This is a genomic window from Megasphaera jansseni, from assembly GCF_047974155.1.
Lineage (GTDB): Bacteria > Bacillota > Negativicutes > Veillonellales > Megasphaeraceae > Megasphaera.
In genome coordinates, this window is sequence record NZ_JBHYRR010000007.1 from 57672 (window position 1) to 110276 (window position 52605).

Sequence of the window (52605 nt, forward strand, 5' to 3'; positions counted from 1 at the left end):
GTCTTCCGGCAGGCCTGCGATCTTCAGGGCTTCAAAGACGTCTTCAGCCTGAGCGCCGTCGAAGACCGGTGTTGCAATGTGGATACCGGCAACGTCCGGTTTCGGCATGCCGTATTTATCGAAATCGTAACCGGCAGCCCGCAGTTTTTCTTCCAGGCCCGGATCCATTTCCTTGATCTGTTTGCCCAGTTCGTGGACAGCCCAGCCAAGGTGGGTTTCCAGAATCTGCCCGATATTCATACGAGACGGTACGCCCAAGGGGTTCAGGACGATCTGTACCGGCGTGCCATCAGGCAGGAACGGCATATCTTCCTGACGCATGACGCGGGAAACGACACCCTTGTTGCCGTGACGGCCGGACATCTTGTCGCCTTCGTGGATCTTACGTTTCTGGGCGATATAGACGCGGACCAGGCGGTTGACGCCAGGCGGCAGTTCGTCGTTGTTTTCACGGGAGAAGATGCGGACATTGACGACTTTCCCCGATTCGCCATGAGGTACGCGGAGCGACGTATCGCGGACTTCGCGTTCCTTGTCGCCGAAGATAGCGCGCAGGAGGCGTTCTTCCGGAGTCAGTTCCGTTTCGCCCTTCGGCGTGACTTTGCCGACCAGGACGTCGCCCGGGAAGACGTCGGCACCGATCATGATGATGCCATTTTCATCGAGGTTCTTCGTGCTTTCTTCGCTGACGTTGGGGATTTCACGGGTAATTTCTTCCGAGCCCAGTTTCGTATCGCGGGCATCACATTCGTATTCTTCGATATGGATGGATGTATAGAGGTCGTTCTTCGGAAGTTCTTCACTGAGGAGAACAGCGTCTTCGTAGTTGTAGCCTTCCCAAGGCATGTATGCTACGAGGATGTTGTAACCAAGCGCTAATTCGCCGCCATCCGTAGCCATGCCGTCAGCCAGTACCTGGCCTTCCGTGACTTTTTCATTCTTATAGACCAAGGGGCGCTGGTTGATGCAGGTACTCTGGTTGGAACGGACGAATTTGATGAGTTTATAGGTATCGACAGAACCGGAATCCGTACGGACCTGGATGGTGTCGCCCGTAACGCGGGATACGACGCCGCTGTGTTTAGCCAGGACGCAGACGCCGGAGTCACAAGCCGTCTTGTATTCCATGCCGGTGCCGACGAGCGGAGCCTGGGTACGCAGCAAAGGTACAGCCTGGCGCTGCATGTTCGCACCCATGAGGGCACGGTTGGCATCATCGTTTTCCAGGAAGGGGATCATGGATGTACCGACGGAGACAACTTCCTTAGGCGATACGTCCATGAAGTCGACGCGGTCAGCCCGGAATTCACGGGTATCTTCACCGTGACGGCAGGCAACACGTTCGTGGACGAAGTGGCCGTCTTCGGTCAACGGTTCGTTAGCCTGGGCGATGACATACTGTTCTTCTTCATCAGCTGTGATGTAGTGGACTTCTTCCGTGACGACGCCCGTTTCTTTATCGACGCGGCGGTACGGAGCTTCGATGAAGCCAAATTCGTTGACTTTCCCGAAGCAGGCCAGGGACGAAATCAAGCCGATGTTCGGGCCTTCAGGCGTTTCTACCGGGCACATGCGGCCGTAGTGGGAATGATGGACGTCGCGGACTTCGAACCCTGCGCGTTCACGGGACAAACCGCCAGGGCCGAGGGCGCTCAGACGGCGTTTGTGCGTGATTTCTGCCAGCGGGTTGGTCTGGTCCATAAACTGGGACAACTGGCTGGAACCAAAGAATTCTTTGATGGCAGCGACGACAGGACGGATGTTGATCAGGACCTGGGGCGTAATGCTTTCGGCATCCTGGATGGTCATGCGTTCACGGACGACACGTTCCATACGGGTCAGGCCGATGCGGAACTGGTTCTGCAGGAGTTCGCCGACGCAGCGCAGGCGGCGGTTGCCCAAATGGTCGATGTCGTCGACGGTTCCGAAGCCGTCCATGAGGTTGAGGAGATAGCTGATGTGGGCGATGATGTCTTCGCGGGTAATGGTGCGGTGGTCATAAGGAAGGTCGCTGTTGTTGCAAATGATCTTATAGACCGAGCCGTCCGGCTTTTCGACGAAAGCTTCGACGAGGCCGCCGCCGTCACCAGCAGGCGCACCGTCAGCGATTTCACGATGGAAGACACCGCTTTCGCGGATCTTTTCGACTTCAGCCGAGCCGATTTCCGTATGAGCATCGACGATGACTTCCCCTGTTTCGGGGTTGACGATCGGTTCGTGCAGAGTCAGGCCGAAGAGGCGGCGTTCCCAGCCGAGTTTCTTGCCGGCTTTGTAACGGCCAACGCGGGCCATATCATAACGGCGCGGGTCGAAGAAGAGGCCTTCAAAGAGATTGCGGGCACTTTCGACTGTCGGCGGTTCACCGGGGCGGAGTTTCTTATAGATTTCAACGAGGGCTTCGTCCTGGTTTTCCGTCGTATCTTTTTCAAACGTAGCCTTCAGGCGCTTATCGTCGAAGAAGAGTTCGAGGATGTCGGCATTCGACGACCAGCCCAGAGCACGGATGAGGACCGTGACGGGAATCTTGCGGTTACGGTCGATACGGGCGTAGACGATGTCGTTGGCGTCTGTTTCCAATTCGATCCAGGCCCCGCGGTTCGGGATGACCGTCGAATTGTACAGGCGGATGCCCATCGGGTCGATTTCGCGGCCATAGTAGACGCCCGGAGAACGGACGAGCTGGCTGACGATAACGCGTTCTGCCCCATTGATAATGAAGGTACCTGTATCGGTAATCAGTGGGAAATCACCCATGAATACTTCCTGGTCCTTGATTTCACCTGTTTCGTGGTTGACAAGACGGATCTGGACGCGGAGCGGTGCGGCGTATGTCGTATCGCGTTCCTTACATTCACGAATGTCGTACTTCGGTTCCCCTAATTTGAAATCCTCGAAGGATAAAGACAGGTTACCCGATGCATCTTCGATGGGAGAAATGTCTTTGAAGATATCTTTCAGTCCCTTTTCCAGGAACCATTCGTAGGATTTATTCTGTAAATCCAACAAATGAGGCATTTTCAAGACCTCGTTAATCTTAGCATACGTGTATCGAGTCCTTTTCCCTACTTGTACAGGTTTGAACATGCTGATTCTTCACCCCTTATAAAAAGTAAATCATTATGATAGCGTTGTACAGCGCCGTGTAAAGCGACAAAAAAGCAAGGCTCTCAGACGATTTGAACCTTGCTTAATTTTTTGCTCACCGGAAGCGCTTCCTCCATGTATCTCATAATATCAATTGAATATTTTGCAATGAGTTATTATAGCATAGCGAAACGTTTCTGTCAATATTTTATTTTAACAATTTTCTAAATTTTATCCTTACTGATGAACACGGGCCAGGGTATACTTCTTCTTCCCTTTGCGGACGATGACGAACTTGCCGTTGGAGTTCTTATGGGGTTTGACGATTTCGTCGAGGGATGTGACTTTGACGCCATTGATGGTAACCGCACCGTGGGTGATGTCTTCACGGGCCTGGCGTTTCGATTTGTAAATCTGGGAATCGACGAGCCAGTTGACGACGTCCTTGTCTTCGTTGGAAACATCAACGGTCGGCATCTTGCCAAAGGCCTGTTCCAATTCGCTTTCCGACAGGTCAGCAATGCTGCCGTGGTACAGGGCTTCGGTGATATTCTGGGCTTCCTTCAAAGCTTCCGGGCTGTGGACGAAGGTCGTGACTTCTTCAGCCAGGCGGCGCTGGGCCAATCGTTTTTCCGGTTCTTTTTCGACCGATTCAGCCAGGGCATCGATTTCTTCCTTGCTGAGGAAGGTAAAGTATTTCAAGTATTTGACGACATCCGCATCGTCCTGGTTGAGCCAGAACTGGTAGAATTCAAAGGGCGACGTCTTTTCCGGGTCGAGCCAAACAGCGCCGCCGGCGGTCTTGCCGAACTTGGTGCCGTCCGATTTCAGCATAAGAGGAATGGTCAGGCCATAGGCTTTGGCATCGCTGCCGTGCATCTTGCGGATCGTGTCGATACCGGCTGTGATGTTGCCCCACTGATCGGCGCCGCCGATCTGCAGCTGGACGTCGTTATGGGAAAAGAGATGTTCAAAGTCGATGGACTGGAGGATCTGGTAGGAAAATTCCGTAAAGGAAATACCTGCTTCCAGACGGCTGGCGACAACTTCCTTGCTGAGCATGATGTTGACGCTGAACAATTTGCCGTAATCGCGGAGGAAATCGAGGAGGCTAATCTGGCTGAGCCAGTCATAGTTGTTGACGAAAGTGATGTTTTCCGAATCGCCGAAGAGATGCATGAACTGGGCCTTCAATTTTTCGGCATTGGCCTTGATTTTATCGAGGGTCTGGAGCTGGCGTTCCGTCTTGCGGCCGCTCGGGTCGCCGATGGCACCTGTACCGCCGCCGATGACGACATACGGATGATGGCCGGCATTGGCAAAGCGTTTGAGCATCATGAACGGGATCAAGTGGCCGATATGCATGCTGTCGCCCGTCGGGTCGACACCGCAATAGAGGGAAATGCTCTTTTCTTCCGTCAGCTTACGCAACCCTTCTTCATCTGTCATTTGATTGACGGCACCGCGCCAAGACAATTCATCAATGATATTCATCGAATTCGCTCCTTTTGTATAAAAAAATGATAAGTTACTCTCCATTATAACGATATGAACGTGTTACGTCAATGTGCGTAAAGGCTTGTCGCACAACGCCAAGCCTTTAAGTTGTTAGTGGCTAGTGGCTAGTTGTTAGCAGATGGATTTAAATTTAAAGGTAGTCGTTCGTCGCAGGTCGTGGGCGCCCTTTATAGGACGCGCCGGTCGCAGGTCGCTGGCAGCTAGCCGCAAAACCATGCCACATTAGCCCGCTTGGTGTATGGCCGACTATTCGCAGCGGGCCGCCTAAGGCTCCCTTCATAGGGGAGCTGGCCGACGAAGGCGATCTGAGAGGTTAAAGGTCGGCCCCGCACCAAAGGCGCCTGCTGCCGGCGAACTGCGGCTTTCCCCCAATATCCTTAGCGGACTCGCCACGTGCGAGCCCCTACTATCGATAATTACAGGAAAGCTATCGGCTTACGCGATTCACGATGAAGCCGCCGAGGATGGCCGCTATGAGGGATGCGGCGATGATGGCCGTCTTGGCCGTCATCAGGACGGGGCTGTCGGGAAAGGCCAGACCGGCGATGAACAGGGACATGGTAAAGCCGATGCCGGCCAGGAGGCCGACGGCCCAGAAGTGTCTCATCGTCAAACCCGCTGGCAGGGACGCCTTTTTCATGGCTGTCAGCAGCCAGACGGCCAAGCCGATGCCGATGGGTTTGCCCAAGACGAGGCCGGCCAGGACGCCCAGTCCCGGCGCCGATGCCAGGCCAGCCAGACCGCTCAGGTCAAGGCGGATGCCGGCATTAGCCAGGGCAAAGACAGGCATGATGATAAAAGCCGATACCGGTGTCAAAGCGTGTTCCGCCCGCAGCAGCAGGCCCTGTCTCCCATCCTTCCCGGGCACGGCCGGCATGGCGAAGCCCGTCAGGACACCGGCCATGGTCGGATGGATGCCGCCGAAGAAGAAGGCCAGCCAGATGAGCACCCCGCCGGCGGCATAGAGCCAGGCTGATTGCCAATTCCTGCGGCAGGCGGCCAGCATCAGCAGCCAGACGATGAGGCCGCCGGCCAGGGCCGGAACGTTGAGGGCGCCAGCATAAAAGACGGCGATGACGACGATGCCGCCGAGATCATCGACGATGGCCAGGGCCGTCAAAAAGACGACCAGGCTGCGCGGCGCCTTGGGGGCTGCCAGGGACAGGACGCCCAGGGAAAAGGCGATATCCGTCGCCATCGGGATGCCCCAGCCGCCGGCTGTAGGCAAGCCGGCATTGCACAGGCCATAAATCGCAGCCGGCACGAGCATGCCGCCTAAGGCCGCCGCCATGGGCAGCATGGCGGCCGACCGGGATTTCAGTTCTCCATAGAGGAATTCCCGCTTCACTTCAGCACCGACGACGAAGAAAAACAGAGCCATGACGGCGTCGTTGATCCAGTGCAGCAGAGACAGGTGCGTCCCTGCCGGCAGCGGGGCCTGGAGCCAGTATTCATAAACGGGACCGAAGGGAGAATTAGAGATAGCCATGGCAAGTATCGCACAGGCAATGAGTAATAGACCGCTTAACGATTCTCGTTTCATAGTTCCTCCTTTGATTAGGCGGGCCGCCCTTTGGGACGGGCCCCTACGGGTTTTGGCGGGCCGCCCTTTGGGACGGCCCTACTACGGATTCGGGCGGCGTTCGAGGATGACGCCCTGGCGGTAGGCTTCCAGGAGAGCCTTCAGGTCGTGGATCATCTGGAGGAGTTTCTTGCCATTGTCCGTATCGCCGATCATGACGCGCTTCGGTTCCAGTTCGACCTGTGTCGATTCGGAGTCGATATCGACGTTGTTCATCAATGCCTGGTAGACATCTTCAAAAGGATAGTGGGATTTGATGCGGATGCCGTGAGAATTGAAGATGAGCGTATAACCGGCAATGCCCGTAGAACCCTGATAGGCCTTGCAGAAGCCGCCGTCGATGCAGATTTCCTTGCCTTCCGCCCGGATAGGGCTTTCGCCTTTCTTGACCTTGACCGGCGTATGGCCGTTGATGATATGGCCCTGGGGCGAATCGATGCCGAATTCATGGAGTATCTTGATGCATTCTTCCTTATCGCGGTTCAGGCGGTAGTAGGCATTCTGCGGTTCTTTCCACGTATCTTCGTCGATGATATAGCTCCGTTCAAAGGTTTTGACGACGCGGCCGGATACGGGCGAATCAGAACCGCACCAGAGATACCACATATAATCCAGGCTGTCCGTATCGCGCTGGTCATAAGCCCGGCGGATGAGGTGTTCCGCTTTGTCCATGAAGGCTTTGCCCTTATAGGGCTTGCCTTCGAGATAGATTTCCTTGAAACTGCCGTCTTCATTGAGAGGCAGGCCGCCGTGGAACAAGAGGTTATTATTCATGCAGCGGTATAACGAGCCATGGCTGTAGAGGAAGCGGATGTGGCGCTGAAGGCGTTCGCTTTCCGTAAATTCGGCCTGGATGTCGTTCATGAGCTGGTGCTCTTCCGGCGACAGGGTATACGGATCCTTGGGGTTGACCGTCGGGAAATCTTTGGTCTTCAATTCATAGGTCTTGCCATCGAGGGTGATGACGCCTTTTTCCCAGTCTATCTTGTGGAACAGCAGGCGGTCGTCCATGTTATAGTCGGGATGACGGTAAATCGTCTGCCCTTCCAGTTTAGAGACGATGACGTTGATGGCTTTGACCATCGGTTCGATACCATCGTCCTGTTTATACGTTTCCAGGGCAAAGAGGGCAAAGGGGCGCAGGCTGATGCCATACCCGCTTTCTAATATTTCCATATTATGGTAACGGATGTTATTGCGCAGGACATTGGCGATGCAGGCTGCGTTGCCGGCAGCTGCCCCCATCCAGAGGACGTCATGGTTGCCCCACTGGATGTCCAGGGAATGGTGATGCATGAGCGTATCCATGATTTTATCCGCATGGGCACCGCGGTCGTAGATATCGCCGATGATATGCAGATGGTCGACAGCGAGCCGTTTGATGAGGGCTGCCAGGGCGTAAATGAACTGGCGCGTACTGCCCGTTTCCAAGATGGTATCAAGAATTTTCATGTGGTAGACCAGCTGATTCTGATCTTCATCCGGCTGGGCATGCAATAATTCATCGATGACGAAGCGGAAGACTTCCGGCATGGCTTTACGGACTTTCGACCGCGTATACTTCGAGGACAAGAGCTTGGCCAGGTCAATCATCCGTTCCAACGTCGTACGGGCCCAGTCGTCCGTGACCTTGCCTTCGCGGTAGAGCATGTTCAGCTTTTCTTTCGGGTAATAGATAAGGGTCAGCAAATCATCCTGTTCGGCCTTGCTCATCTTGTCAGAAAAGATCATTTCCACTTTTTCGCGGATGACACCGGAGCAGTTGTTGAGGATGTGGTAGAAGGCTTCGTATTCGCCGTGCAGGTCACTCATGAAGTGTTCCGTCCCTTTCGGCAAGTTGACGATGGCCTGCAGATTGATGATTTCCGTGAACGTCGCCGCCTGAGTGGGGTACTCCTTGGACAGGAGTTCCAAATAGCGCAAATATTCCGGAGAATAGGTATCGTACGTTTCCATGTTGCGTACCTCTCTTTCTTATATAGTATATGTTGTATGGCTTATTTAATTCCTATTGTATATCATCATTGCCAGGGTGACTAGGTTCTTTTTCTGATTTTTGTCACTTCCCACCCTATTTTGTTCAATCGGTATATACAATTATTTTCCCAGAAGAGGACAAGCAGCCATTTTCTCTCTTCTTCCTCAATAAGTATAGTTCTATTTATACCATGATTTTGATTCATATTGCAATTATTTTTAACGAATACGTCCTTTTAACTTACTATAACGTTTATCCTCTCCCATAAAAATCCTTGAATTTTGACGTCCCCTTTCACATAGCGGCAAAGCGGTGCCAGTATGGAAAAATCTTTTCCTCATTGTGGTATTTTCAAGGGCGGAAAAACATGCTATTATGTAATTGTAGAAATCAGTTTTAGGTATAATTAATTTCAAATGAGGTGATTACATATGAATAAGTATTTGGAATCTGTCATTGAAAATGTACGCACGAAACACGCAAACGAACCGGAATTCGTCCAGACCGTCGAAGAAGTCTTCAGCTCCCTGGACCCGGTCGTAGAACGTCACCCGGAATATGAAAAGTTCGACCTCCTCAATCGTCTCGTCGAACCGGAACGGCAATTCACATTCCGCGTCGTCTGGCAGGACGATAAGGGCGAATACCACACCAACACAGGCTACCGCTTCCAGTTCAACGGCGCTATCGGGCCGTACAAAGGCGGCCTTCGTTTCCAGAAGGACGTCTACTCAGGCATCATCAAATTCCTGGGCTTTGAACAGATTTTCAAGAATGCATTGACCGGCCTGCCTATCGGCGGCGCTAAAGGCGGGGCTGACTTCGACCCGACGGGCAAGTCCGACGCTGAAATCATGCGCTTCTGCCAGAGCTACATGCAGGCTCTCTATCGCTACATCGGTCCTGATGTCGACGTACCGGCTGGGGACATGGGTGTCGGCGGCCGCGAAATCGGCTACCTCTTCGGCGAATACCGCCGCTTGAAAGGCTGCTTTGAAAACGGCGTCCTCACGGGCAAGGGCTTCAGCTTCGGCGGTTCCCGCATCCGTCCGGAAGCTACGGGCTACGGCGCCGTATACTTCCTGGAAAACGTCCTCAAAGACGACGGCCAGGACATCAAGGGCAAGACCATTGCCGCTGCCGGCTTCGGCAACGTAACCTGGGGCATCTGCAAGAAAGCTACGGAACTGGGTGCCAAAGTCGTTACCCTGTCCGGTCCGGACGGTTACATCTATGACCCGGACGGCGTCGCTACGCAGGAAAAGATCGACTACATCGTCGAAATGCGCAACAGCGGCCGCAACCGCGTCCAGGACTATGCCGACAAATTCGGCGTCGAATTCTTCCCGGGCGAAAAACCGTGGGGCCGCAAAGTCGACATCATCATGCCGTCGGCTATGCAGAACGATGTCCACATGGAACAGGCTAAACAGATTGCCGCCAACAAGATCCGCTACTACATCGAAGTCGCCAATATGCCGACGACCAACGATGCCCTGAAATTCTTACTTGACCAGAAAGACATCATCGTCGCTCCGTCGAAGGCCGTCAACGCCGGCGGTGTCGCTACATCGGCCCTGGAAATGAGCCAGAACAGCGAACGCCTGGTATGGACTGCCAAAGAAGTCGATGACCGTCTCCACGAAATCATGAACACCATTTACCAGAACTGCAAAGATGCAGCTGCCCGCAACGGCTTGGGCTACAACCTCGTAGCCGGTGCTAACATCGCCGGGTTCGAACGCGTCGCCGACGCTATGCTGGCACAAGGTGTCTTCTAAGCTATACCTGAAACTGAATAGATAGAGCGTGAAAAAAGGAGCTGTCGCATCGCGACAGCTCCTTTTTAGTGGCTAGTGGCTAGTGGCTAGTGGCTAGGGGCTAGTGGCTAGTGGCTAAAAGTTCAACCTCTCCGGCCCTTCGGGCCACCTCTCCTATCAGGAGAGGCATGGTACAGCTGCTGTGAACTCTTCTTTCATCTGCTGGCGCAGGGCGGCGTCCTGGGCAAAGAGGAGGGCCAGGCGTGCCATGATTTCGGCGCCTTTGACGATAGTCGGTTCGATGGTCCTGGCCTTGACGGCATTGGCGATGTCCGTCGAGTGTTCCGGCATGGGGACGTCGCCCAAGGCCAGGTGGACGTGGACGGCCGGGCACTGATGGCTGACGTTGCCGACGTCGGAGCTGCCGCAATCCTTCGGTTCTTCGTAAGGGATGCCCATGGCCTGGAGGACCTGTTCCGATGCTTTTGTCGCTGTTTCATTCCAGACCATGTTATCGAATTTGCAGCCCATCTGCGTGACGTCATACGTCGTTTCCGTGGCAATGGCCGCCCCTTTGAAGCAGTTCATGACCTTGGCCACGACGGTATCGAGATATTCCCGTTCGCTGTGACGGATGCAGCATTCGACTTCGGCGTAATCGGGGACGACATTGGAGGCCATACCGCCGTTGACGATATACGAGCCGATGCGCGTTTCCGGCCGGACGTGCTGGCGCAGCATATCGACGGCGTGGAGGGCCAGCATGGCCCCGTTCAGGGCGTTGCGGCCATTCCACGGTTCACCGGCAGCGTGGGCCGTCTGGCCGTGAAAGGCGATGCGATAGTCGTCGAGGGCCAGGAAATGGGAATTGGCATTGGTCTTAGTCGGCGACACATGGACCATGACGGCGAAGTCGTAATCCTTGAAGATGCCCTGGTCGCACATGATGACCTTGCCGCCACGCAGTTCTTCGTCCGGCGTACCGATGAGGTCGACGTCGACAGGCAGGTCAGGCAAATCTTTCAAAGCAGCCGCTGCCAGAAAGCTCATGGCGCCATTGGCCGAATGACCGCAGCCGTGGCCGACGCCGGGCAAGGCATCGTATTCGGCCAAAAGGGCCATCTTGAAGACCGGCTTATCGGCACGATGGGCAGCGGCGCGAAAAGCCGTCGGCTGGCCGGTAAACTGTTCTTCTACGTCCATGCCCAGGGAACGGCACAAATCGACGTAGTGCTGGCAGGCATGGTATTCTTCACCGGAGAGCTCCGGATCATTGGCAATAGTATAATTGAGCTGAAAAGCCTGGGCTTCATGAGCTTTCAAGGCCTTCTTCAAATCTTCGAGGTAATTCATAAAATGATAGGACTCCTTCTAACCAATAATAAACATATATAAGGGGATGACAATGATGCCCATGACGACCGTGATGAAGCTGACTTCCGTCGAATAGCGGACATCGGCGCCGACGGACTTGGCGACGACCGTCATCTGGGTCATGGCCGGCATGCTGGCCTGCATGGTAAAGACCTGGGCCGACATGGGCGTGACCGGGATGAACGGCAATAATACCAGGACACAGGCCGGACAGACCAGGAAGCGGCCGACGAGAGCACCGATGATATCCCGGTCCCAGCGGACCGACGCCAGAGAGATACCAGTCATTTCAATACCGATGACCATGAGTGACAAAGGGGTCGCCATATTGCCGACGTATTGGAACGACGTCAACAGGAAATCGGGCAGCTTGATATTGGCCATGATCAGGGCCAGGCCGGCTAAAAAGCCAAGGAGCGGCGGCGAAAAGACTTTTTTCAGGGTCTGCAGGGAAAACAAGGGCATATTCCCCTTGCCGCCCAGGCTGTCATTGACGATGTGGTAGACGCCGAGGGTCCAGAACATGGTCGTATTGGCCATGTAGTAGAGCATGACTGACGGAACGCTCTGCGTCCCGAACAGGGCCAGGTTGACAGGCAGGCCGATGAAAATCGTATTGGCAATGAAAAAGCAGGTGATGAAGACGCCCTGCCGGTCCTGGCGGATGTGCAGGACTTTGGCCGCAATGCGGCCGACGGCATAGGCCAACAGGATGGACGCAAAGGGCAGGAGCAGGTCCGGTGCGATGCGTATCAGCGAATCATGGGTGAAATCTTTTTCCAGCTGGCAGAGCATGTATAAGGGCAGGCTGATTTTCATGACCAGCTTAGTAAAGACAGCACTCATGTCCGGCCCGAACCAGCCTTTTTTAGCCAGGATGAAACCGATGGAAATGATGAATAAAACTTCAAAAATACCTTGTAAGCCGTGCAATACACCTTCCACGTTACCGCTTCCCTTCTAAATGGTATAATTCCGGCCGGCGGTCGCGAAAGACGTTGATGCGGCTGCGTATGTCGTCGATGACGGACAAATCAATTTCACCGGTTACGATTCCCTCGCCGTCATCGCCTTCGGCCAGCACTTCGCCCCAGGGGTCGATGATCATGGAATGACCGCAGAAATGGTAGTCACCACAAGTACCGCAGCTGTTGACGGCGACGACGAAGAACTGGTTCTCAATGGCCCGGGCCCGGTTGAGTATCTGCCAATGAGCCAGCCTGGGATGCGGCCAGGCCGCCGGGACGAAGAGGATCTTGGCACCGGCCAGGGCCGCCATGCGGACCCATTCGCCAAAGCGCAGGTCATAACAGGTAATCGACGCCATAGGGATATCGCCCAGGAAAAACGTATTCAAATGGTCTCCCGGCGTAAAGACCTTCTCTTCCCCGCCAGGCGTGAATAAATGGCATTTATCATAGGACGAGACGCGATTTCCCTCTTCATCGACGATATACGTCGTATTGTACAGGCGCCCGTCATGACAGCGGGCAATGGAACCGCCGACGAGCTGGATATGGCACGATGAAGCTAATTCCTGCAAGAATTCCTGAGCCTGATGGCCGCCTTCATCAGCCCGTTCATAGACATCAGGCGGGTAAAACGACAGGTCCCACAATTCGGGCAGCACAGCCATATCCGAACCAGCGCCGGCCGCTTGTTGGACGCGGAGCCGGACCTGGCTGAAATTGGCCTGTCTGTCACCGGGGACGATGGGAAATTGGATGAGTGATATTTTCACTGTACTTCCCCCTTTCTTTACTTGTCATGTCAATTTAACTTTATTATACCATAGACTTGAAAAGAATCATCCATCTTGCTATAGTAAAATCAATATAGGCACAAAGAAGGGGTATCATGGAAGAAAATGAAAAGATGAAAGATTGGCTGACGGACCTCATGAGCTGTACAGCCTGTCATTTGCGGGACGAAGGCAACCGCGGGCCGACGCGCTATTCCGGCGATTGCGCGTCGCCGCTGATGTTCGTCGGCGAAGGACCTGGCGGTGTGGAAGATGAATACGGCGTTCCCCTGGTCGGCCCGTCGGGGCAGCTCCTCGACAAGGCCTTGTGGAGCGTCGGACTCACGCGGGACCACGTCTACGTCACGAACATCGTCAAATGCCGTCCCAAGAATAACCGCACGCCGACGCTGGAAGAAGGCCGCCACTGCGCCGACATCCATTTAGTCAAAGAAATCGAGCTGGTCCAGCCGAAGGTCATCGTCTGCCTGGGCAAAGTCGCCTTCCAGTATTTCTATGGCCGCGCAGCCAGCATCATGCGCAACCGCGGCAAGTGGTTCACCTGGCGCGGCTACGACATCATGCCGACGTATCACCCGGCCTTTCTCCTGCGCCAGACCGGCCACGAACTGGTCGAATCGAAATGGCAGGTCTACTACGACTTCAAAGCAGCCGTGGAAAAGGCCAAGGCCGCCATGCCCGACTATACCTATCAGAGCCCGGAAAAGCCGGACCTCCTGGCTCAATACGCAGCCTTAAAAGAGAGCCGGCATTGGTAGGCGGCCCTTGAAGGCCGCAGGCCGCAGGCCGCAGGCCGTGTAAAAAAAAGAGGCTGTCGCAGATGCGACAGCTCCTTTCAAGTTGTTAGTGGCTAGTTGTTAGTTGTTAGCGGATGGGTTTAAATTTAAAGCTTTTCTCTGCAAACTACAAACTCTGTGCTACAAACTATAAAGTAAACGGGGCATCACATGATGGCAAAAACCTTCGTGCGACAGCCTCTTTTTTTCTGTAGGAGCGCCACGTGGGGCGCCCGCTCCGGAATATGTATGATGTCCCAATTAGCTTGCTGAAAGAACCTTCCAAATCCCGAACGGGTCGCCCACGTGCGCCCCCTACAAACTCTGACGAAAAAGATCACTACATGATGACCATACCCTTCATCAGTCAAAAATACGGTCGTACAGGTGGCTCCGTTCGAGGAATTCTTCAACCGTCGGGAAGCCGAGTTTCTTCAACAGTTCGATGACATAGGGATTTTCCATAGGCGTCTTGTAAGCCGCTTGTTTGCCGTAGGCCTGGACGTTGGCCTTGCCTTCTTCTTTCTTGATGATGGCCCGGGGACCGCCGACGCAGCCGCCCATGCAGCCCATGCCTTCAAAGAAGTTGCCATCGCGGTTGCCGGCCAGGATGTCGTTGATCATGGCCTTGCAGGCCGGGACACCGTCAGCTTTGCGCGTCTTGATGTCGACTTTGCGGTCCGGGTTCAGCTGATGGACCGTTTCGGTGACAGCTTCAGCGACGCCGCCGGCATAGGCATAGCTGATACCCGCTTCCGAAGCATGGGGGACATTGTCTTCCGGCAGGGAGACCAGGTCGATGTCGGTGACAGAAAAGAGGTCGCGCAGTTCCTGATAGGTCAGGACGTAATCAATAGCGCCTACCAGGTCCGGTTCTTTCCGTTCGGCTTTCTTGGCCAGGCAGGGACCGATAAAGACGGTCTTGGCCTTGGGATGGAGAGCCTTGACTGTGCGGCCGCCGGCGATCATCGGCGAGACAGAGCCCGGGACGTTAGGCAGGAGCTGGTGATAGAGCTTCCGGATCATGGCGATCCACATGGGGCAGCAGCAGCTGGTGAGCTGGAACTGGTCTTCGTTGTTGATGTTCTTATCGAATTCCAGGGCTTCTTTCAGAGTCAGGATATCGGCAAAGACGGCGACTTCCAGCATGCCCGTGAAGCCCAGGCGCTTGAAGGCCGTCCGCAGTTTCCCCATGGTAACATCGGGACCGAACTGGCCGGATACAGCCGGAGCGACCAGGGCATAGATAGGGCCATCGTAATCGTGCAGTTCCTGGACGACAGGGATGAGGTCTTTCCGCGTCTTCAGCGTATCGAGCTGGCAGGCATCGACACAGGCCTGACAGCCGACACACTGGCTGTCGTCGATGGCGATGCCATCGGGGCCGGACGTAATGGCACCCCAGTCACAGGCTTCCTGGCAGTGATGGGGTTCGTCGGGCGGACAGAGACAGGGCTTGACCCGCCAGATCAGGGGATGGTCGTCGGGATGAGCCAGACAGTCTATCAATTTCGGGTCGCCATCGACACCGATGGGCTTACCTTCTGCGGCCCGCTTGAGCATCTGCTGGTATAATTCATCTAATGTTTTCATGAGGAACCTCCTTATAAATAGTTGCTAAAACGAATGCTACAGCCTTATTGTAGCAGATTTTTCGTCATTACAACAGTTTTGTGATAATTTGATATTTTATATTGAAAAAGCCGGCCCAGATTGCTATAGTGAGTACGATTTGCAAAAAAGGAGGCTTTTTTTCATGAAAGGTATCGCCGATTTCACACGCGGTCCCGTAGGCAGGCAATTAGTATACTTTGCGCTGCCCCTCTTTGCGTCGCAGCTCTTACAGATTCTCTATAATATGGCCGACATGGTCATCGTCGGCCAGGTCATGGGAAAAGTCGGGCTTTCTGCCGTCGCCATCGGAGGCGACATCACGAATTGCCTGACTTTTGTAGCCATGGGCTTTTCCAATGCCGGCCAAGTGCTGCTGGCGCTCTACATCGGTGCCGGGAAACGTCGGGAACTGACGGCCTTCGTCAATACGCTGTTCCTGCTCCTCTGCGCCATTGCCGTCGTCACGACGAGCCTGGGCTTATACTGGCGCCATGAAATTCTGGGGCTCATGCAGGCCCCGCCGGAATCGTTCGACCAGGCCCTGGCCTATGCCAGCCTGACCATAGGCGGCTTATTCTTTATTTATGGCTATAACGCCATCAGCGCCATCCTGCGCGGCATGGGCGATTCCAAGCATCCCTTTTATTTCATCAGTATCGCTGCCGTGACCAATATCGTCCTGGATATCGTCTTCGTCATCTGCTTCCACTGGGAAGCGGCCGGAGCCGCTATGGCCACCGTCTTCAGCCAGGCCCTCAGTTTCATCCTGGGAATTCATTTCTTATGGCGCCATCGAAAAAATTACGCGCTCTGGCAGGATACGTCGCGCTTTTCCATCGACAGCCATGCGGCGATAGAGCTCGTCAAGCTCGGTATCCCCATGGCCATCAAAAATGCTTCTGTCCAATTCTCCAAGCTCTTCGTCAGTTCCTGGATCAACTCGTATGGCGTCGCCGTATCGGCTTTTGCCGGCATTGCCAACAAACTGACGAGTACGGCCAACCTCATTTCCAACGCCATCAACACGGCCGGTTCCACCATGGTCGGTCAGAACATCGGCGCCCGTCAATACGGCCGCGTCCGCCAGATCATCCTCACGATTTTTGAAATCGTCACGATCCTGGCACTCATCGCCTCGCTCATCCTCTGTCTCTGGCCGGTATCGGTATACCATTTGTTCACGACGGACGACGCGGTCATCGCTGTCGGGCTGGAATATCTGCCCATCGGCGTCCTCTGTTTCTTCAGCTGTGCCGGCCGTTCGGGCATGAACGCCCTCATCAACGGCAGCGGCAACACCAAAATCAATTTTGCCACAGCTATTTTCGACGGCCTCGTCCTGCGCCTGGGGTTATCCGTCCTGTTCGGGCTCTGCCTCAACTGGGCTTACCTCGGCTTCTGGCTCGGCGATGCCCTGGCCAACTTTACTCCCTTCTGGGTAGGCGCTGCCTTCTATGCCAGCGGGAAGTGGAAAACGCGCCGGCTCTGAACTTTATCCATTTTGTGAAGGAAACGCGCCCCGTCCGCTACTAAACCGTCACAATGGACTCGTATACTAATAGCACAAGGAGGGATAGTTATGAAGATAAAACGCCTTATCGCTTTATCCGCTATGGCCGCAGCGCTTGCCAGTGGTGCCGCCTTTGCTCAGGATAACCATTATGATGGCTACTTGCATCATCCGGCCACATTGCAGGATCAGCAGCCGCCGTTTTTAAATCATAAAAAAGACAGCCGCGAAGAACAAATCCGTAAACAGCGTGAAAAAGAAGAAAAACAGCGCATTGAACGGGAAAAGAAAGAACGCCAGCGTGCAGAAGCTAAGAAAAAAAAGAAAAAATCTTATAAAAAACCCAACTTCAACCATAACAATCAGCAGAACTGGCCTCATTTCTAAACAGGCCAACTATTTCAAGGGGGAATAAATGATGAAGACATGGAAACACTTTTTAGCCGTAACAGCAGCTGCTACGGCACTGATGAGCGGCGCAGCCTTTGCCCAGTCGGCTCCGCAGAATACACCTTGGCAGTATGGCCAGAACCAGCCGCAGCAGGTACAGCAGAATCAGCCGCAGGACCAGAATGACCGCAACCGCCAGCAGCCGAACGTAGCCCAGCCGTCGAATAAACAGCAGGCTCCGAAAGACAACAACAAAGACCAGAACAATAAGAATCAGAAAAAAGAAAAAGCGCCTAAAAAGACGCCGGCAGGCAAAGATAAGACCAAAGACGTAAAGAATACAAAGAATAACAAAGACGTCAAATCGCCGTATCAGCAGGACCAGAACCCGACATACGACAAGGCCATCCAGAAGACACTGCCGGGGTATAGCCGGTAGTGATTAGTGGCTCGTGGCTCGTGGCTCGTGGCTCGTGATTAGTGATTAGTGGCTCGTAGGGGTTCGTAGGGGCTTGTCGCATGAATACTTCTGTCCTCATGCACGGCCCCTTTTTTCCTTGGCGTTTGATGTTTGATGAAACAGCTGCAAGAAGGGGCTTTACAAAACACGGGAATGCTGGTAAAATAACTAAGTAAATGTTTCATGCGGGTGTAATTCAGTGGTAGAATACGAGCTTCCCAAGCTTGGTACGAGGGTTCGATCCCCTTCATCCGCTCCAGAATAAAAAGGGCTGTCGCAGGTGCGACAGCCCTTTTTATCGTAGGGGCCGTCCCAAAGGGCGGCCCGTTGTGGCTAGGGGCTAGGGGTTATCAGGCCACCTCCCCTATAAAGGGAGGCAAGCGCTCGCAGCTAGTTACTAGCCACGAGCCACTAACTACGAGCCACTTTCTCTACTTAGCCGGCATAGCCGCCTTTTACGCCTTCGCGGGCATCGTTTTCCCAATTTTCGAAATGTTCTTTGGCAGCCTGGCCAATCTGTTCGTCGTTGTTGTAATCGCCGAGTTCTGTCGGTACTTCATCTTCCTTGGCTTCGGAAGCGCTGACGGCGGCTGCGAAATCCCGGCCGTATTGGCGGCACGTATCCTGGGTTGACTGGTCCGGGTTCCACTGGCAGCGCAGTCCGTCGTTGACGACGTCGAAGCCGGCACCCTGCAGGAGGGCTGTAATCTGTTTGACGGCTTCACCGCTCCAGCCGTAACTGCCGAAAGCAGCGGCTTTCTTATTCTTGAATTTCAAGCCGCGGATCATTTCCATGATGCCGCCGATGGAGAAGAGGAAGCCGTAGTTGATGGTCGGCGAACCGACGAGGATGGCCTTCGACTTGAAGACTTCCGTAACGATGTCGTTCTTGTCGTCGACAGCGGAGTTGAAGAGTTTCACGGTCAGCGTCGGATCCGTTTCGCGCAGCCCTTCGGCGATGCATTCAGCCATGCGGCGCGTGGAATTCCACATCGTATCGTAAATGATGGTAATCTGGTTTTCCTGGTAGGCTTTGGCCCAATCCTGGTATTTGGCTACGATTTTCAGGGGATCTTTGCGCCAAATGACACCGTGGCTCGGGCAAATCATGCTGACCGGGACGCCCATCTTGAGGATTTCGTCGATTTTCCGCGTCACCATGGGGCTGTAGAGATTGAGGATATTGGCATAATATTTCATGGCTTCCTGATAGAGTTCGGCCTGATCTACGCAGTCGTTGTACATCTTTTCGCTAGCATAGTGCTGGCCGAAACCGTCATTGCTGAAAAGGATGTTTTCGCCGGTCATATAGGTGAACATCGTATCCGGCCAATGAAGCATAGCCGCTTCGATGAAGACGAGCTGGCTGCCGCCCAGATCCAGCGTATCTCCGGTCTTGACATTAACGAAGTTCCAATCCTGATGATAAAGGCCGCGCAGGATGGCTTCCCCTTTCTTGGTGCAGTAAATCGGCGTATCCGGGATTTCCCGCATCAAGGCCGGCAAAGCGCCGCTGTGGTCGTTTTCATTGTGGTTCATGACGATATAGTCGATGTCCTTGAGGTCGATTTCTTTTTTCAGATTAGCGACGAATTCGTCGTCAAAAGGTTTCCAGACCGTATCCATGAGGACCGTCTTTTTATCGCGGATCAAATAAGAATTATAAGACGAACCTTTTTCTGTCGAATATTCGTGGCCGTGGAATTCATTCAATTCCCAGTCGATTTTCCCTACCCAAGTTACTTTTTCTGTAATTTTTTTACCCATGATGATTGTCTCCTTTTCAGTTATCTCTGTATGATGAAATTATTCTAACGTAAGCAGCAATGCCATTTTAAAGGGTCCATCGGCAGTGATGGCGTGGCGTCCGTTCTTGGCAAAGGCAAAGTTTTCGCCGGCCTTGATTTCATGGTCTTGGCCTTCATAACGGATGACAGCGTTGCCTTCCAGAGCAAAAACCAGCGCTTCTCCCGGTGCGGCATGTTCCGAAAGCCCCGTGCCGGCGCCGAAACTCATGACGACGAACTTGACCTTAGGCGACTGGATGATGTCGCGGTTGATAATCTTACCATCCTGGCAGGGTACGAGGCCTGCCAAAGAGAAAATCTTGCCTGCATCGATGTTCATAAGGTATTCCTCCTCTACTGTAAGTTCCGTATAGACCGCCCCATCGCGGCTCTTCATGCCAACGGGTACGGATGGCGGTGCGATGATGGCCTGACCAGCCACCAGACGCTGTTCTTCCCCCGGCCAGTGAACGGTCAGCGTGCCGTCAGCGACATAGAGGACTTTCGCCTGCCTGTAGATTTCCGGACTGATGTCCGTACCGGCAGCCAGGGAAAAGTAAAAGACTTGATACTGGGCTTCATTGACCAGTTCTTTAGAAATCGTACAGCCGGCCACAGGGGCATTATCACGGCTGATAGAAAAGATGCGGCCTTTCGTTTCTTTCATTCCAACCACCTCGTTTTTTCTTTCCCTTCGATATGTTAAGTATACGTTTTTTTCATCATCACAGCTGTTGTAATTACAACAGATAATAGAATTTCTCAATTAAAAAAGAGACATCACATTACGCGATGCCTCTTTTTAGGGGTTAGGGGTTAGGGGTTAGGGGTTAGGGGTTAGGGGTTAGGAGTTAGGGGCTAGCGGATGGCTTTAAATTTAAAGCAACCTCTCAGACCGCCTTCGGCGGCCAGCTCCCCTATTAGGGGAGCCTCTACGAGCTGCTAGCCACTAACTGCTAGCCACTAGCCACAAAAAAAAGACCTGCCGTATATGCGGTAGGTCTTTTTTTCATCCTCACTGGATTTCAATGGTGTTGGTCGGTTGTGCCTGTTGGGCATCTTTCGGGAGGGTTATGGTCAGGACGCCATCTTTGAAAGCAGCCTGGATACCTTCTTTCTGAATGCCTGTGACAGGGAACTGACGGCAGAAGGACGAACTCGAACGTTCTTTGCAGATGTAGTTGTGCTGTTCATCTTGCGAATCCTTCTGTTCGTTGTGGCTGGCAGCCAGGGTCAAGACGTTGTTGTCGTAGCTCAGATGGATGTCTTCCTTCTGGACGCCCGGCAGATCCGCGGTCATAACGTATTCGCTGCCTTTGTCTTCGATGTCGACTTTCGGCATGGTGCTGGTGAATTCACTCGGCCACATAAAGCGATTGAAGAAGTTATCAAAAACATCGGGAACGGAAAATTCATTATCAACAACTGGGAATAAGCTATTCATAAGTCATGCCTTCTTTTTATGTGAAATTACGGTTTCGGGACGTTTGGGAATTTGGCGGGCGCCCCACGTGGGCGCCCCTACAATCATTTGACCTCAATGCGGTGGGCTTCAGCCACTTTCTTCGGGTCTTCTTTCGGCAAGGTTACGGTCAGGACGCCGTCTTTAAAGGCTGCCTGGATACCATCTTTCTGGATGTTGCGGACCGTGAACTGACGGCAGAACGTATGGCTGCTGCGTTCTTTGCGGATATATTTCTTTTTATCGTCTTTTTCGTCTTTCTTTTCTTCGTGTTTAGCCGTCAAAGTCAGGACGTCATCGTTATAGCTGACGTTGATGTCTTCTTTGGCGATGCCCGGCAGGTCGGTCGTCAGGATGTAAGCCTTATCGGTGTCTTCGATATCTACCTGCGGTACACGGTAGCCGGCTTCCGTCGGATTTTCAAAGCTATTGAAGAAGTTATCAAAAATCGTATCAGGGAATACAAAATCGCTGTTCGTTACAACTGGAAATAAACCTTTCATCATAATCATTACCCTCTTTCAACAGATTGTTCATTGTTGCTATGAGTGAACCTTCTTTTCAGTTCTGTTCTTTTGACCTTTTTGCTTATCTCTCTGTAACCTCTTCCTGATTACAGCTATATCATAAACTCTATTAGCACTCTTGTCAAGTGAGTGCTAATAAAAAATTTCAAAAAAAGTGCTGTCGCATAAACGACAGCACTTTTTAGTGATTAGCCGCTAGCAGTTAGGGGCTAGGAAAAGAAACCTCTCCGGCCTTTCAGGCCACCTCCCCTATTAAGGGAGGCAAAGAACGCGGTCTGTGACCTGCGACCGGCGACCGGCGGGCCGCCCTTTGGGACGGCCCCTACGAATGCATCCGCGGTCTGCGGCCTGCGGCCTGCGAACAGCGGGCGCCCTACGTGGGCGCCCATCAATCATTTATCCTGCGGGACGAGTTGTTTGCCCGGTTTTACGAAAATCCAGGCTACGATGGCGATGATGCCGAACAGGGACGTTGCCGTGAAGGCGTTGTTCCAGCCGTAGTTAGTGACGAAGAAGGCGGTAACAATCGGAGCCAGGACGCCGCCGATGTTGCCCCAGAGGTTGATCCAACCGGAAACGGAACCGGTGTATTTACCGCCCAGGGAGATGACGGAAGACCAGCTGGCGCTCATAGCAAAACCTAAGGCACCGAGGGAAACGGACATCCAGAAGATGTTCATTGCCGGGTCAGCCGTATGGGAGGCGATGTACAGGCCGAGGGACGTAACGGCAACGCCGGCCATGGCCGTGACGGTACGCATCTTATACTGCATTTCACTGTGGCTGCCATTGGCAATCTTGTCGGAAACGAAGCCGGCCAGGAAGACCATGGCCATCAAAGCAATCCAGGGGCAGGAAGCCCAGAAGCCCATGGATTTCAAGGACATGTTGTGGACTTCAGTCAGGTACATGGGCAGCCATGCCAGGAAGACGTACATGATGTAGTCGACGACCATGAACTGGATACCGACGGCCCAGAACTGGGTCGAGCGGAGGAACTTATTCCAGGGAGCGACGGCTTTCTTCAGGGAGTCAGCCGAACGGCCTTCGTTGATGTAAGCGGCTTCTTCCGCATTGACATAGGGGCTGTCTGCCGGATTGTCGCAGGCGAAGCGGTGCCATACCCAGGCCAGGGCGACGCCGACGAGGCCGAAGATGATGAAAACGGCATGCCAGCCGAAGAGGCCCATGAGAGCTACCGTGGCGACAGGACCGACGACGGGGCCGAAGAAGGTCCCCAATAAGATGGACGAGCTGGCCTTGCCTTTTTCGTGTTTATTGAACCACGTAAAAGTAGCAGCCCCTAAGGACGGGAAGACAGGCCCTTCGCCGAGGCCGAAAGCCAGGCGGACAGCAGCAAAACTGATCTTGCCCTTAGCTAATGCCGTCAAGGCCGTGAAGACGGACCACCAGAGAATGGCTAAAGCACCGGTCTTGCGCATGCCGAACTTTTCAGCCAGGATACCGCCAGGGACCTGCATCAGCGCGTAGCTGGCGAAGAAACAGGTCTGAATGAAGCCCATGTCGATTTTCGTGAAGCCAAATTCCTGCATGATGACCGGCGTCGCAACGGAAAGGTTGACGCGGTCCATGTAAGCGACGAAACTGATTAAGAAGATTAAAAACGCGATTTTCCATCGGAAGTTTGTCATCGTGCCGGCAACAGCCCGCGTTTCAGCTGCAGCGGTCATGATCTTACCCATTGCTTTTTCCATAGCCAATACCTCTTTACCTGAATACCAAAATCCCCAATAAATAATTTGATAATGAATACTGTATAAGTCACACCCAGGGGATATAAAAAAACCCTGCTGCTCCAGCGGAGCAACAGGGGCGATGATTCGCGGTACCACCCTGTCATTATACTCAGTGTCTGACAGACTGCCGATAACGCCGGACGGCGTCTGTACCTCAATTCCCTAGAAAAACAGTCGGTACAGAAACTCCCGGGCGAAGTCGGACGATTGCACCTCGCCGGATTTTCAGCACCGCCGGCTCTCTGCAGAGGATGGGAAATCGTCTTTTACCCGTTCATCGTCATTATATCTGCACTGCTTTCACAGTGCCCTGTTTGTGTGATGTGCCTATTATCCCTGAAAAGAGGCTGGTTGTCAAGGGTTTTTGTTAATATTTTTAAATTTTCTTTCGTTAAACGTTATATTTTCAATTTAGTTAAACGTTTTTATTACCGATTTGCCAGGAAGGCTTTATTTTTTGTAAAGCATGCGTACCGAATTGAGGACACATAAGGCAGCGACGCCGGAGTCGGCGAAGACGGCAGCCCACATGGAAGCATAGCCGGCAAACCCGGCAATCATGACCACGGCTTTGACGCCTAAGGCGAAGACGACGTTTTCCATGGCGATTTTCATGGTTTCCCGGGAAAGATGCAAGGCTGCCGGTACGGCACTGACCCGTGACTGCATGAAGACGACGTCGGCCGCTTCAACGGCTGCATCGGCACCGCTGCCCATGGCAGCTCCGACATCGGCCCCGGCCAGGACAGGCGCATCGTTGATGCCGTCGCCGACGAAGAGGACCGGCCCGTACTGCTGGCGCAGGGCCGCCATCTGATCGACTTTATCCTGAGGCAGCAGCTTGGCCCGGACGTCGTCAATACCCGTCTTGGAGGCGATGTAATCTGCCGCTTTCTGAGAATCACCGGTGAGCATGGCTGTCGTGATGCCCATGCGGGAAATAGCCTTGACGGCGTCGACAGCGTCTTCTTTGATGGTGTCCGAAATGACCAGCCGGCCGGCATAGGTCCCGTCGATGGCAACATACAATTCCGACCCGTATTCGACATCATCCAGGTTCGGCAGAGCGATATGCTGTCCGTCCATGAGCTGGCGGTTGCCGCAGAGGACGGTATGGCTGCCGACCTGGGCTTTCAGGCCCTGACCGGCGATTTCTTCCATTTCCGACGGTTCCGTAAGGGTCAGGCCCTGTTCGCAGGCCTGGGCGACGACACTGCGGGCAATAGGATGGTTCGACGCCTGTTCAGCCGACGCGCAGAGGCAGAGAACGTCATCGGCACTGCGGTTATCGGCCGGCACGACCTGATGGACGACGAAGTTGCCTTTGGTAATGGTCCCGGTCTTATCGAAGACGACGGCAGCGATATGCTTCATCTGTTCTATGGCAATGCCGCCTTTGAAGAGGATGCCCTGTTTCGAGGCAGCCCCGATGCCGGCGAAGAAACTCAAGGGGACGCTGAGGACCAGGGCGCAGGGGCAGCTGATGACCAGGAAGGTCAGGGCCGTGTAAATCCAGTAATGCCACTGACCGGTCACCAGCGATGGGATGACAGCTGTAGCCACTGCAATGGCGACGACAGCCGGCGTGTAGATGCGGGAAAAACGCGTAATGAAACGGTCGATCTTCGGCTTGCGGGCCGCTGCCCGTTCGACGGATTCCAGGATTTTCGTGACCATGGATTCAGCCAGGGGTTTCGTTACCTTGACGTGCAGAACGCCAGTCGTATTGATACTGCCCGACAAAACTTCCGAACCTTCCCGGCAGGCCACAGGGACAGGTTCACCGGTCAGGGCCGACGTATCGAGGAGGCTTTCACCAGCCGTGACGACACCATCCAGCGGGATACGGTCACCGACGCGGACGACGACGACATCACCAGCAGCGGCATCTTTGGCTGGAATCGTGACGGTCGAACCATCGGCAGTTACGCGATGGACGACTTCCGGCCGCATATCGATGGCAGCAGCCACCTGTTTGCGGCTGCGGTTGACGGCCCGGTCTTCCAGGGCTTCGCCAACACGGCTGAAAAGCATGACGGCGACGGCTTCCGGATAGTCACCGATGGCAAAGGCACCGATGGTAGCCACCGCCATGAGGAAGTTTTCATCAAAAGGCTGGCGCTTCATGATGTTTTCTGCAGCTTCCCGCAGGACGCCGTAGCCTAAGAGCAGATAGGCAACGATATACGCAGGAAGGGAAAAAGAATCCGGAATGATGCTGGTCAAGTAGGTGACCAAAAAGAGGACCGTCCCGGCGACGAGAGTCCACAAAGGACTTTCTTCTTCATCATCATCGTCATCACTGCAGCAGCTGCAAGTGCCGACAGCATCCAGTTTTACCGTTTCTTCTTCGTCATGATGGCCGTTGCAGCAGGAACAGCCTTGGTCTTTCAAAAATTCTTCTGCCATAGATATGCCTCCTTTAATACTTGCTTTGGATTTGACTTCATCATACCATTAAACCTAAATATGTTCAAGTGTTCATATGTTATCTTCATATACTTTTTGGGCATACCCTCCCCATTTGCCGTTTCTTCGGCCCTGTGCCATAATAAGGTATACTTAATTTGTCAAAAGAGGGGTTGATACTATGAAAATTATGATTACTGGCATCGGCGGCGTCGGGGGATATATCGCGTCCGTCCTCTGTGCCAATTATGATGACGTGACGCTCATTGCCCGGCGGAAGCGGAAAGCATCGCTCGAAACAAAAGGGCTTGTCGTCCACAGCGATTTCTTTGGCGACCACGTGGCCCACCCGGCCGTCACCGACGATCCCGCCTCGGCAGGTATCCAGGACGTCATCTTCGTCTGCGTCAAGAATTATTCCCTGGAATCCGCCCTGACGGCGGTCCTGCCCTGCATCGGCGACGATACGATCGTCGTTCCTGTCCTCAACGGCTTCACCTATCATGAAATGGCGGCAGCCCTCATGAAGCGCGGGAAAATCGTCGATTCCGCCATCTATATTACCTCGTCTTATAAAGAAGACTACTCCATCCGCCAGGAAGGGCGCTTCGCCCGTATCTACATCGGTTCCGACGACGCCGGAGCGACGAAGAAGGTCTATGACGTCCTCAACCACCCCGGCCTGACCTGCTGCATCGCGGAGAATATCACTGTCGAAATCTGGCGCAAATTCATCCTCAACTGCGCCTATAACGTCCTGACAGCATACTACCGGACCTCTATCGGCGGTGCCCTCTCCCAGCCCCATGGCAAGGAAGAATTCCGGGCCCTCCTGCAGGAAGCCTATGACGTCGGCAAAGCGGCTGGTGTCCCCCTGCCCGACGACGTCGTAGATGACCAGTACGACCGCATTTTAGGCAGCGATGACATGGACGCCACGAGCTCCCTCGAACGGGACATCGCCGCCGGCCATCAGAGCGAACTGGACACCTTCAGCGGAGCCCTCATCCGCCTGGCCCACCAGTACGGCGTGCCTGTGCCCATGTCGGAGAAATGTTACCGGGCGTTGGTGTAAAGGCGCCCATACGGGCGCCGCAGGCCGCAGTTCGCAATCCGCAGGCCGCTGTGTAAAGCCCCGTTAAGTGGTTCGTGGCTCGTGGCTCGTGGCTCGTGGTTAGTGGTTAGGGGTTAGGGACTAGGGGCTAGGGGTTCGTAGCTCGTGGCTCGTGGCTCGTGGCTCGTGGTTAGGGGCTAGGGGTTAGGGGCTAGGGGTTAGGGGTTAGGGGTTAGCAGTTAGCGGCTAGGGGTTAGCAGTCAGCTGTTAGCGGAAAGTTTTAAATTTTGGGCTATTCACTACTAACTACAAACACGAAAAAGAGAGGCTGTCGCATCGGCGACAGCCTCTCTTTGTAAGCGGTTTTATCTCATACTGTTTTATACTATTTCTATACGTGTTTCAAAAGGAGGAGAGTTCTGTTAGGAAACTCTTTGATTATCTGAGGATGGCGCCAGAGATAACCATCTGCTGTACCTGGTTGGTGCCTTCGTAGATCTGAGTGATCTTAGCATCGCGCATGTAGCGTTCAACCGGATATTCACGAGTGAAGCCATAGCCGCCGAATACCTGGACAGCATCGGTAGTGACCTGCATAGCGATATCAGAAGCATATTTCTTAGCGATAGCTGCGTCGACGGAGTAGGATTTAACGTCGGGCTGAGCCATTTTCCAAGCTGCTTTGTAGACAGCGAGGCGAGCCGTTTCAATCTTGAGTTTCATGTCTGCGAGCATGAAGCCGATAGCCTGGAATTTAGCAATCGGTTTGCCGAACTGCGTACGTTCTTTAGCATACTGAACAGCTGCATTGTAAGCGCCTTCAGCAATGCCGAGAGCCTGTGCGCCGACGCCAACACGGCCGCCGTCGAGGGTCATCATAGCGATCTTGAAGCCTTCGCCTTCTTTGCCGAGGAGGTTTTCAGCCGGAACTTTTACGTTCTGGAATACGAGTTCACGCTGTACGGAAGCGCGGATACCCATTTTAACTTCTTTTTTACCATAGGTGAAGCCTTCCATGCCTTTTTCGAGGATGAAAGCGCTCATGCCTTTAGCGCCTTTGGATTTGTCCGTGGAAGCGAATACGACAGTAACGTCAGCTTCGCCGCCGTTGGTGTTGAAGACTTTGGAGCCGTTCAGGGTGTAGCTGCCATCTTCGTTTTTCGTAGCGACGGTGGAGCCGTTCAAAGCATCGGTACCAGCGTTCGGTTCCGTAAGGCCAAATGCGCCGAGTTTTTTGCCTTCTGCGAGGGGTTTGAGGAATTTAGCTTTCTGTTCAGCTGTGCCAAATTTCCAGATCGGCCAGGAGCAGAGCATGGTGTGTACTTCAAAGCTGAGTGCGATGGACGGGTCAACTTTAGCAACTTCTTCGCAAGCAACTGCGAGGCTGAGGAAGTCAGCACCTACGCCGCCGTTTTCTTCTTCCCAGGGGATACCGAGAAGACCGAGAGTACCCATTTCATCGAGGATAGCGCGGTCGAATTCTTCTTTTTCGTCGCGATCTTTGACAGTGGGAGCTAATTTTTTTTCTGCGAAATCTTTTGCGAGATTTGCAATATCTTGCTGTAATTCAGAAAGTTTGAATTCCATGATTGAGTTTCCTCCTAAAAGATTGTATATATGGTTTTTATTTAAAAACGGCAGAGCCGTCTTTAAAGCGTCATTGACAGCCCGCAGCCCGCACGATTGCGGGCCGCAAGCTGCAAATCAATTTGCCCGGGAACAGGCAATATATCATGTAGCAGGCACCTTTCGGAGTCCCGCCCAGATGTCTTATAGATGAGGTGTTTCTTAGAGGATTTCCGAGAAAGCCTGGATACGGGTGCGGAGCTGTTCGAGCGACGGCGATTCGATGTCGAGGTCGAGGACGGTGTAGCGGACACCGGCAGCTTCGAATTCCGGTTTGTAAATCGGATAGTCGAATTCTTCCGGATCGCAGAAGCGCATCATGCAGATGACGACAGCGTCAGCATTGTATTTCTTGGTCATGTCGATGAGCATCTGGCCACGCGGTTTGTCTTCGTTCAAAGCGAGCGGGCAGCCATCGAAGTCCTGCCACTGCTGAGCGAGCTGTTCGAGCGGATCGATGCCGGACGGTACGTCCGTACGGAACTGACGGGATTCCTGAGCGAGGTCGTCAGCGACGACAGCGATGTTGAATTCGCTGAAGATGTCGAGGAATTCATCCGGTTCTGCCATGATACCGGAGAGGATGACTTTTTTGCCATTCCACGGCTGTACCGGTTCTTTCTTGACAGCGTCGATGAGTTCGCGAACCAAAGCCGTGTGTTCTGCTTTGTCCATGAACCAGCGTGCTTTGATGACGTCATGACGTTTTACCGGAGTGAAGATCTGCGGGTACTGAGCGGCTACGTCGCAGAATTCACGCATAACCTTACGGTTTTCGTTGTATACTTTGATAGCTTCCTGGATAGCCAGGTCGGAGATTTTTACATTGAGGATGCGTTCCAATTCAGTGCGGACATGTTCGTATTCAGCTTTGAGGAAATCGACAGCCGGGCGGATCTTGCGGTTCTGCGGCTGTGTGAAGACGATGACCGGAGCTTTGCCGTGCCATTTCTGGCTCATGCAGCGGAGTGTATCGCAGGGAACGGAGAAGATGACAGCGTCGAGGCAGTCATACGTGCCGTTGAGCTGGAGTTCCATGTCAGCCTGCATCAAGGAACAAGCGAACGGAGGAAGATAAGTACGAGCTGCGGAAATCTGCGGGTTCTGGGAACCGAACATGCCTACCGGGAGGTAGCCTGCAGCGTATACGATTTCTTCCGGAGCGTAGTAAGGCATCATGCCTACGAGGCCTTTGCCCTGTTTTTTATAATTCAAAACCGTCTTCTGGGGATGGTTGGATACTTCCTGTAATTTGCTGATAAGTTCGTCGATCTGACTCATTAGTGGTTTCCTCCTTCATTGGCTTTTTTGTCTGCCATCATTTCTGCCAAAGCTTCTACGCGGGTATCGAACTGTGCTTCCGAGAAGTTACGAGCATCGGTCTGGTCGCCGTCGAAGATGACGTACGGTACGCCGAGGTTCTTCTGGACGCGCTGGCCGCCTTCGTTGTTGAGGAGGCTCATGTTCTTGCAGGAACGGTTCTGATGCATGATCAAGCCGTCGCATTTGCCATCGCGGACAACTTTTTCAAGAACGGCACCGCGCTGTTCGAGGCAGCAGTTGATGTATGTACGGGAATAAGCTTCTGCCATGGATTCGAGGTCGCCCGGTTCGTAGGAAACGTCCCACATGCCAGGATAAGCAGAACCCGTCATGAGAGCGCCCTGGCCTTTGAGTTCTTTGAAGGTGTGGCCGAGAGCGATCCAGACAGCGATACCTTCCCAGGTAACACGGGATTTTTCGTTGTCACCGAAAGCCCATTTCTTGTTAGCTACTTTTTCGTCCAATTCTTTGATGAACTTGTTGAAGGTGATTTCAGAGTAGTTCAGGGAACGAGCAGCAACGGCGAGGCCCATGTAGTTGAAGAGGTCGAAACCGTTGAGCGGCGACGGTTTGTACTGGAAGTACGTTGCGATTTTGTTCCAGGCAGCGATAGAGCGCTGAGTCTGTTTCTGTACTTCGAAGAATTTGTCATAGTCGAAGGGACGGCCACAGAGGTCTTCGAGCTGTTTGATAGCGTGTTTGAATTCGCCGACGATGTACTGTTTAGCGTGTTTCGTGACAGGGAATTCATGGTTGAACGGTACGTCGATGTTGATGAGAGGTACGTTCAATTCTTTAGCCAGGTTTTCATACCATTTGAGCAAGGTATTGCAGATGTTGTTGCAAGTGAGGACAACATCCGGAAGGGGAATCGGAGAAGCCGGGGAGTTTTTGAGAGCTTCCGGCGTTTCGCCTGTCAGAGCCTGCTGTTTGAGGAGTTCCATATAGCCCATGTTGACGCGGCAGTAGGAACAGATGTCCTGGTTATAACCTTTGTTTTCAGCAACTTCGAGCATGGCCGGAGCACCGTGACGGGCACCGATACCAGCTGCGTGAGTTTCCGGATAGACGATGGCGATGTCCATAGCCGTGCAGAATTCCGGAGGAGCGACAGAAGCGGACCAGCAAACGAGGCGGCCTTCTTTTTTCGCTTTACGTGCGTCTTCATCGACTTTCGGCAAGAAGTAACCAAGGGCTTCCTTGGAGCTCATGCTTTCAATATCTACTGTTTTTTCTTCACTCATGATTTGTTCTCTCCTTTGACTTATTTCTTGATTTTATCATAAGCAATCAAAGCAGCTCCGAGGGCACCCACCGCTTGGGGATGCAGAGCGACTCTGACAGGGATACCTAATTCTTTCGAAACGGCATCGACGACACCGGGATCGCGGGAGCCACCGCCGGTCATGGTCAGGTCTTCACCGACACCGACGCGGCGCACGAGGGCGCAGGCCTTGGCGGCGATGGACTGATGGACACCGGCTACGATGTCTTCTTTCGGGACATTCTTGGAAAGAAGGGAAATGACTTCCGATTCAGCAAAAACCGTGCAGGTACTGCTGACGGCAGCGGGATGCTTCGATTTGAAGTACCAGTCCCCCATTTCAGACATGGGGATTTCCAGTACCTTCGACATGACGTCGAGGAAACGGCCTGTACCAGCGGCGCATTTGTCGTTCATGGCAAACTGCATGACCAGGCCCTGGCCATTCAATTTGATGGACTTGACGTCCTGACCGCCGATATCGAGGATGGTCGTCGTACCGGGGCATTCAAAGAGGGCCCCTTTGGCATGGCACGTGATTTCACTGACTTCGCCTTTGGCGCAGTCGACATTGAAACGGCCATAGCCTGTGGCGATGATATTCGCCATGTCTTCAATTTTTAAGTTGGTGCCTTTGAAGACTTCGTCCAGGACGCGTTCCGGACCGGTCGAGCCGGTACCGATTTCAACGACGGCATGGGCGAGGATCTTCTTGCCATCTTCCAGGATGACGGCCTTGGAAGAGGAGGAACCAACGTCGATTCCGAGAGTATACACGGTTTTCACCTTTCTTTATAAAGAATCAACTGGTAAATGAATTATTTTTTCAAACCCATCGGGCCGTCCTGGAAGAGGCGGGCATCCATGAGTTTCGGATTATCGATGATCGGCTTGAAGTCCATATGAGCGAGGATATCTTTTTCAATATCGATGCCCGGTGCGACTTCGATGAGTTTCAAGCCGTCTTTGGTCAGTTCGAATACGCAGCGTTCCGTAATGTAGAGGACGTGTTTGCCGTTGCGGGCTGCATAGGAACCGTTGAAAGTAATCTGATCGACAGCTTTGATGAACTTCTTGGCTTTGCCTTCCTGGAGAATCTTGACTTTGCCATCTTCAACAGCGATTTTCAAGCCGCCAGCCGTGAAGGTGCCGCAGAAGTAAACATTCGGGGTCTGCTGGGAAATGTTCGGGAAACCGCCGCAGCCGGCAACGTTGGTACCGAACTTGCTGACGTTGATGTTGCCAGAAGCATCGCACTGAGCCAGGCCGAGGTAAGCGATGTCCAGACCGCCGCCATCGTAGAAGTCGAACTGATAGGTATGGTCGATGATGGCATCGGCATTACGGGACGAACCGAAGCGGGCACCGCCCTGCGGTACGCCACCAATAGCGCCGCCTTCGACGGTCAGGGTAATCGTATCAGCGATACCTTCTTCACCGGCAACGGAAGCAACGTATTCCGGAGCACCGACGCCGAGGTTGACGACAGCGTTTTCAGTCAATTCCAAAGCGCCGCGGCGGCCGATGATTTTCTTGGCGCTCATGGGGAGAGCTGCGTCGGCAGCGCCTTCGGGAGCACGATGTTCGCCGCTGAGGGACGGATCGTATTCGCAGTCATAAGTCTGCTGATGGTCTTCCGGAGCAGCTACGACGACATAGTCGACATAGATGCCAGGGATTTTGACCATGCGCGGGTCGAGGCTGCCGTGAGCGACGACGTCTTTGACCTGGACGATGACCTTACCGCCACAGTTGTGAACGGCCTGGGCTACGGAAGTGCTTTCGAAAGGCCCGATTTCTTCGTCCATGGTGATGTTGCCCGATTCATCGGCATAGGTGCCGCGGAGGAAAGCTACGTTGACCGGGAAGGTCGGGTAGAAAAGCTGTTCATGACCATCGACTTCGATTAATTTAACGAGGTCTTCTTTGGTTACGTCATTGAGCTTGCCGCCGAGCTGACGGGGATCGAGGAAGGTTTCCAGACCGATGTCGGTGAAGACGCCGAGTTTGTGACCTGCCAATGCGCGGAACCAATGAACTAACGTGCCCTGCGAGAAGTTGTACGCTTCGATTTTGTTTTCAACAGCCAGTTTGCCGATAGCCGGTACTGTCTGCCAATGACCGATGATGGCGCGTTTCAAAAGACCCGTATGTGCCAGATGTTCTGCAGCACGGCCATCACGTTTGCCCTGGGAACCAGCATAGATGTAAGTCAGGTTCTGCGGAGTGTTCGTATCCAAGAACCGTTTTTCCAAGGCTTTGGTCAGTGCTTCCGGATGGGCGCTGCTGACAAAACCGATAGACGTAATCGTGTCGTTGTCTTTTACGAGCTGAGCTGCTTGTTCAGCTGTAATGATTTCTACTTTTCTCATTACCGTAACTTCCTCCTGCTATGTGGAATGTACCGACGCTGTCGTCGCTACTGTCGTATACCTTTGTGAAAATTTTCCAAAGGTGAATTACTGACTAGAATAATATCATGGAAAATTAATAACGTCAATGAATAAATCGGGACAAATTAGTCACAAGGAATAGAAAATCTACAAATCTATTCCACTTTAGAATTATAAATTATGATATTTATAATTATTTACTGAACTATAATTTTTCAGTGAGTCAAGCCGATAAAACTGCTTATATACTGATATAACAGAGATATTTTAAGCATGTATCTCTTTAATTAAAATGATATTATTTATCATAAAGTTGGAAAGCCCTGTAAAACAGTCATGACCAAAAGGTACTGTTAAAAATCAAGCATGACAATTCGTTATAGTATGTGAAAATTCGTACTTATTCTTTCGTTTTAGAATAGTTCGTAATAGGAAGTTTAGGGGCTAGGGGTTAGGGGTTCGTGGCTAGGGGCTCGTGGTTCGTGGTTCGCCTGAATCATCTAAAAAAGCTGCCGCACGAAGCCCAGATGGCTTAATGCGGCAGCTTTTTTGCGCTGTAGGGGTCGCCACGTGGGCGACCCGTTGGATATTTGGTGGCGCTCTCCCCAAAATGAATAATCACTCATATTCTAAGACAGGCCCATTATGATTGTATGGAACATAATAGATTGGAGTATATTGAACGTTTTCACGCATATTATTTGTCATGTATAACGTCTACATCACATTTCAGGCGGGCTTGCCACGTGCAAGCCCCTACAGCAAAAGGGACTGTCACACGTGCGACAGTCCCTTTTTCCCCTACCCTACCAGGACCTGTCCGAAGTAGACGATGGCCCCTAAGAGGATGATATATGGTACGTAAACTTTCATGATTGCCTGGAGGATTTCGTTATCCTTGCCGGTCAGGGAAATGGCCCCGACGGCGATGGCGATACTCTGAGGCGAAATCATCTTGCCTGCACAGGTACCGGCCGAGTTGGCAGCGGCCAGCCAGGCTTTATTGGCATGGATAGCGGCAGCGGCATCGGTCTGGAGGTTGCCGAACAGGACGTTACTCGATGTGCCCGAACCGGTGATGAACGTGCCGACAGAACCGATGAGCGGTGCAATGGCCGGATACATCATGCCCGTAGCTTCGACGGCCGTGCGGGCGATATCCGATGTCATGCCGCTGTAGCCCATGACTTTAGCCGTAGCGATGACGGCGATGATGGTGATAATCGTATTGCGGAGACCTTTGATGGTATTCAGCAAGACGAAGAACATTTCACTGAAACGGGCCGACTGGGCCTTGCCGCTGATGAAGGCGGCCAACAAGATGAGGATGCCCGGTGTATTGACCCAGACAAAAGTATAAGGTACGCCTCCCTGCCCCGTATAGATGAGGACCGACGATTTAATGGCCATGAGCGGTGCATGGATGAAGGGAACGAGTTTCGATGTCAGCAGCAAGAATACGAAGATCAAGATGAACGGCAGGCAAGCCAGCAGGCCGCCGCGGATCGGTACGTGAGCCGGATTGATATCCATGGCATATTCCGGATCATCGACGGGCCGGAAATGGGAATACAAGACGATAAGGGCCATGATGACGATAGATGCGCCCATGACAGCCAGTTCCGGACCGACAAAGGCCGATACGATGAGTTCAGGCACTGCCAGGCCTAACGCCGAGAGCAGGGTAATCATGAAGACGCCTTTAAGGGCTTTCAGCGAGCCGCCGACGATGGCGACGATGATGAACGGGCAAAGGATGTTGAGCGGCAGGAGCTGCAAGCTGATATACGTCGACAACTGTACCGGATCGATACCCGTCAAGTTAGCCAGCGTACTGGCCGGGATGCCGATGGAGCCATATGTCGTCGGAACGGAGTTAGCGACCAGGCAAACCAGGATAGCCTTGATGGGATCGAAGCCCAGGGCAACCAGCATCGATGCCGGGATAGCGATAGCCGTACCGAAGCCGGCCATACCTTCCATGAAGGCGCCGAAGCCCCAGCCGATGAGCAGGGCCAGGACGCGGCGGTCCTTGCTGACCGTCGTCAGCATGTGCTTGACGATATCCATGCTCTTGGTATACAAGGTCAGATTATACGTAAAGATAGCGGCGATGATGACCAATAAGATAGGCCAGCATGCCAAGGCCACGCCTTCCAGGGCTGCCGTAGCGGCATCCATGCCCGGCATGTGATACCAGGCCAGGGCGACGGCAAAAGAAATGATCAAGGCAATAGGACACGCCTTGAAGCTCTGCATCTTCAGGAAGCCCAAAGAAACGATGAGCCATAAAATAGGTGACAACGCCAATAAAAATACCATAATACAAATACCCTCTTTCTTTGTTCTTTTTTGAACTTATTATATGCTCAAAGACTATTAATGATTAAATAATTAATTCCAGAACAATATGATAATATTATATAATAGAAAAAGAGCATAAATCAACAGCTTAATAATGCTATTAAAGTATAGATAAAGTCTTAGTTAGACGAAAAACGCAAGATTATATCCCGATTTTGGCGAGGATTCTTATTTCCGGTCCTTATTCTTTTTTTCACATACTACGGATATGGTATAAAAAAAACAGCTATTTCCTGAGAAATAGCTGAAAATACGTTCATAGAGTAACGTTTTATTGTTCATTTTTCTGTATATAAATTACGCGCTGCGGATAAGGTATATCAATACCGTTGGCATCGAACGTATCCTTCACTTTCGACATGGTGTCGTAATAGACGGGATAATAATTTTCTTTGGCGACCTTGGGAAAGGCGGCGATGCGTACGGAGCTTTCGGCAAATTCGCGTATCCCGATTTCCATCGTATCGGCATTGAGGACCCGCTTATCCTCCTGAAAGATCTGCTTCAGCAGGGCGATGGCTTTGTGATGGTCATTCTGATAGCCGATGTCGAAGAAAAAAGTGATGTACCGTTCCTGCTGGTAAGAACTGTTCGTCACCTGAGACGAAGTGATGCTGGAATTCGGAATGAAGATCGTCTTGTTGTCTTTCGTCGTAATCGCCGTATTCATCATCTGAATCCCTTTGACGCTGCCTTCCACGCCGCCGACAGCAATCCAGTCTCCCGCTTTAAAAGGCTTGAAGATCAGGATCAACAGGCCAGACGCGAAATTCGACAGATTGCTCTGCAAGGCCAGGCCGACAGCCAGACCGAAAGCGCCAAAAGCGGCCAAGAAGGAATTCGTCGGAATCCCTGCCTTATTCAGGGCCGACAACAGGACCAGGGCCATGATGGCATAATAAATCAGCTGGCTGACAAAGGTGATGACCGTATGATCGTAATTGGCGTGAGTCATCATGCGGACAGCCAGATTTTTGAAGGCCCGGGCCACATAGCGGCCGACAATGAAGATGACGATGGCATAGAGGACATCGGGACCGTGATTGAGCAGGAAATCCTTCAAGTGGTCCAGCGTCGTGACGCTCTGCGTGACCTGGTTCTGGACATCGGCCTGGACGGCATTAGCCGCCTGCTGCGCCGTATCAGCCGTATTTTCAGCAATATTCATGTTCGTACCCTCCTCTTGTGTGTAGTTCTATTATACCCGGGATTGGGGATAGTGGCTAGGGATAAGGCTAAGCGGTTAGGGGTTAGCGGTTAGGGGTTAGGGGTTCGGGGTTCGTGGCTCGTGGTTCGTGGCTAGTAGGGCTCTCCTGCTAGGAGAGCTGTCAGCGCAGCTGACTGAGAGGTTAACCTCTCCGGCCCTTCGGGCCACCTCTCCTATGAGGAGAGGCTTCTGACGGGTACCTTACGTTACAGTTACCATCATTCTCTCATTATACTAGAAGCGGGCTCGCCACGTGCAAGCCCCTACAATTGCGCAGACAGGCGATAAATAATTCACAATCTGTGACCTCGCGCATCAATACATACAAAAAAAGAGGCTGTCGCATTAAGACAGCCTCTTTTTACGTTGATCGTAGGTCGTTCATCGTTTGTCGTATGGGATTAAAAATATCAATCCATCGCGATGAACGATGAACTACGAACGAAAAACTTTTAAGTTGAAGGGGCCTCGCATGATGGCAAAAACCTTCGTGCGACAAGCCCTTTTAAGTTGTTAGTGGTTAGCAGTTAGTTGTTAGCGGATGGTTAAAAATTTAAATCCCATTTCTACAGACTACCAACTCCATGCTGCAAACTATAAAGAGAAAGGGGCCTCGCATGATGGCAGAAGCCTTCGTGCGACAGCCCCTTTGCGAACAGCGGACTGCGAACAGCCAACTGCGTTTATTATTTTTTAGCCTTCGATTTCGGATACGACACCGGCACCTACGGTACGGCCGCCTTCACGGATAGCGAAGCGCAGGCCAGCTTCGATAGCAATCGGTGTGATCAGTTCGACTTCCATCTTGACGTTATCGCCAGGCATGCACATTTCAGTGCCTTCCGGCAGCGTGATGACGCCAGTTACGTCGGTCGTACGGAAGTAGAACTGCGGACGATAGCCGTTGAAGAACGGCGTATGACGGCCGCCTTCATCTTTGGTCAGGACATAGACCTGAGCCTTGAATTTCGTGTGCGGATGAATCGTGCCCGGTTTAGCCAGGACCTGGCCGCGTTCGACGTCTTTACGGTCGATGCCACGGAGCAAGGCACCGATGTTATCGCCTGCTTCTGCGAGGTCGAGGATCTTACGGAACATTTCAACGCCCGTAACGACAGTATCTTTCGGTTTATCAGCGAGGCCGACGATTTCGACAGCGTCGCCAACTTTGATCGTACCACGTTCGACACGGCCCGTAGCAACGGTACCACGGCCAGTGATGGTGAATACGTCTTCGACAGGCATCAGGAACGGCTGGTCCGTCGGACGCTGCGGAGTCGGGATATAGTTGTCGACGGCATCCATCAAATCGAGGATAGATTTTTCAGCTTCCGGATCGCCTTCGAGGGCTTTCAAAGCAGAACCTACGATGATAGGTACTTCATCGCCAGGATAATCATATTCAGTCAGGAGGTCACGGACTTCCATTTCAACGAGTTCAATCAGTTCCGGATCGTCGACCTGGTCAGCTTTGTTGAGGTATACGACGATAGCCGGTACACCGACCTGGCGGGCCAGGAGGATGTGTTCACGAGTCTGCGGCATCGGGCCGTCAGCTGCGGATACAACGAGGATAGCACCATCCATCTGAGCTGCACCAGTGATCATGTTCTTGACATAGTCAGCATGCCCCGGGCAGTCAACATGTGCATAGTGGCGTTTTTCCGTTTCGTATTCGACGTGCGCCGTGTTGATCGTAATACCACGTTCACGTTCTTCCGGAGCCTTGTCAATATCGGAGTAATCTTCGAACTTGGCAAAGCCCTTCTTTGCTAATACTTTCGTAATAGCAGCTGTTAATGTCGTTTTGCCATGGTCGACGTGACCAATCGTACCGATATTAACATGCGGTTTTGTTCTTTCATAATGTTCTTTTGCCATTGTAATCATTTCCTCCTTTAGGAAAAAAAACAGCTACCCACTTGTATTCTATCACACATCCATACTCTTTGCTTAAAAAAAAGGAAAATTAAACAAAAAATATTTTTGCATATAGAAATAACCTCGTATGCACGAGGTTATTAGTGTGGTGGCGGCTCGGAGATTCGAACTCTGGACACTGCGGGTATGAACCGCATGCTCTAGCCAACTGAGCTAAGCCGCCATGTGTGGAGCTATTGACCGGGATTGAACCGGTGACCTTATCCTTACCAAGGATACGCTCTACCGACTGAGCTACAACAGCTTATGAACTGGTCAAAGCCAATTATGAAGTTGTTTTTTTACCTGACAGTAAAAAAATTTGGTAGCGGGGGCAGGACTTGAACCTACGACCTTCGGGTTATGAGCCCGACGAGCTACCAACTGCTCCACCCCGCGATAATTGGTGGTGGGGGAAGGATTCGAACCTTCGAAGGCAAACGCCGGCAGATTTACAGTCTGCTCCCTTTAGCCACTCGGGAACCCCACCATTTACTGGAGCCAACGATAGGACTTGAACCTACAACCTACTGATTACAAGTCAGTTGCTCTACCAATTGAGCTACGTTGGCTTACTGTTCCGTGGAACGTAGTCTATTATATCAAAGGACTGACGTTCTGTCAAGAACTTTTTTATCAGCTTTTCTTATTTCTTCTGACGAGGCAAAACCCCGTTTCAAAAGTCTCTGTCAGAACCGCTGACTTAATTAGTATACTATACCCCACGGAATAATGCAAGTACCTTTTTCACTTTTTTTAAATAAATTCGTACCTATCCTTCATGCTGCGTGTCCAGGTTGAGGAATAACGTGAACTCGTTCTTGAAATAGAGCTTGACCGAGCCGACAGGACCATTGCGGTGCTTGGCCAGGATGACTTCCGTAATGTGCTGGTTCTCCGTTTCCTTATCGTAGTAATCTTCACGATACAAGAAGGATACGATATCCGCATCCTGTTCCAGGGCCCCCGATTCACGGAGGTCGCTGAGCATAGGCCGTTTATCCTGCCGGCTTTCGACACTTCGGCTGAGCTGGGACAAGGCGATGAGCGGTACTTTCAGTTCCCGCGCCAGGGCCTTGAGGGACCGGGAAATCTCGGAGATTTCCTGCTGACGGCTTTCGGCATTGCGGCCCTGCATGAGCTGCAGGTAGTCGACGATGATCAGGTCCAGACCGTGTTCCGACTTGAGGCGCCGCGCTTTCGAACGCATTTCGGCGACGGATATGCCCGGCGTATCGTCGATGTAAATAGGCGATTCATAGAGCTTATCGCAGGCATCGGTCAGGCGCGTCCATTCTTCATCGCTGTTGAGCTGGCCTGTGCGCAGTTTCTGCGAATCGATATGGGCGATCTGGCAGAGCAGGCGCTGGACGAGCTGTTCCTGAGACATTTCCAGGGAAAAGAAGGCTACCGTCTTATGCTGGCGAACGCCGACGTTCTGGGCGATGTTCAAGGTAAACGCCGTCTTGCCCATACTCGGACGGGCAGCGACCAGGATCAGGTCTGACGGCTGCAAACCCGACGTCATGCGGTCCAGGTCACGGAACCCCGTCGGCAGGCCGGTCAGGCCCGCTTTATTTTCATAGAGCTTGGTGATCTTGTCGAGGGTCACTTCGACGACGGCGCCGACGGACGCGAAATCGCCGCGGTTCTTCGTATCCGACAGCTGGAGGATGCGCCGTTCGGCATCGTCCAGGAGTTCTTCCGTTTCCTTTTGACCATCATAGGCTTCCGTCGTCAGTTCGGTACATGTCGAAATGAGATTGCGCGACAAGGCTTTCTCAGCCACGATATTGGCGTAATATTCGATATTGGCCGCTGACCCCACCAGATTCGGCAGGCTCAGGACATATTCGATACCGCCTACATCATCGAGCTTCTTCATGCGTTTCAATTCTTCCGGCAAGGTGATGACGTCGATTTCTTTATTTTCCCGATGGAGGTGTTCCATGGCCTCGAAGATGATGCGATGGACGTCGCGGTAAAAATCGCGGGGCTGGAGCTTTTCCATGGCGACGATGACGGCATCATGGGATAAGAGCATCGCCCCCAGGACGGCCTGTTCGGCCTCTACATTCTGCGGTGGAATCCGCTGTTCCATATTATGCTTCCCCCTGTCCGACTAACATCAGTTTCAGCACGTCGTCGATGGTGACGGCATAGTGGATATCCAGGCCTAAATGGCGTTCTGGGATATCATGGGCATTTTCCTTAGGGATGATGATGCCTTTCATGCCGGCCTGACGGGCGCCATAAGCCTTTTCAAAGACACCGCCGACGGGCTTGACCTGGCCCTGGATGGAAATTTCCCCGGTCAGGGCCATATCCTGGCGGACCGGCGTCCCTGTGACGGCCGAGATGAGGGCCGTCGTAATGGCACAGCCTGCCGATGGGCCATCGATATTGCCGCCGCCGACGAAGTTGATGTTGACGTCGTAATCGGACAGTTCCTTGCCCGTCATGCGGCGGACGACAGCGGCCGCATTGAACATGGAGTCCTTGGCCATGGAGCCGGCCGTGTCGTTGAAACGGTAATAGCCCTTGCCCGGCGCCCGTGCCGGGAAGGCGACCGCTTCGATTTCAATGGCTGAGCCGAGATAACCGGCGACGCCGAGGCCAAAGACCTTGCCGATGACAGGCGTGTCGCTGGCCTTTTCCGTCACATAAGGCACGAGACGGCTGATCTGGGCGACGCGGCGGACGTGGTCACAGGTGATGCGCACGTGGTCCTTGGAGCCTGATCTAAAGACAGCCAGGCCATACGTGTCGGCCAGGATGTTGACGGCCTTACGGCCTTCGATAGTGAATTCACTGATGAGTTTCGCTACGCCGTCTTCCAGTTCCGCTCCCAACTGGGCAGCGGCATTGATGACAATCTGTTCGATATCCGCCGGGATGAGGGGTTCAAAGAAGACTTCGGCACAGCGCGACCGGATGGCCGGGTTGATTTCCGACGGGTCCCGCGTCGTCGCCCCGATGAGGATGAAATCAGCCGGAGCGCCTTCGGCAAAGAGTTTCTTGATATACTGCGGCACGTTCGGATCGTCTTCATCATAATAAGCCGATTCAAAACGGACCCGCTTGTCTTCCATGACTTTCAGCAGCTTGTTGAGCAGCATCGGGTCCATTTCGCCGATTTCGTCGATAAAGAGGATGCCGCCGTGGGCTTCCGTGACCAGGCCCGGCTTCGGTTCCGGAATCCCCGTATCGGCCAGGTCGCGGCGGGCGCCCTGGTAAATCGGGTCGTGGACCGAGCCGATGAGGGGATTGGTCATATCCCGTGAATCCCAGCGCAGCGTCGTCCCGTCCGTTTCGACGAAAGGCGCATCGGCCCCAAAAGGCGTAAAAGGCAGTTTCTTGGCTTCGTCGAGGACGATACGGGCAGCCGTCGTCTTGCCGACGCCAGGTGGTCCGTAAAGGAGCAGGTGCTGCGGATAGACAGACGATAACTTGCTCTGCATGGCTTCTACAGCCCGTTCCTGTCCAACGATGGCGCTGAGCTGTTTGGGACGGACCCGTTCCATGACCGATTCGGTAAGATGGACTTTTTCCAGGTCATCCAGTTCCTTGAGCTTGCGCTTAGTCTGCGGCGTTTCGACGTCGTGCAGTTCCTCTTTGATGAGTTCCATCTTGATTTCCCGCACGTATTCCTGTTGTTTTTCATCCATGCGCTGGCTGATTTTCTTTTCCAGCCGTTCTTCCACGGCCTGACGAGCCAGCATCTCGGCCAGGACCATTTCCAGTTCGTTGAGGACGTTGATGACTTCATCGTCATCAGGTACTTTATCGTACGAGACGTCTTCATAGATGAGGCGCTGCAGGCCGACCAGGCGCTGGCGCGGGTCTTCGGAATGGATGTACGACAAGGCAGAATACTTGCTGGCCCGGAGGACCATCTTTTCAGACCCTATAAGACCAGTAAAAGCGCCATAAAGCACGTTAACCTGACGGCGGAGTTCTTCCTCCGCCGTCGGTTCGAGGTACTTATGGCGCTGTAATAATTTGTCCAATAATTCTTTCATTGTATCCCCTTATGGCTTATGATCAGCCTTCTACAACGTGTATTTTGATGACACTGGTAACCGTCGGATGGACGCGGATGGTGACATCGTAATCGCCGAGCGATTTAATCGGATCCTTGATTTCTACTTTCTTCTTATCCAGGTCGATATCGTACTGGGCTTTGGCAGCTTCGCTGATGGTCTTGCCGGTAATGGCGCCGAAGACTTTGCCGCCTTCGCCGACTTTGACGGGAATGGTCAGTTCGACTTTCTTCAGCTGGCTGGCCAGGATGACGGCTTCATCCGAAGCGACCTGGGCTTTATGTTTGGCAGCGGCTTTTTTCTGTTTGGCATCGTTGAGGTTTTCCGACGTGCCAGGAGCTGCCAATTTACGGGGCAGGAGGAAGTTGCGGCCATAGCCTTCCGATACTTCGATGATGTCCCCTTTCTTACCGAGTTTCTTTACATCCTGTAATAAGATTACTTTCATTTTTCATCAATCTCCTTGTCTTTATCTATGATTTCATGGAGGGCTGCCATGACGTCCCCCTGGGCTTCGACCAGGGTCCGGCCACGGAGCTGGACGCCGGCAACGGTACGATGACCGCCGCCGCCGAGGGCTTCCATGACTAATTGTACATTGATTTCGCCTTTCGAGCGGGCACTGACACCGATGCAGTCATCGGCCAGATAATAGAAGGTGAAGCTGGCTTCGACGTTGTCGATATTGATCAGCATATCCGCTACCTGGGCGGCGATGATGGTGGCATTGCGCTGTCCCTTGGGGCAGCTGGCCGTGGCGATGCCGTCGCTGATCTGGGCACCGGACAAAATCAGGGCCCGGTCCTTGACGGTATCGAAGTCAAAGCTGAAGAGCTCGCGGACGATATCCGGGTCAGCTCCGCAGCGGCGCAGATACGACGCGGCGTCGAAAGTGCGTACGCCGGTCTGGACGGCGAAGTTCTTGGTGTCGACGATGATGCCGGCATAGAGGGCCGTCGCTTCGATCTTCGTCAATTCTACATCTTCCTGGAAATATTGCAAGAGTTCCGTCACCAATTCGCTCGTCGAAGAACTCGACGTTTCCGTATAGGTCAGCAGGGGCTTCTTGATGAAGTCCGAACTGCGGCGGTGGTGGTCGATGACGACGCGCCGGTCCGTCTCGTCCAGCAAAGCCGGGGCTACGGTCATATCCGGGCGGTGCGTATCGACGATGAACAGCAGGGTCTGGCTGTTGCAGATATTCTCAGCCGTTTCCGCCGAAATGAGCAGATCCTTGAAATCAGGATTATCCATGATCTGATCTTCCAAGCGCCGGATGGCATCGGTCTGGTTGCTGACGACGACGTGGACCGGTTTGCCTGCCAGGCGGGCCATATGAGCTACGCCGACGGCCGCACCGATGCTGTCGTAGTCTTCCCGTTCATGGCCCATGACCAGGACCATATCGCAGGTGTCGATGAGTTCATGGATGGCCTGGGCGACGACGCGGGCCCGGACGCGGGTGTTCTTTTCGACGCAGCGCGTCTTGCCGCCGTAAAAGTGAGGCGACCCGTCTTCTTCGTAGACGACGACCTGGTCGCCACCGCGGCCCAGGGCCAGGTCGAGGCCGGCCCGCGCTTTATCGGCCAGTTCATTGAAATCCGCCTTGCCCGCTGCGATGACGTCGCTCGGGAAGAGGGCTATGCCCATACTGAGCGTCACCGGGATGCGGTTGACCGTATGGATGGCCCGTACTTTTTCCAGGAACGAAAAGTTATCTTCTTTATAATATTCCAGCGTATCCCGGCTCATGCAGGCAATGTACTTCTCATTGCCATAAGCCCGGATGAAGCAGTTCTGGCCCGATAATTCGCCGATGAGGCAGTTGTTGACATTCGTCACCAGCGTAGCCCGCTGGACAGCCGTCATCCCCTTGGCCACTTCCTCGAGGTTATCGATTTCGATATCGCAGAAGACGGGGACAGCGGCCAGGGAATTCAGCTTCTGCCGTTCCGTATCGGTAATATCTTCAAAATAGAGGATGAGGTAATTGTCATCGTCAGCAGCTTCGGTCTGCAAATACTTGTAGACGACGCGGTAATAGCGTTCGCCGATGTGTTCAAAGAAATACCCCGATTTCCCCCAGAACTTATCGACTTTCAAGTTCGGCATGATGTGGTCCAGCTGCTGGTCGTTGTCGATGTCACCAACCCAGTCGCGGAAAACGCTGTTGGCCCAGCACAAGTTGGACTGCATGTCGATGATGGCAATGCCGATAGGCAGATTCTGCACGGCATACGTCGAAGCCTGGTCGACGCTCTTCGAGATGGCGTCGAAGAACTGGCTGATTTCCCGGTTGCGTTCGTTATGGTTCTTGCGGGTCAGGACATAAGCCCCGCCGATGAGGATCAGGGCCAGCAAGGCAATGACCCAATTATATACGGCAATGATGATAAGCAGCAAGACCGTAATCAGGAAGAAGGGTTCTTCCGACCGCCTTGACAGCAATGTTTTAAACATGGTTCCGCCCCCTGCGTACTAAAGCGTACGACCTTTTTTTCTATAATTCGTAAGCATGTCGAAGATGCCGGCTAAAAAGGCAGCATACGAAAAAACAGGCATGACAAAAAATGAGATGAGGATCAGGGCCTGAAGGCCATTCCCTAAACGGAAACGGCGGCTGAGGAGATAAAAGACGAAGGCAATCCCCTGGATGCAGATGAAGAAGAAGGCAATCTGATTGAGATTCATGCCGATGATATTGAGCCAGGTAATATCCCGTGTCACTCCCCAGTATTTCATGACCAATGCCAATATATATAAGTATATCATACTACGGGGTATTTCCCAATAACGGATAGGTAAAAAAGCCTTGAGCGAGAAGCCCAGACGGCGCAGGATGACCTGGGAAATCTTGATGTTCGCGTAGGCGATGATGGCTGTCCCCAGACAGAGGAACATGGGCAGCAGCGACGGCAGCATGTCCCGGACCTGATTGAGCTGGGCCCGCGTTTCCGCCAATTTGACGTCGGACATGCCCTGCTTCTGGTACTCGGCCATCATGCTGTCCATGAACTGCGTAAAGAAGTCATTCATCTGCGTGAAGACGTTGACATCGAGGACGACATAGGACAAGAGGGCGATGACGACGAAGACGGCGACCAGAGCCGCCGTAACCGTTCCCAAGAGCCGCACAGCCGACCACTCATAGCGGAAGCCAGCCCCCAGGGCCAGGCCGACGGCACCAAAACTCAAGAGCTGGACCAGCGCCGTCACCGGATCGATGAACAACCCCATGAGGAATCCGACGGTCACGCCCAGCAGCAAGGCCTGGCGCAGGCCGTATTTCATGAAGATGATGACCATAGGAATGGGCATGATGAAATAACCAATAAAAGAAAAAATCGGCACGTATGTACTGAGAAGCGCAAATACCAGCATAATGGCGGCAAAACAGCCGGCCGTCGTCAGCGGCGTGACACGCCTCTGCTCCATAACAGTTCCCCCTTTCGTCGGGACTGAGAAACAGCGGAGGCACGAGATGCCTCCGCTGTCACAGTAAAGAATATCAAATTATACTTCCATGATGATCGGCAGGATCATCGGACGGCGCCGTGTCTTTTCATAGAGATAGCGGCTCAGCGTATCGCGGACCTGGGACTTGATGACAGCCCATTCACGGATATTGCCGGCTTCGCAGCGTTCGAGTACGGCGGCGACGCGGTCATGAGCTTCGCGGATCAACTCTTCCGAATCGCGGACATAGACGAAGCCGCGGGAAACGATATCCGGGCCGGCCAGGGGATGGCTCGTCCCTTTGGCCAGGGTCATGACGACGATGACGACCCCTTCCATGGCCAGCTGCTGGCGATCGCGGATGACGATGTTGCCGACATCGCCGACGCCGAGACCGTCGACGAAGACGCGGCCTGCATTGACATGGCCTGTCTTATGGCCGGAACGGTTCGAGAATTCAAAAATCTGACCGTTGTCGCCGATGAGGACGTGGTCCTTGGCAACGCCCATCATGACGGCCAGGTCACCATGGGTCTTGAGCATGCGGTATTCGCCGTGGACGGGGATGAAATACTTCGGCTTGATCAGTTCCAGCATGAGCTTCAGTTCTTCCTGGCTGGCATGGCCGGATACGTGGATCTTCTTATCCCGGCCGGCAATGACGTTGGCGCCGAGGCGCATGAGGTTGTCGATGGTGCGGCCGACACCGGTTTCATTGCCAGGGATAGGCGTAGCCGAAATGATGACCGTATCACCCGGCATGATGCTGACGCTGCGATGGTTGTTGGAAGCCATGCGCGACAGGCCGGCCATGGGTTCGCCCTGGCTGCCCGTCGTCAGGATGAGGATCTGGTCATCGGGATAACGGTTCAATTCATCCGGTTCGATGAGGACGCCTTCGGGAACGTCGAGATAGCCCAGTTCAATGGCAATCTGGACGTTGTTGACCATGCTGCGTCCGAGGACGGTGACTTTGCGTTTGAACTGCACTGCCGTATTGATAGCCTGTTGGATACGGGAAATATTCGAGGCGAATGTCGCCAAAATAATACGGCCTTTTGCAGCGCGGAAAGCTTTGCGGAAAGCATGGCCGACGGTCGTTTCCGATTCGGTGTAGCCCGGCCGTTCCGCATTGGTGCTGTCCGACATGAGCAACAGGACGCCGCGGCGGCCTAATTCAGCAAATTTATGGATGTCCATCTGCCGGCCATCGACCGGAGTCAGGTCCATCTTGAAGTCGCCTGTATGGACGATGGTACCTACGGGAGTCCGGAAATACAGGGCACTGGCGTCAGGGATGGAGTGGTTCGTATGGATGAAGCCGACCTTCATGCAGCCTATCTGTACTTCATCTCCATGATGCACTTCGTTCAGTGTATAATTCGTAATGTGGTTTTCTTTCAGTTTCCCTTCGATGAGGCCGCATACGAGTTTGGTAGCGTATACGGGCACATTTACTTCATTGAGTAAATAGGACAAACCGCCGATATGGTCTTCATGACCATGGGTGATGACGACGGCCCGTACTTTATCCCGGTTTTCAATCAAGTAACTCATGTCCGGAATGACGAGGTCGATGCCGAACATGTCGTCATCCGGGAAGGCCAGGCCGGCATCGATGACGATGATATCATTTCCGTACTGGATGACTGTCATATTCTTGCCGATTTCACCTAAACCACCTAAGGGAATTACCATGAGTTTTTCTTTTTTAGCCAAAATATACCTCCTAAAAATAAATATAGTTGTATCCGTTCCAACCGGAGCCCGGCACGCCAGGCTGCAGGTCTATCCTATATGAAGATATAACGAACAGTAATGGAAATTTTTCCTTCTATCATATTTTCCGTTATTTCCGGGACTCTGTCAATAATTTATCCTCTTTTTTTGTGAAAACTCTTACCTTTTCATAAAAAATTTACATTTATTTCGCAGCCTTAATAACTTTATTCGGCACGGTCAGGGTCGTTCCCTGCGGCAGGGCCGTGCAATCGATGGTCAGGCTGACTTCGCTCAACTTGATGAACGACTGGGCTACGGCCTTGTCGGCGTCGCTGCGGCCATATTCATCGATCAGGGTCAGGGCCAGGCTGCGCAGCTGGTCCGTCAGGGGCAGGGAGATGCGGGAAATGCGCTTCGTCGCCGGGTCAATAGTGACGACCGTCGTCAAGTCGCCGCACTGCTGCAAGCTCTGGAGGACTTTAGCCGTAACGCGGATCTGTTCATCGGTCATGCCGTTTTTCTTCCATACGGCCTGGTCGGCCGGATTATAGATGCGGGAAGCATCAAAGACGACGTTGTAATCATTGCCGCCGGCAGCTGTGACTTTTTTCACGCCCGCCAGGACATTGTGGTCGCCTGTCAGATAATCGGCCAGAGGTTGGCTGTTCTTCAAATCATAGCTCTTCTTCTGCCACGATTTATCATCGCCCTGGTCATTATAGTAGACGTCGATTTTCTTGCCGTTCTGTACAGCATAGGCCTTCCCTTCCGGAGCCTTCTGCAACGTTGTCGCTGCAAAGCCCGTCGTCTTGGCCTGGGACTGGATAACGAAAGGCCGTTCCTGGACGTCGATATTATTGACAATAGCGCCGTCACCGACAAAAGGCATCTTGAGGCCCAATTTCAGTGTATACGAGCCCTGAGGATGGGCAGCCATGTTGCGGGCCGCTTCTTCATATGTCGCCTGCGGCGAAGCGGCCAATGCCATACTGCCGATGGAGGCCGCAGCCATGACCAGGCAGCACAGTTTCTTCCAAGAATGTGTTAATTTCATTTCGTCCACCCTGCTTTCTTATATAATTCATAAAAATGATGAATCGGGCCATGGCCCTTGCCAATCGGTTCGGCATGGGCAATGCCTTCAAAGACGTATTCCTTAGCCGCGCCGACAGCGTCTGGCAGGCTCAGGCCATTGGCCAGGTTCGAGGCGATGGCACTCGACAAGGAGCAGCCCGTCCCGTGGGTACTCGTGCTTTCCAGGCGTTTCCCCTTATAATAATGAAAATCATGGCCGTCAAAGAGGATATCCGTCGCATCGGCAATGCGATGGCCGCCTTTGACCAGGACGGCTTTGGCCCCCATGGCAGCAATGGCTTTCGCCGCTTCTTCCATATCGTGCAGGCTTTCAATGGTCTTCCCCGTCAGCACTTCCGCTTCCGGCAGGTTCGGCGTCAGGACATCGGCCATGGGAAGAAGGACTTCCTTCAACGTCTGTTCGGCTTCCGGTACCAGCAGGCGATGACCGCTGGTAGCGACCATGACCGGATCGATGACGGTGTATGGCGGCTGGTACTGTTTCAGCTTATCGGCGATGACGCGGATCGTCTCGGGTACACTGACCATGCCGATTTTTACGGCATCGACGTCGATATCTTCAAAGACCGCATCAATCTGCGAGGCGATGAGGTCCGGCGTGACATCCATATAGCCGCGAACGCCCTGGGTATTCTGGGAAACGACGGCAGTAATGACATTCAAGGCAAAACAGCCATGGGCGCAAAAAGTCTTGCAATCCGCAGCGGCACCGGCTCCGCCAGAAGGATCCGTACCAGCAATGGATAAAACGTGTTTCATCATGAGTAAAACCTCCAATTTATTCTTTATAAGAAGGTCCCAAGAATTTCAAGGCCTTCGGATGGACATAGAAAAGCAGCGATGCCGAACCGATGCGGCCTCCGTGGATATCGAAATCGAACAGGGCCATGCTGCCCGTCTTGAAGTCGACAGCCGTCCCGGTCCAGGCCTGCGCCCAGCGGTCGAGGAAGGGCGAATGGCCGATGATGCAGACGACATCCGCTGTTTCACGGCTCAAAATCTCATCATATACGGCGACCAAGTCTCCCGACGCGATCGCTTTATGCGTATGGAACTGTCCAATAGGCAGATTCTTTTCTAAATAAGCAGCCGTCTGACAGGTCCGCACATACGGGCTGACCCACAGGGCTGTTTTCCCCGACGGCCACCATGACGCAGCCCATTTCGCCATGGATGACGCCTGATTACATCCTTTTTCAGTCAGTTCACGCAGTTTATCAGGCTGATGCAGATCAAAAGGCTCGGCCTTTCCGTGACGCATTAAACAAACATACATAAACTACTCCCCCTTTATGTACCCCTTTTATTCGGCAACGTGTTCCAAGCCGACGTCGAGCAGCGTAAAGACATGAGCATCGGCCAGCGAATAGTATACCGTCTTGCCGTCCCGGCGGAACTGGACCAGCCGGGCATCGCGCAGGATACGCAGCTGATGGGATACGGCAGATTGGCCCATACCGAGTTCATCGGCAATATCGCGGACGCAGACTTCCTGATTCATGAGGACGCGCAGGATGCGCAGCCGCGTCGGATCGCCGAGGACCTTGAAGACATCGGCCAAAGGCTGGATATACTGTTGTGAAAGTTCCGGTGCTTGTCGTTTCAATGCTATCGCTCCTACTAATGCTGTTATCACTGTCTATCTTAATCGTTTTATTATAGCACACTTTACACATCTCCTGCTAGAGGCGTCAGAAAGAAGGCCCTGCCAGCGTAAAGGCAATGTAAATGAATTATAAAGGAATTATAAAAAGTCCTAAAAAGGCGTGAAATGTCCTAGCAAAAACCTTTTCTATGAATCAGAAATACCCTATAATGATAACAAAAATGCAATAGAATATTTTCATTAGGAGTGAACATCATGAATGAAACCATCCATACCCTCATTACGCGGCGCAGTATCCGCAAGTACAAGAAAGCCCAGATTTCTGACGAAGATTTATACCTGATCCTGCAGGCCGGCATGAACGCTGCCAGTGGCCACGGCCTGCAGCCCTGTACCATCGTCGTCATCCAAGACACGGATACCCTGGCCCGCCTGAGCGCCCTCAACGCGAAAATCATGGGTACGACGAGTGACCCCATGTACGGTGCCCCGACAGTCCTCCTGGTCCTGGCCGACATGGAAAAATCCCCCAACGCCTGGTCGGACGGCTGTCTCATCATGGGCAACCTCATGAACGCCGCAGCCTCCCTGCACCTCGGCTCGTGCTGGATCAACCGGGCCAAAGAAGAATTTGAAACGCCCGAAGGAAAAGCCCTCCTCAAAGAATGGGGCCTGCCGGAACACCTCGTCGGCGTCGGCCACTGCATCGTCGGCTACGGCGACGGCCCGGAACCGGCCGCAGCCCCGCGGAAACCGGATTTCATTAAATTTGTCAAGTAAATAGTGGCTCGTGGTTCGTGGCTCGTGGCTCGTAAGGGCGCCCCGTAGGGCGCAGGTCGCGCAAAAAGAGGCTGTCGCATTAAGACAGCCTCTTTTTACGTTGATCGTAGGTCGTTCATCGTTTGTCGTATGGGATTAAAAATATCAATCCATCGCGATGAACGATGAACTACGAACGAAAAACTTTTAAGTTGAAGGGGCCTCGCATGATGGCAAAAACCTTCGTGCGACAGCCCCTTTTAAGTGGTTAGGGGCTAGTAGTTAGGGGCTAGTGTAGGACCTCCCTCATATATACATTACCTAACTCTTTCTGGTATAATAGGCATATAGACATAGTCACCAGCATGGAGGTGTTGTATCATGAGTAGACACAGCCGTAAGTACAAGATCATGTTGACGAACGAAGAGCGCAATCAGCTGAAAAAGGTCTTGCGCTCAAATAAGACGTGCAACACTATCAAGAAACGCTGCCAGATTTTGCTGGCACTGGACTGCAACACCAATCCCGACACCACGTATCGCAACTGTGCGTATTACCTCGGTGTATCGTTGAAGATGGTCTGCAATATCGTCAAGCTTTACTGTGAGTGCGGGCTTCAGCGCACGCTGACCTTGAATCGCAATGTGAATTCGGACAATGCCACGCGCAAGATTGACGGTGCCATGGAGGCCAGAATCATCGCCATGGCCTGTAGCGCCCCACCTGAAGGATATGCCAGATGGACCATCAAGCTCCTCACAGAACGCGCGAGAATCGAGCTCGGCCTCACTGCCGGTGAAGAAGCTGTTCGGCGGAGGCTAAAAAAAACGCATTGCGACCTCACCTGAAGGACTACTGGTGCATTCCCAAGAAGCAGGATGCCGATTTTGTCGCCTGTATGGAGGACATCATCGACGTGTATGAACGTTCTTATTCATGCAAGCGGCCGGTAGTCTGTCTGGATGAGAAGCCCTTACAGCTCCTCGGCGAAGTCCGTGAGTCGCTTCCTATGCGCCCTGGTG

Annotated in this window: 40 protein-coding genes, 6 tRNA genes and 1 pseudogene (1 of these 47 cut by a window edge); 10 read left to right on the forward strand and 37 right to left on the reverse strand. The window is 53.1% G+C overall.

Annotation, left to right across the window (positions count from 1 at the left end):
* The 4 genes from rpoB to ACE418_RS04165 form a co-directional block, all read right to left on the reverse strand.
* On the reverse strand, positions 1-3084 hold the 5' portion of the coding sequence (rpoB, locus tag ACE418_RS04150) for a DNA-directed RNA polymerase subunit beta (protein WP_416449432.1). Its footprint begins 678 nt before the window's first position; 3084 of the gene's 3762 nt are visible here — the first part of the coding sequence; it begins with the start codon at positions 3082-3084; the stop codon falls past the left edge of the window.
* Positions 3085-3321: 237 nt separating this feature from the next.
* Entirely contained in the window at positions 3322-4578 is a 1257-nt protein-coding gene (gene tyrS, locus ACE418_RS04155) for a tyrosine--tRNA ligase (RefSeq protein ID WP_292281787.1), read from the reverse strand.
* Positions 4579-5029: 451 nt separating this feature from the next.
* Entirely contained in the window at positions 5030-6145 is a 1116-nt protein-coding gene (gene nhaA, locus ACE418_RS04160) for a Na+/H+ antiporter NhaA (RefSeq protein WP_416449433.1), read from the reverse strand.
* A gap of 81 nt (positions 6146-6226) precedes the next feature.
* The gene (locus ACE418_RS04165; protein WP_416449434.1) at positions 6227-8140 is read right to left on the reverse strand and encodes a fructose-1,6-bisphosphatase; all 1914 of its coding nucleotides are present in this window, start codon (positions 8138-8140) and stop codon (positions 6227-6229) included.
* A 453-nt stretch (positions 8141-8593) separates the two neighbouring features.
* On the opposite strand from ACE418_RS04165, the gene gdhA reads away from it, so the two are divergent.
* Positions 8594-9943 (forward strand): NADP-specific glutamate dehydrogenase, encoded by a 1350-nt coding sequence (gdhA, locus tag ACE418_RS04170; RefSeq protein WP_416449435.1) that lies wholly within the window; start codon positions 8594-8596, stop codon positions 9941-9943.
* A gap of 156 nt (positions 9944-10099) precedes the next feature.
* Here gdhA and ACE418_RS04175 read toward each other — a convergent pair whose 3' ends face one another.
* The 3 genes from ACE418_RS04175 to ACE418_RS04185 are packed head-to-tail and all read right to left on the reverse strand — an operon-like array spanning position 10100 to position 13037.
* Positions 10100-11275: an amidohydrolase gene (locus tag ACE418_RS04175; protein ID WP_416449436.1), complete on the reverse strand. Its 1176-nt coding sequence runs from the start codon at positions 11273-11275 to the stop codon at positions 10100-10102.
* Between the two features lie 18 nt (positions 11276-11293).
* On the reverse strand, positions 11294-12241 hold the full coding sequence (locus ACE418_RS04180; protein ID WP_416449437.1) for an AEC family transporter: 948 nt from the start codon (positions 12239-12241) through the stop codon (positions 11294-11296).
* 1 nt (position 12242) lies between these two features.
* A complete protein-coding gene (locus ACE418_RS04185) occupies positions 12243-13037 on the reverse strand; it encodes a carbon-nitrogen family hydrolase (protein ID WP_416449438.1) in 795 nt (264 codons plus the stop codon).
* Positions 13038-13153: 116 nt separating this feature from the next.
* On the opposite strand from ACE418_RS04185, the gene ACE418_RS04190 reads away from it, so the two are divergent.
* Positions 13154-13816 carry a uracil-DNA glycosylase gene (locus ACE418_RS04190; RefSeq protein WP_416449439.1) on the forward strand — a complete coding sequence of 221 codons (663 nt, stop codon included), beginning with the start codon at positions 13154-13156 and terminating at the stop codon, positions 13814-13816.
* A gap of 381 nt (positions 13817-14197) precedes the next feature.
* On the opposite strand, the gene ACE418_RS04195 is transcribed toward ACE418_RS04190, so the two are convergent.
* Positions 14198-15427, reverse strand: a complete 1230-nt coding sequence (locus ACE418_RS04195; protein WP_416449440.1) for a [Fe-Fe] hydrogenase large subunit C-terminal domain-containing protein — start codon at positions 15425-15427, stop codon at positions 14198-14200.
* A gap of 163 nt (positions 15428-15590) precedes the next feature.
* Between ACE418_RS04195 and ACE418_RS04200 the strand changes: the two genes are divergently transcribed.
* The 4 genes from ACE418_RS04200 (at position 15591) to ACE418_RS04215 (ending at position 18067) form a co-directional block, all read left to right on the forward strand.
* Positions 15591-16937, forward strand: coding sequence for an MATE family efflux transporter (locus ACE418_RS04200; RefSeq protein WP_416449441.1), 1347 nt, complete (start codon positions 15591-15593; stop codon positions 16935-16937).
* 90 nt (positions 16938-17027) lie between these two features.
* Positions 17028-17345 carry a hypothetical protein gene (locus tag ACE418_RS04205; protein WP_416449442.1) on the forward strand — a complete coding sequence of 106 codons (318 nt, stop codon included), beginning with the start codon at positions 17028-17030 and terminating at the stop codon, positions 17343-17345.
* A 28-nt stretch (positions 17346-17373) separates the two neighbouring features.
* Positions 17374-17787 (forward strand): hypothetical protein, encoded by a 414-nt coding sequence (locus ACE418_RS04210; RefSeq protein ID WP_416449443.1) that lies wholly within the window; start codon positions 17374-17376, stop codon positions 17785-17787.
* 206 nt (positions 17788-17993) lie between these two features.
* Positions 17994-18067, forward strand: a tRNA-Gly gene (locus tag ACE418_RS04215).
* 176 nt (positions 18068-18243) lie between these two features.
* On the opposite strand, the gene ACE418_RS04220 is transcribed toward ACE418_RS04215, so the two are convergent.
* From ACE418_RS04220 to ACE418_RS04245, 6 genes are all read right to left on the reverse strand, one after another.
* Positions 18244-19575: an anaerobic nitric oxide reductase flavorubredoxin gene (locus ACE418_RS04220; RefSeq protein ID WP_416449444.1), complete on the reverse strand. Its 1332-nt coding sequence runs from the start codon at positions 19573-19575 to the stop codon at positions 18244-18246.
* Positions 19576-19614: 39 nt separating this feature from the next.
* On the reverse strand, positions 19615-20262 hold the full coding sequence (locus ACE418_RS04225) for a cupin domain-containing protein (protein WP_416449445.1): 648 nt from the start codon (positions 20260-20262) through the stop codon (positions 19615-19617).
* Positions 20263-20610: 348 nt separating this feature from the next.
* The gene (locus tag ACE418_RS04230; RefSeq protein WP_416449446.1) at positions 20611-21039 is read right to left on the reverse strand and encodes an Hsp20/alpha crystallin family protein; all 429 of its coding nucleotides are present in this window, start codon (positions 21037-21039) and stop codon (positions 20611-20613) included.
* Between the two features lie 83 nt (positions 21040-21122).
* Entirely contained in the window at positions 21123-21563 is a 441-nt protein-coding gene (locus ACE418_RS04235) for an Hsp20/alpha crystallin family protein (RefSeq protein ID WP_416449447.1), read from the reverse strand.
* Between the two features lie 413 nt (positions 21564-21976).
* A complete protein-coding gene (locus tag ACE418_RS04240; RefSeq protein ID WP_416449448.1) occupies positions 21977-23299 on the reverse strand; it encodes an MFS transporter in 1323 nt (440 codons plus the stop codon).
* Between the two features lie 492 nt (positions 23300-23791).
* The gene (locus ACE418_RS04245; RefSeq protein WP_416449449.1) at positions 23792-25750 is read right to left on the reverse strand and encodes a heavy metal translocating P-type ATPase; all 1959 of its coding nucleotides are present in this window, start codon (positions 25748-25750) and stop codon (positions 23792-23794) included.
* A gap of 181 nt (positions 25751-25931) precedes the next feature.
* Here ACE418_RS04245 and ACE418_RS04250 point away from each other — a divergent pair, with 181 nt between their 5' ends.
* Positions 25932-26825 (forward strand): ketopantoate reductase family protein, encoded by an 894-nt coding sequence (locus ACE418_RS04250; RefSeq protein WP_416449450.1) that lies wholly within the window; start codon positions 25932-25934, stop codon positions 26823-26825.
* A 417-nt stretch (positions 26826-27242) separates the two neighbouring features.
* On the opposite strand, the gene ACE418_RS04255 is transcribed toward ACE418_RS04250, so the two are convergent.
* From ACE418_RS04255 to ACE418_RS04365, 23 genes are all read right to left on the reverse strand, one after another.
* Complete coding sequence (locus ACE418_RS04255; protein WP_416449451.1) at positions 27243-28391, reverse strand: acyl-CoA dehydrogenase; 1149 nt, start codon at positions 28389-28391, stop codon at positions 27243-27245.
* A gap of 201 nt (positions 28392-28592) precedes the next feature.
* Positions 28593-29711: a 2-hydroxyacyl-CoA dehydratase subunit D gene (locus tag ACE418_RS04260; RefSeq protein ID WP_416449452.1), complete on the reverse strand. Its 1119-nt coding sequence runs from the start codon at positions 29709-29711 to the stop codon at positions 28593-28595.
* Positions 29711-30997 carry a 2-hydroxyacyl-CoA dehydratase subunit D gene (locus ACE418_RS04265; protein ID WP_416449453.1) on the reverse strand — a complete coding sequence of 429 codons (1287 nt, stop codon included), beginning with the start codon at positions 30995-30997 and terminating at the stop codon, positions 29711-29713. The genes ACE418_RS04260 and ACE418_RS04265 overlap by 1 nt, the downstream gene beginning before the upstream one ends.
* Before the next feature lie 20 nt (positions 30998-31017).
* Complete coding sequence (locus tag ACE418_RS04270; protein ID WP_416449454.1) at positions 31018-31794, reverse strand: acyl-CoA dehydratase activase; 777 nt, start codon at positions 31792-31794, stop codon at positions 31018-31020.
* A 41-nt stretch (positions 31795-31835) separates the two neighbouring features.
* Entirely contained in the window at positions 31836-33389 is a 1554-nt protein-coding gene (pct, locus tag ACE418_RS04275) for a propanoyl-CoA transferase Pct (protein ID WP_416449455.1), read from the reverse strand.
* Between the two features lie 822 nt (positions 33390-34211).
* Positions 34212-35732 carry an L-lactate permease gene (locus ACE418_RS04280; RefSeq protein ID WP_416449456.1) on the reverse strand — a complete coding sequence of 507 codons (1521 nt, stop codon included), beginning with the start codon at positions 35730-35732 and terminating at the stop codon, positions 34212-34214.
* Positions 35733-36045: 313 nt separating this feature from the next.
* On the reverse strand, positions 36046-36942 hold the full coding sequence (locus ACE418_RS04285) for a mechanosensitive ion channel family protein (protein ID WP_416449457.1): 897 nt from the start codon (positions 36940-36942) through the stop codon (positions 36046-36048).
* 732 nt (positions 36943-37674) lie between these two features.
* On the reverse strand, positions 37675-38862 hold the full coding sequence (gene tuf, locus ACE418_RS04290) for an elongation factor Tu (RefSeq protein ID WP_416449458.1): 1188 nt from the start codon (positions 38860-38862) through the stop codon (positions 37675-37677).
* 146 nt (positions 38863-39008) lie between these two features.
* Positions 39009-39085, reverse strand: a tRNA-Met gene (locus ACE418_RS04295).
* A 5-nt stretch (positions 39086-39090) separates the two neighbouring features.
* Positions 39091-39166, reverse strand: a tRNA-Thr gene (locus tag ACE418_RS04300).
* A gap of 58 nt (positions 39167-39224) precedes the next feature.
* Positions 39225-39300, reverse strand: a tRNA-Met gene (locus tag ACE418_RS04305).
* Between the two features lie 5 nt (positions 39301-39305).
* A tRNA-Tyr gene (locus ACE418_RS04310) sits at positions 39306-39391 on the reverse strand.
* A 6-nt stretch (positions 39392-39397) separates the two neighbouring features.
* A tRNA-Thr gene (locus ACE418_RS04315) sits at positions 39398-39473 on the reverse strand.
* A 200-nt stretch (positions 39474-39673) separates the two neighbouring features.
* Entirely contained in the window at positions 39674-41002 is a 1329-nt protein-coding gene (gene dnaB / locus ACE418_RS04320; protein ID WP_416449459.1) for a replicative DNA helicase, read from the reverse strand.
* Position 41003: 1 nt separating this feature from the next.
* Complete coding sequence (gene lonC, locus ACE418_RS04325) at positions 41004-42923, reverse strand: Lon family ATP-dependent protease (RefSeq protein ID WP_416449460.1); 1920 nt, start codon at positions 42921-42923, stop codon at positions 41004-41006.
* A gap of 22 nt (positions 42924-42945) precedes the next feature.
* Positions 42946-43392: a 50S ribosomal protein L9 gene (gene rplI, locus ACE418_RS04330; RefSeq protein ID WP_416449461.1), complete on the reverse strand. Its 447-nt coding sequence runs from the start codon at positions 43390-43392 to the stop codon at positions 42946-42948.
* Positions 43389-45404: a DHH family phosphoesterase gene (locus tag ACE418_RS04335; RefSeq protein WP_416449462.1), complete on the reverse strand. Its 2016-nt coding sequence runs from the start codon at positions 45402-45404 to the stop codon at positions 43389-43391. Before ACE418_RS04335 ends, rplI begins: the two co-directional genes overlap by 4 nt.
* Positions 45405-45422: 18 nt before the next feature.
* A complete protein-coding gene (locus ACE418_RS04340) occupies positions 45423-46379 on the reverse strand; it encodes a YybS family protein (RefSeq protein WP_416449463.1) in 957 nt (318 codons plus the stop codon).
* Between the two features lie 78 nt (positions 46380-46457).
* On the reverse strand, positions 46458-48119 hold the full coding sequence (locus ACE418_RS04345) for a ribonuclease J (RefSeq protein WP_292261375.1): 1662 nt from the start codon (positions 48117-48119) through the stop codon (positions 46458-46460).
* 205 nt (positions 48120-48324) lie between these two features.
* Positions 48325-49176 carry a hypothetical protein gene (locus ACE418_RS04350; protein WP_416449464.1) on the reverse strand — a complete coding sequence of 284 codons (852 nt, stop codon included), beginning with the start codon at positions 49174-49176 and terminating at the stop codon, positions 48325-48327.
* Entirely contained in the window at positions 49173-49979 is an 807-nt protein-coding gene (thiD, locus tag ACE418_RS04355; protein ID WP_416449465.1) for a bifunctional hydroxymethylpyrimidine kinase/phosphomethylpyrimidine kinase, read from the reverse strand. The genes ACE418_RS04350 and thiD overlap by 4 nt, the downstream gene beginning before the upstream one ends.
* A 16-nt stretch (positions 49980-49995) precedes the next feature.
* Positions 49996-50478, reverse strand: coding sequence for a SixA phosphatase family protein (locus ACE418_RS04360; protein WP_416449466.1), 483 nt, complete (start codon positions 50476-50478; stop codon positions 49996-49998).
* Positions 50479-50520: 42 nt separating this feature from the next.
* Positions 50521-50823, reverse strand: a complete 303-nt coding sequence (locus tag ACE418_RS04365) for an ArsR/SmtB family transcription factor (RefSeq protein WP_014015692.1) — start codon at positions 50821-50823, stop codon at positions 50521-50523.
* A 255-nt stretch (positions 50824-51078) separates the two neighbouring features.
* Between ACE418_RS04365 and ACE418_RS04370 the strand changes: the two genes are divergently transcribed.
* From ACE418_RS04370 to ACE418_RS04380, 3 genes and pseudogenes are all read left to right on the forward strand, one after another.
* On the forward strand, positions 51079-51603 hold the full coding sequence (locus ACE418_RS04370) for a nitroreductase family protein (RefSeq protein WP_416449467.1): 525 nt from the start codon (positions 51079-51081) through the stop codon (positions 51601-51603).
* A 360-nt stretch (positions 51604-51963) separates the two neighbouring features.
* The gene (locus ACE418_RS04375; protein WP_416449468.1) at positions 51964-52431 is read left to right on the forward strand and encodes a helix-turn-helix domain-containing protein; all 468 of its coding nucleotides are present in this window, start codon (positions 51964-51966) and stop codon (positions 52429-52431) included.
* Positions 52416-52605: pseudogene (locus tag ACE418_RS04380) on the forward strand (hypothetical protein); the annotation flags it as partial. The gene ACE418_RS04375 and the pseudogene ACE418_RS04380, both read left to right, overlap by 16 nt.

Coding starts and splice junctions, on each gene's coding strand:
- tyrS (WP_292281787.1), bottom strand. CDS start 4,578: ATGAATATCATTGATGAATTGTCTTGGCGCGGTGCCGTCAATCAAATG.
- nhaA (WP_416449433.1), bottom strand. CDS start 6,145: ATGAAACGAGAATCGTTAAGCGGTCTATTACTCATTGCCTGTGCGATA.
- ACE418_RS04165 (WP_416449434.1), bottom strand. CDS start 8,140: ATGGAAACGTACGATACCTATTCTCCGGAATATTTGCGCTATTTGGAA.
- gdhA (WP_416449435.1), top strand. CDS start 8,594: ATGAATAAGTATTTGGAATCTGTCATTGAAAATGTACGCACGAAACAC.
- ACE418_RS04175 (WP_416449436.1), bottom strand. CDS start 11,275: ATGAATTACCTCGAAGATTTGAAGAAGGCCTTGAAAGCTCATGAAGCC.
- ACE418_RS04190 (WP_416449439.1), top strand. CDS start 13,154: ATGGAAGAAAATGAAAAGATGAAAGATTGGCTGACGGACCTCATGAGC.
- ACE418_RS04195 (WP_416449440.1), bottom strand. CDS start 15,427: ATGAAAACATTAGATGAATTATACCAGCAGATGCTCAAGCGGGCCGCA.
- ACE418_RS04200 (WP_416449441.1), top strand. CDS start 15,591: ATGAAAGGTATCGCCGATTTCACACGCGGTCCCGTAGGCAGGCAATTA.
- ACE418_RS04205 (WP_416449442.1), top strand. CDS start 17,028: ATGAAGATAAAACGCCTTATCGCTTTATCCGCTATGGCCGCAGCGCTT.
- ACE418_RS04210 (WP_416449443.1), top strand. CDS start 17,374: ATGATGAAGACATGGAAACACTTTTTAGCCGTAACAGCAGCTGCTACG.
- ACE418_RS04220 (WP_416449444.1), bottom strand. CDS start 19,575: ATGGGTAAAAAAATTACAGAAAAAGTAACTTGGGTAGGGAAAATCGAC.
- ACE418_RS04225 (WP_416449445.1), bottom strand. CDS start 20,262: ATGAAAGAAACGAAAGGCCGCATCTTTTCTATCAGCCGTGATAATGCC.
- ACE418_RS04230 (WP_416449446.1), bottom strand. CDS start 21,039: ATGAATAGCTTATTCCCAGTTGTTGATAATGAATTTTCCGTTCCCGAT.
- ACE418_RS04235 (WP_416449447.1), bottom strand. CDS start 21,563: ATGATGAAAGGTTTATTTCCAGTTGTAACGAACAGCGATTTTGTATTC.
- ACE418_RS04240 (WP_416449448.1), bottom strand. CDS start 23,299: ATGGAAAAAGCAATGGGTAAGATCATGACCGCTGCAGCTGAAACGCGG.
- ACE418_RS04245 (WP_416449449.1), bottom strand. CDS start 25,750: ATGGCAGAAGAATTTTTGAAAGACCAAGGCTGTTCCTGCTGCAACGGC.
- ACE418_RS04250 (WP_416449450.1), top strand. CDS start 25,932: ATGAAAATTATGATTACTGGCATCGGCGGCGTCGGGGGATATATCGCG.
- ACE418_RS04255 (WP_416449451.1), bottom strand. CDS start 28,391: ATGGAATTCAAACTTTCTGAATTACAGCAAGATATTGCAAATCTCGCA.
- ACE418_RS04260 (WP_416449452.1), bottom strand. CDS start 29,711: ATGAGTCAGATCGACGAACTTATCAGCAAATTACAGGAAGTATCCAAC.
- ACE418_RS04265 (WP_416449453.1), bottom strand. CDS start 30,997: ATGAGTGAAGAAAAAACAGTAGATATTGAAAGCATGAGCTCCAAGGAA.
- pct (WP_416449455.1), bottom strand. CDS start 33,389: ATGAGAAAAGTAGAAATCATTACAGCTGAACAAGCAGCTCAGCTCGTA.
- ACE418_RS04280 (WP_416449456.1), bottom strand. CDS start 35,732: ATGGTATTTTTATTGGCGTTGTCACCTATTTTATGGCTCATCGTTTCT.
- ACE418_RS04285 (WP_416449457.1), bottom strand. CDS start 36,942: ATGAATATTGCTGAAAATACGGCTGATACGGCGCAGCAGGCGGCTAAT.
- tuf (WP_416449458.1), bottom strand. CDS start 38,862: ATGGCAAAAGAACATTATGAAAGAACAAAACCGCATGTTAATATCGGT.
- dnaB (WP_416449459.1), bottom strand. CDS start 41,002: ATGGAACAGCGGATTCCACCGCAGAATGTAGAGGCCGAACAGGCCGTC.
- lonC (WP_416449460.1), bottom strand. CDS start 42,923: ATGAAAGAATTATTGGACAAATTATTACAGCGCCATAAGTACCTCGAA.
- rplI (WP_416449461.1), bottom strand. CDS start 43,392: ATGAAAGTAATCTTATTACAGGATGTAAAGAAACTCGGTAAGAAAGGG.
- ACE418_RS04335 (WP_416449462.1), bottom strand. CDS start 45,404: ATGTTTAAAACATTGCTGTCAAGGCGGTCGGAAGAACCCTTCTTCCTG.
- ACE418_RS04340 (WP_416449463.1), bottom strand. CDS start 46,379: ATGGAGCAGAGGCGTGTCACGCCGCTGACGACGGCCGGCTGTTTTGCC.
- ACE418_RS04350 (WP_416449464.1), bottom strand. CDS start 49,176: ATGAAATTAACACATTCTTGGAAGAAACTGTGCTGCCTGGTCATGGCT.
- thiD (WP_416449465.1), bottom strand. CDS start 49,979: ATGATGAAACACGTTTTATCCATTGCTGGTACGGATCCTTCTGGCGGA.
- ACE418_RS04360 (WP_416449466.1), bottom strand. CDS start 50,478: ATGCGTCACGGAAAGGCCGAGCCTTTTGATCTGCATCAGCCTGATAAA.
- ACE418_RS04370 (WP_416449467.1), top strand. CDS start 51,079: ATGAATGAAACCATCCATACCCTCATTACGCGGCGCAGTATCCGCAAG.
- ACE418_RS04375 (WP_416449468.1), top strand. CDS start 51,964: ATGAGTAGACACAGCCGTAAGTACAAGATCATGTTGACGAACGAAGAG.